The organism is Rhodococcus sp. MT28 (assembly GCF_058792695.1).
This window is the reverse complement of record NZ_JBXAFD010000003.1, coordinates 603568-661238: the sequence shown is the minus strand read 5'-3', so window position 1 is coordinate 661238 and position 57671 is coordinate 603568. Positions and strand designations below refer to the sequence as shown.

General features: G+C 63.5%; 36 protein-coding genes (2 of these 36 only partly in view). 24 read left to right on the top strand and 12 right to left on the bottom strand.

All coding sequences use genetic code 11. The annotated features are described in order from the left end of the window. From AC1Q6C_RS15695 to AC1Q6C_RS15685, 3 genes are all read left to right on the top strand, one after another. Positions 1-18196 carry the 3' portion of a non-ribosomal peptide synthase/polyketide synthase gene (locus AC1Q6C_RS15695; protein WP_492666692.1) on the top strand. The gene continues 8381 nt to the left of window position 1, outside the view, so the window shows 18196 of its 26577 coding nt (coding positions 8382-26577); its start codon lies beyond the left edge, outside the window; its stop codon occupies positions 18194-18196. A gap of 110 nt (positions 18197-18306) precedes the next feature. Further along, entirely contained in the window at positions 18307-19482 is a 1176-nt protein-coding gene (locus tag AC1Q6C_RS15690; protein ID WP_054827626.1) for a lipase family protein, read from the top strand. A 73-nt stretch (positions 19483-19555) separates the two neighbouring features. Beyond that, entirely contained in the window at positions 19556-20029 is a 474-nt protein-coding gene (locus AC1Q6C_RS15685) for a DUF5709 domain-containing protein (RefSeq protein WP_003945009.1), read from the top strand. Here AC1Q6C_RS15685 and AC1Q6C_RS15680 read toward each other — a convergent pair. Further along, positions 20018-21067, bottom strand: a complete 1050-nt coding sequence (locus AC1Q6C_RS15680) for a GGDEF domain-containing protein (protein ID WP_230793231.1) — start codon at positions 21065-21067, stop codon at positions 20018-20020. The two genes, AC1Q6C_RS15685 and AC1Q6C_RS15680, sit on opposite strands and share 12 nt — an antisense overlap. Before the next feature lie 603 nt (positions 21068-21670). Here AC1Q6C_RS15680 and AC1Q6C_RS15675 point away from each other — a divergent pair. Together AC1Q6C_RS15675 and AC1Q6C_RS15670 are read left to right on the top strand one after the other, a co-directional pair. Further along, positions 21671-21916, top strand: a complete 246-nt coding sequence (locus AC1Q6C_RS15675) for a hypothetical protein (RefSeq protein WP_492666691.1) — start codon at positions 21671-21673, stop codon at positions 21914-21916. Between the two features lie 53 nt (positions 21917-21969). Further along, positions 21970-22545, top strand: a complete 576-nt coding sequence (locus tag AC1Q6C_RS15670; RefSeq protein ID WP_492666690.1) for a hypothetical protein — start codon at positions 21970-21972, stop codon at positions 22543-22545. A gap of 7 nt (positions 22546-22552) precedes the next feature. On the opposite strand, the gene galE is transcribed toward AC1Q6C_RS15670, so the two are convergent. From galE to AC1Q6C_RS15645, 5 genes are read right to left on the bottom strand one after another with little or no spacing between them, the layout of a single operon-like run. Further along, positions 22553-23551 (bottom strand): UDP-glucose 4-epimerase GalE, encoded by a 999-nt coding sequence (gene galE, locus AC1Q6C_RS15665; RefSeq protein ID WP_492666689.1) that lies wholly within the window; start codon positions 23549-23551, stop codon positions 22553-22555. Next, on the bottom strand, positions 23548-24678 hold the full coding sequence (locus tag AC1Q6C_RS15660; protein ID WP_492666688.1) for a nucleotidyltransferase family protein: 1131 nt from the start codon (positions 24676-24678) through the stop codon (positions 23548-23550). The genes galE and AC1Q6C_RS15660 overlap by 4 nt, the downstream gene beginning before the upstream one ends. Continuing rightward, the gene (locus AC1Q6C_RS15655) at positions 24657-25535 is read right to left on the bottom strand and encodes a phosphoenolpyruvate carboxykinase (ATP) (protein ID WP_230359874.1); all 879 of its coding nucleotides are present in this window, start codon (positions 25533-25535) and stop codon (positions 24657-24659) included. Before AC1Q6C_RS15655 ends, AC1Q6C_RS15660 begins: the two co-directional genes overlap by 22 nt. A 7-nt stretch (positions 25536-25542) precedes the next feature. After that, on the bottom strand, positions 25543-25815 hold the full coding sequence (locus AC1Q6C_RS15650) for a PqqD family protein (RefSeq protein ID WP_007732082.1): 273 nt from the start codon (positions 25813-25815) through the stop codon (positions 25543-25545). A gap of 46 nt (positions 25816-25861) precedes the next feature. Further along, positions 25862-27949 (bottom strand): glycosyltransferase, encoded by a 2088-nt coding sequence (locus tag AC1Q6C_RS15645; RefSeq protein WP_165639265.1) that lies wholly within the window; start codon positions 27947-27949, stop codon positions 25862-25864. A gap of 52 nt (positions 27950-28001) precedes the next feature. On the opposite strand from AC1Q6C_RS15645, the gene AC1Q6C_RS15640 reads away from it, so the two are divergent. Then, a complete protein-coding gene (locus AC1Q6C_RS15640; protein WP_230359872.1) occupies positions 28002-28319 on the top strand; it encodes a hypothetical protein in 318 nt (105 codons plus the stop codon). Positions 28320-28770: 451 nt separating this feature from the next. Here AC1Q6C_RS15640 and AC1Q6C_RS15635 read toward each other — a convergent pair whose 3' ends face one another. Then, a complete protein-coding gene (locus tag AC1Q6C_RS15635) occupies positions 28771-29568 on the bottom strand; it encodes an ArsR/SmtB family transcription factor (RefSeq protein ID WP_080726673.1) in 798 nt (265 codons plus the stop codon). A gap of 411 nt (positions 29569-29979) precedes the next feature. Here AC1Q6C_RS15635 and AC1Q6C_RS15630 point away from each other — a divergent pair, with 411 nt between their 5' ends. Continuing rightward, complete coding sequence (locus AC1Q6C_RS15630; RefSeq protein WP_003944885.1) at positions 29980-31395, top strand: NAD(P)/FAD-dependent oxidoreductase; 1416 nt, start codon at positions 29980-29982, stop codon at positions 31393-31395. Positions 31396-31478: 83 nt separating this feature from the next. Here AC1Q6C_RS15630 and AC1Q6C_RS15625 read toward each other — a convergent pair whose 3' ends face one another. Together AC1Q6C_RS15625 and AC1Q6C_RS15620 are read right to left on the bottom strand one after the other, a co-directional pair. Further along, complete coding sequence (locus AC1Q6C_RS15625; RefSeq protein ID WP_003945020.1) at positions 31479-31907, bottom strand: PaaI family thioesterase; 429 nt, start codon at positions 31905-31907, stop codon at positions 31479-31481. A 236-nt stretch (positions 31908-32143) separates the two neighbouring features. Continuing rightward, positions 32144-32926 (bottom strand): hypothetical protein, encoded by a 783-nt coding sequence (locus tag AC1Q6C_RS15620; RefSeq protein ID WP_003944809.1) that lies wholly within the window; start codon positions 32924-32926, stop codon positions 32144-32146. Positions 32927-33128: 202 nt separating this feature from the next. On the opposite strand from AC1Q6C_RS15620, the gene AC1Q6C_RS15615 reads away from it, so the two are divergent. Genes AC1Q6C_RS15615 through AC1Q6C_RS15605 form a run of 3 tightly spaced genes read left to right on the top strand, consistent with a single transcriptional unit; the run spans position 33129 to position 36525 of the window. Beyond that, a complete protein-coding gene (locus AC1Q6C_RS15615) occupies positions 33129-34589 on the top strand; it encodes a FecCD family ABC transporter permease (RefSeq protein ID WP_073512408.1) in 1461 nt (486 codons plus the stop codon). Next, positions 34586-35677 (top strand): FecCD family ABC transporter permease, encoded by a 1092-nt coding sequence (locus AC1Q6C_RS15610; protein ID WP_003944960.1) that lies wholly within the window; start codon positions 34586-34588, stop codon positions 35675-35677. Before AC1Q6C_RS15615 ends, AC1Q6C_RS15610 begins: the two co-directional genes overlap by 4 nt. Continuing rightward, entirely contained in the window at positions 35674-36525 is an 852-nt protein-coding gene (locus AC1Q6C_RS15605; RefSeq protein ID WP_003945031.1) for an ABC transporter ATP-binding protein, read from the top strand. The genes AC1Q6C_RS15610 and AC1Q6C_RS15605 overlap by 4 nt, the downstream gene beginning before the upstream one ends. Before the next feature lie 10 nt (positions 36526-36535). Here AC1Q6C_RS15605 and AC1Q6C_RS15600 read toward each other — a convergent pair whose 3' ends face one another. Further along, entirely contained in the window at positions 36536-39109 is a 2574-nt protein-coding gene (locus AC1Q6C_RS15600; RefSeq protein ID WP_058038790.1) for a bifunctional lysylphosphatidylglycerol flippase/synthetase MprF, read from the bottom strand. A 191-nt stretch (positions 39110-39300) separates the two neighbouring features. Here AC1Q6C_RS15600 and AC1Q6C_RS15595 point away from each other — a divergent pair, with 191 nt between their 5' ends. The 14 genes from AC1Q6C_RS15595 (at position 39301) to AC1Q6C_RS15530 (ending at position 56190) form a co-directional block, all read left to right on the top strand. After that, a complete protein-coding gene (locus tag AC1Q6C_RS15595) occupies positions 39301-39714 on the top strand; it encodes a BlaI/MecI/CopY family transcriptional regulator (RefSeq protein WP_003944876.1) in 414 nt (137 codons plus the stop codon). A gap of 25 nt (positions 39715-39739) precedes the next feature. Beyond that, positions 39740-40693: a M56 family metallopeptidase gene (locus AC1Q6C_RS15590; RefSeq protein WP_492666687.1), complete on the top strand. Its 954-nt coding sequence runs from the start codon at positions 39740-39742 to the stop codon at positions 40691-40693. Between the two features lie 261 nt (positions 40694-40954). After that, positions 40955-42922 carry a DEAD/DEAH box helicase gene (locus AC1Q6C_RS15585; protein WP_161120773.1) on the top strand — a complete coding sequence of 656 codons (1968 nt, stop codon included), beginning with the start codon at positions 40955-40957 and terminating at the stop codon, positions 42920-42922. A gap of 217 nt (positions 42923-43139) precedes the next feature. Continuing rightward, positions 43140-44597, top strand: a complete 1458-nt coding sequence (gene gnd / locus AC1Q6C_RS15580; protein WP_065455743.1) for an NADP-dependent phosphogluconate dehydrogenase — start codon at positions 43140-43142, stop codon at positions 44595-44597. 62 nt (positions 44598-44659) lie between these two features. Continuing rightward, positions 44660-46162, top strand: coding sequence for a DEAD/DEAH box helicase (locus tag AC1Q6C_RS15575; protein WP_003944962.1), 1503 nt, complete (start codon positions 44660-44662; stop codon positions 46160-46162). Between the two features lie 4 nt (positions 46163-46166). Then, positions 46167-47048 (top strand): DMT family transporter, encoded by an 882-nt coding sequence (locus AC1Q6C_RS15570; protein WP_492666686.1) that lies wholly within the window; start codon positions 46167-46169, stop codon positions 47046-47048. Positions 47049-47051: 3 nt separating this feature from the next. Continuing rightward, positions 47052-48488 carry a GuaB1 family IMP dehydrogenase-related protein gene (locus AC1Q6C_RS15565; RefSeq protein WP_030536381.1) on the top strand — a complete coding sequence of 479 codons (1437 nt, stop codon included), beginning with the start codon at positions 47052-47054 and terminating at the stop codon, positions 48486-48488. A 311-nt stretch (positions 48489-48799) separates the two neighbouring features. Then, the gene (locus AC1Q6C_RS15560) at positions 48800-50182 is read left to right on the top strand and encodes a hemolysin family protein (RefSeq protein ID WP_003944847.1); all 1383 of its coding nucleotides are present in this window, start codon (positions 48800-48802) and stop codon (positions 50180-50182) included. After that, positions 50175-51263, top strand: coding sequence for a hemolysin family protein (locus tag AC1Q6C_RS15555; protein WP_003944826.1), 1089 nt, complete (start codon positions 50175-50177; stop codon positions 51261-51263). The genes AC1Q6C_RS15560 and AC1Q6C_RS15555 overlap by 8 nt, the downstream gene beginning before the upstream one ends. Before the next feature lie 3 nt (positions 51264-51266). Next, on the top strand, positions 51267-52145 hold the full coding sequence (locus AC1Q6C_RS15550) for a hypothetical protein (RefSeq protein ID WP_030536382.1): 879 nt from the start codon (positions 51267-51269) through the stop codon (positions 52143-52145). Positions 52146-52163: 18 nt separating this feature from the next. Continuing rightward, the gene (locus AC1Q6C_RS15545; RefSeq protein ID WP_230359870.1) at positions 52164-53477 is read left to right on the top strand and encodes a CoA transferase; all 1314 of its coding nucleotides are present in this window, start codon (positions 52164-52166) and stop codon (positions 53475-53477) included. Between the two features lie 31 nt (positions 53478-53508). Continuing rightward, positions 53509-53985 (top strand): OsmC family protein, encoded by a 477-nt coding sequence (locus AC1Q6C_RS15540; RefSeq protein ID WP_007727816.1) that lies wholly within the window; start codon positions 53509-53511, stop codon positions 53983-53985. After that, positions 53978-55012: a nucleoside hydrolase gene (locus tag AC1Q6C_RS15535; RefSeq protein ID WP_230359869.1), complete on the top strand. Its 1035-nt coding sequence runs from the start codon at positions 53978-53980 to the stop codon at positions 55010-55012. The genes AC1Q6C_RS15540 and AC1Q6C_RS15535 overlap by 8 nt, the downstream gene beginning before the upstream one ends. 230 nt (positions 55013-55242) lie before the next feature. Next, positions 55243-56190 carry a sulfite exporter TauE/SafE family protein gene (locus AC1Q6C_RS15530; RefSeq protein ID WP_007727818.1) on the top strand — a complete coding sequence of 316 codons (948 nt, stop codon included), beginning with the start codon at positions 55243-55245 and terminating at the stop codon, positions 56188-56190. A gap of 62 nt (positions 56191-56252) precedes the next feature. Here the strand turns inward: AC1Q6C_RS15530 and meaB are convergent, their stop codons facing one another. Next, entirely contained in the window at positions 56253-57245 is a 993-nt protein-coding gene (meaB, locus tag AC1Q6C_RS15525; RefSeq protein WP_003945003.1) for a methylmalonyl Co-A mutase-associated GTPase MeaB, read from the bottom strand. Positions 57246-57262: 17 nt separating this feature from the next. Next, a protein-coding gene (gene scpA, locus AC1Q6C_RS15520) for a methylmalonyl-CoA mutase (protein ID WP_042449118.1) crosses the window boundary here: on the bottom strand, positions 57263-57671 show its final stretch. It continues 1844 nt past the right edge of the window; the window shows 409 of its 2253 coding nt (coding positions 1845-2253); its start codon lies off the right edge, out of view — the gene reads right to left on this strand; the stop codon is at positions 57263-57265.

Here is a 57671-nt window from a genome sequence, read left to right as displayed (position 1 = left end):
GTACGTCGACGAACCGCAGAGGACTGCACTGATTTTCGGCGACCGCCATCTGACCTACTCCGATCTGGACCGCCGCGCCAACCGGCTTGCACGACTGTTGATCAGCCGCGGGGTCGGTCCGGAATCCGTTGTCGCCCTGGCATTATCACGCTCACTGGAATCCGTGGTCGCGATCTGGGCGGTTGCCCGGTCCGGCGCTGCATTCGTACCCGTCGACCCGGCGTATCCCGTCGACCGCGTGCACCACATGATCAACGACTCGGGAGCGGGCGTCGTTCTCACCACCGCCGAGCATGCGGGTGTCGTCCCCGACGAGGCAGACGCCGTTCTGCTCGATCAGGCAAAGACACTCGCAACCCTCGAACAGATCGGTGATCAGCGGATAGATGCCTCGGAGCTGCTGGCTGCGGTGTCCCTGGACAACCCGGCCTATGTCATCTACACCTCCGGTTCCACCGGCGTCCCCAAAGGCGTCATGGTCACTCACCGTGGGCTTTCGGCACTCGCCGAGCAGGAACGCAGCCGCTTCCGCGTCGAGTCGACCTCGCGCACGCTGCATTTCAGCTCACCGAGCTTCGACGCCTCGATTCTCGAACTCCTGATGGCTGTTGGTGCCGGGGCCACGATGGTCATCGCCCCACCGAGCATCATCGGCGGAACCGAACTGACGAGTCTGATCGCCGACCAGCACGTCACGCACGCCTTCATCACACCAGCCGCACTGGCCACGGTCGATCCGAGCGGACTGAACGAGCTGGTGTGCATCGGAACCGGCGGCGACGTCTGCCCACCGGACCTCGTCGCCGCCTGGGTCAGCGATCACCGGATCATGATCAATGCCTACGGACCAACCGAATCGACGGTCGTCGCCAGCATCACCGAGCCGATGTCCCCGACCGATCGAGTGACGATCGGTCGCCCGTCGACCGGCATCACCGCGTGGGTCCTCGACAATCGCCTGCACCGCGTCCCGGTCGGAGTGACGGGAGAGCTGTACGTCAGCGGCGACGGACTCGCCCGCGGTTACCGAAACCGCGCCGGCACGACCGCCGAACGATTCGTGCCCAATCCCGCGGGCAGTGCGGGCACACGGATGTACCGAACCGGCGACCTCGCCAGGTGGAACAAGAACGGAGAACTCGAGTACCAGGGTCGAGGCGATTTCCAGGTCAAGATTCGCGGATTCCGCATCGAACTCGGCGAGATCGAGGCAGTTCTGGCTCGCTATCCCGGCGTTGCACATTCCGTGGTGACCACGCTCGAACGTGACGGAGGCGCCGCACGGATCGTCGGATACGTCGTGCCTGCCAACGACGCTCAGACTGTGGATCCCGAGGCCGTCATCGCGTTCGCGGGCTCGGCTCTGGCCCCGTACATGGTTCCTGCGGTCGTGGTCGTTCTCGACGAACTGCCGATGACTGCCAACGGAAAGCTCGACCGCCGAGCCCTGCCGGTTCCCGACTTGCGAGCAACCCAGGCACGCTCGCGGGCCGCCGAATCCGATACCGAACGCACGCTGGCCGCCTTGTTCGTCGATGTCCTCGGTGTCGAATCGGTGGGCGTCGACGACTCGTTCTTCTCGATGGGCGGCGATTCGATCATGTCGATTCAGCTCGTCGCCCGTGCCCGCGATGCCGGGCTCGTCTTCACCCCGCGTGACGTCTTCGAGGTGAAATCGGTCGCCGGTCTTGCGGTTTTGCTGGCATCGACCAAGGACGACGAACCCGAGGTGCTAGAGGAACTTCCCGGAGACGGCGTGGGCCACGTGCCGTTGATGCCGGTGGCTCAGTGGTGGCTCGACCGGCTCGGCTCCGATCTCCGAGGTCTCGATTCGTTCTCCCAAGCGACTCTTCTCAACGCGCCGCATGGGCTTCGCAGTGTGGAGCAGTTGACCGCGGCTCTTCAAGTTGTTCTCGATCGTCACGACATCCTTCGCGCACGCCTCGAGCTCGACGGCGAGCGCAGGCTTGTTGTCGGCGAGCCGGGATCTGTTGCAGCCGAGAATATTTGCCGGGTGATCGAGGTAGAGGCCGAGCCGGGCACCGCGGTGTTCGACGCGGCGATCGTCGACGCACTGGGCGTTGCGCGTCGAGAACTCGACCCCGGCCGGGGCGTGATGGTGCGGGTCGTCTGGTTGTCCGGCGTGCGCAACACCGGCCGGCTGCTCCTGGTGATCCACCACCTCGCCGTCGACGGTGTCTCCTGGCGCGTCCTCGTGCCGGAACTTGCGTCGGCTTTCCACCGCATCGATGCAGGCGAGGAACCGGAGCCGTCGTACTCGGGCACGTCGGTTCGTCGTTGGTCGCATGCGCTCCGCGACATCGCGCCCGATCGAAGAGTCGAATTGCCCCGGTGGCGTTCGATACTCGAAGGTGCCGACCCGCTGATCGGAACCCGGCCGCTGGACCCGCGGCTCGACACGTTCGATTCGGTCGGCCGAGTTGTCGCCGACGTACCCGTCGAACTGTCCGACACAGTCCTGACCACGCTTCCGGCGCTTTTCGGTGGATCAGTCAACGACGGTCTCGTTGCTGCTCTCGCACTGGCACTGACGCAGTGGAGGCAGGCACAGGGCATACGAACCGACAACGTACTCATCTCGATGGAGGGCCACGGACGCGAAGCTCACGTGGTGCCCGGTGCGGACGTCCTGCACACGGTCGGCTGGTTCACCAGTGTCTTCCCGATGCGAATCGACCTCGCCGACATAGACATCGCGAACGTGTTGAGCAGCGGCTCCGAGGCAGCGGTGGTTCTCAAGCGGGTCAAGGAAGAACTGTTGGGAGTTCCGGACAGCGGCATCGGCTACGGAGTTCTGCGTTATCTCGACGAGGTGGGCCGAGCGGAACTGGAAGATCTCCGCCAACCGCAGATCTCGTTCAACTATCTCGGTCGCTTTTCCGGCACCGAAGCAGGAGAGTCACTGGGGGACTGGGCACTTGCGCGTGACGTCGATCTGGAAGAGGCAGCTCGGTCCGCCATGCCCGTGGGTTCGGTCCTGGACGTCAACGTCGTCACCACCGAGATCTCGGGCGCACCGCACATCGGTGCCACTATCGCCTATCCCACCGGCGTGCTGGCAGAGCGCGATGCTCGCGCCATCGCCGACCTCTGGGTGCAGGCGTTGCGCGCGCTGGCCACCTATGCCGAACACAGCGAACGCGGGGGACTCACCCCGTCGGACATCGACCTGATCGACCTCGACCAGGATTCCATCGACCACCTCGAGCGCGAGTTCCCGACACTGACCGACGTCTGGTCCCTCTCACCACTGCAATCCGGACTGCTCTTCCACGCCCGCTACGCCGAACACACTGTGGACGCGTACACCGTCCAACTCGCACTCGAACTCGACGGCGTCGACGCGTCCCGGTTGCACCGTGCCGCACAGGCACTGCTCGACAGACACGAGAACCTACGCGCGGCGTTCACGACCGACACCGGTGGACGATCGGTGCAGGTGATCAACGCAGACGTTGACGTGCCGTGGACCGAGATCGACATCTCTCCGTTGGCCCCCACCGAACAGGCGACCGAGATACGCGAGCTTCTCCATGCGGATCGGGTCCGCGGCTTCGACATGGCCACTCCGCCCCTGCTGCGGTTCCTGCTTCTGCGAACCGGTGACGACGCGTATCGGTTGATCCTGACCAACCACCACATCCTCCTCGACGGATGGTCGATGCCGCTGCTGGTCCGCGACCTACTGACGCTCTACGCGACAGACAGTGATCACAGTGCCATCCCACGCGTACACCCCTACCGGGACTATCTGAGCTGGATCAGCACTCGCGACGACAGCGTGTCGATCGAGGCCTGGGGCGAAGCACTCCGCGGACTCGACGACCCGACGCTGCTCACCGGAACTCACGCCGTCGACGAGGACGGCGCTACCTCACGCTCGACGACCACAGCGCTCGGAGAACGTGAGACGGAACTTCTGCGTGGATTCGTCCGCTCCCGTGGCCTGACGACAGCCTCCTTGATCCAGGTGGCCTGGGGAATCGTGCTCGCCGAACTCCTCGGCCGCGACGACGTCGTCTTCGGTGGAACCGTCTCCGGCCGACCACCCCAGGTGTCCGGCGTCGAGTCGATGGTGGGTTTGTTCATCAACACCGTCCCCGTCCGAGTTCGCCTCGATCCGCGAGAGTCCCTGGCGGCGCTATGCGTTCGCGTCCAAGCGGAACAGGCGCGGTTGTCCGATCACCATCATGTCGGGCTTTCGCATATCACTTCGGCTGTGGGGTCCGCTGCATCGTTCGACACGCTGACTGTGTTCGAGTCGTATCCCGTCGACCGCGGTGGACTCTCCTCCGGTACCGACATAGCCGGAATGCACGTTCTCGACGTCCACGACGCCGAGGATGCCGCGCACTATCCACTCGCGATCGTTGCCTCTGCGGCAGACGGGCGACTGCGGCTCAAATTCGAGTATTTCCCGGGAGTCCTGGGCGATCACGACATCGACGCGATCGCCGACCGGCTGCTCCGCACCCTCGAGCTGATCACCGCGCAACCGGATCTCCCGCTGGCGAAACTGCGCCTGATGCCGGATTCGCAAGTGCAGCAATTGGTTCCCGCGCGCGGCCGGCAGGGCCGCTCGGTCAGGACACTCGATCGCATCTTTTCGGACACCGCGAGCAGATTCCCCGAACGGGTCGCACTGTCCTGTGGTGAGAGAAAGATGACCTATCGAGAGCTGGACGAGGCGTCGAACCAGTGGGCGCGCGTGCTCATCTCGGAAGGCGCCGGCCCGGACTCACGGGTGGCGATCTGTGTGGAACGCTCCTTCGAATCCGTCGCAGCGGTCTGGGCGATCACCAAGACCGGCGCCGCCTTCGTGCCGATCGATCCTCGCTACCCGAGTGACCGGATCTCGTTCATGCTCGAGGACTCGGCATCCTCGCTCGGATTGACCACGGCCGCCCACAGACCCGGCGACGGCGGTGTGACGAAGTGGCTCGAACTCGACGACCCGACGAGCATCGCTCGGCTCTCCGGAGTATCCGCGGCGCCGCTACGCGAGGACGAGCGCCGGGGAACCCCGCGGTTGGAGAACACCGCCTACCTCATCTACACCTCGGGCTCGACCGGCCGACCCAAGGGCGTCGTCGTCACGCACACCGGTCTCGAGAACTTCGCCGACGAACAGCGTCATCGCTACGGTCTCACCGAGAATTCACGCGCACTGCATTTCGCCTCTCCGAGCTTCGACGCCTCCGTTCTCGAGTACCTGCTCGCCTTCGCCGTCGGCGGCGAACTGGTCGTAGCTCCCACCACCGTCTACGGAGGAACCGAACTGGCCGACGTTCTCCGCGAGGGACATGTCACCCACGCGTTCATCACGCCTGCAGCGCTGACGTCGGTGGATCCCGAGGGAATCGACGAACTGACCACCATCACGGTGGGCGGCGAGGCGCCCTCGGCGGACCTGGTGCGCACCTGGGCGCCGGGAAGATCGTTCGTCAACGTCTACGGACCCACCGAAACCACCATCTCCTGCAACCTCAGCGACCCCATCCCGGCCGGCGAGAAGGTCTATCTCGGACCGCCGAACCGCGGATTCAGCGAGGTCGTCCTCGATCGCAGACTTCAACCGGTGTCCGTCGGAGTTCCCGGCGAACTGTATGTCGCCGGAGTCGGACTCGCGCGCGGCTATCACGGGCGCTCACCACTGACGAGCGAACGATTTGTCGCCAACCCGTACGGCGAGCCGGGGGAGCGGATGTACCGCACGGGCGACGTGGTGCGCTGGCGCAGCGACCGCACCATCGAGTACCTCGGACGCAGCGACTTCCAGGTCAAGATCCGCGGCTTCCGTATCGAACTCGGCGAGGTCGACACGGCGTTGGGTCAGCTGCCCGGCGTGGAGTACGCGGTCACGTTGGCGGTGCGCGGACCCTCCGACGAGCAGGCCTTGGCGGCATATGTCGTCTGCGACGACGAACGCCGGGTGAGCGCCGAGGACATCCGGGCGGCGGCACGGGAGCTACTGCCGGCACACATGGTGCCCGCAAGCGTCGTCGTGCTCGACGAACTACCGCTGACCGGCGTCGGCAAGGTCGATCGGGCTGCTCTTCCGGCGCCTCGTTTCGACACCGATGCCGAGACACTCACTGCACCGGCCACCGAGTTGGAACGGCTGGTGGTGGGCGTTTTCGAGGACGTGCTCGGAGTGTCTCCGATCGGTATCGACACTCACTTCTTCGACGTCGGCGGAAACTCACTGACCGCGACCCGCGTCATCGCCCGCGTCAACGCACTTCTCGGCACCGACATCGGCGTTCGAGGACTGTTCGAGTCTCCGACAGTTCGGCAGCTCTCGCGTCTGGCGGAGAGCGTCGGCCGCGGAGAGAACCCCAGACCACCGTTGACTCGGCGATCCCGCCCGGACCCACTGCCCGTGTCACTGGCACAGAAGCGGATGTGGTTCCTCAACCAGTTCGACGTGACGTCCCCCGCCTACAACGTTCCCCTGGCAGTGCGCCTCGACGGCGATCTGGACTTCGCCGCATTGCAGGCCGCGGTAGCGGACGTACTGGGGCGCCACGAGAGCTTGCGGACGAAGTTCCCCTCGATCGACGGACAGCCGGTTCAGCAGGTGATGTCCAGCGACGAGGTCATGCCGATCCTGGAGCCGGAAATCGTCACTGCTGCCAGAGTGTCCGATCGAATCCTCGAGCTGGCCTCGGCAGGCTTCGACGCCTCGGCCGAAGTTCCGATCCGCTGCGCGGTCCTGCGCGTCGACGGGGACGAGCGCAGGCACGTACTCGTGATCGTCGTCCACCACATCGTCGCCGACGGGTTCTCGATGAACCCCCTCGCAGCGGACGTGGCAGCGGCTTACGCGGCCCGCAGTGCCGGCAGTGCGCCGAACTGGTCGGAACTGGCCGTGCAGTACGGCGACTTCGCTGTGTGGCAGCACGAAGTGCTCGGCTCCGAGGAAGATCCGGACTCGGCTCTGACCCGTCAGCTCGATTACTGGAAGGACCGACTCGCGGGACTGGGCGAGCCGATCGCGTTGCCGACGTCGTTCCCACGTCCGGCAAAGCCGTCCATGGTCGGCTCGGTCCACCGGTTCGCGGTATCGCCGCAGACCCATCGGGCGCTGACCGACCTGGCACGTGAGCACGGCACCACCATGTTCATGCTCATGCACGCAGCACTGGCGGTACTTGCGGCGCGCCTGGCCGGTACCGAGGACATCGCCATCGGGACACCCGTCGCCGGCCGCGGCGAGGCCGAACTCGATCACCTGGTCGGTATGTTCGTCAACACTCTTGTGCTGCGAACACAGATCACGCCCGACGCGTCGTTCGAGGACGTCCTCGCCCAGGTTCGCGAAGGCGACCTCGGCGCGTTCCAGCACACCGATTTGCCCTTCGAAAGGTTGGTCGACGCACTCGACCCGGAACGCTCGACTTCGCACACTCCGTTGTTCCAGATCCTCATCGAGTTCCGCAACAATGCACTCCCACAACTCGAATTGCCGGGGCTGTCGGTCTCGGGAGTCGAGTTCGACCTACCCGTCGCCAAGTTCGATCTGCAACTCTCGGTCACCGAGCGTTACGACGCGGATGGCGGAACGGATGGCATCGACGCCGAATTCATCTACGCCACAGACCTGTTCGACGGTGACTTGATCGATTCGTTCTCACGCAGACTGCTCACCATCCTCGAGGCGGTCTCCCGAGAGCCGTCGACTCCTACCGGTGACATCGACGTCGTGAGCGCCGACGAGCGTCGACAGATGCTGACCGAGTGGAACACTCACGCCGAACCGGCTCCAGCGGACAACATCGCGGACCGATTCTTCGAGGCTGTTGCAGCACATCCGTCGTCGACCGCGGTCAACGACAGCGACGGCGCCATGACGTACGCCGAACTGGACGGGCGCGCTAACCGCCTGGCGCGGCTCCTGATCGGCCGCGGTATCGGTCCGGAATCCGTGGTTGCCGTTGCAATGCCCAGAACCACCGATCTCGTGCTCGCCCTCGTCGCCGTCATCAAAACCGGAGCGGCATACCTGCCGGTCGACATCACCTACCCGGCCGAGCGCATGCGGTTCCTCTTCGACGACGCGCGGCCGGTATGCCTGGTCACGACCGGAGACTTCCGAAGCGACCTACCTTCGGAGATCATCGAATCCGGCATAGACGTCGTCGAACTCGGATCGCCGGAGATCGCGGTACGCCTCGATCACTCCGCGCCCCGTCGCATCACCGACGCGGACCGGACGACACCACTTCTGCCCGACGCGATCGCGTACATCATCTACACGTCCGGATCCACAGGGCGCCCCAAAGGTGTCCAGGTCAGCCACCGAAACGTCCTGACTCTGATGGACAACACCGCCCCGACGTTCGGGTTCGACAACACGGACGTGTGGACCATGTTCCACTCGTACGCATTCGACTTCTCCGTCTGGGAGCTGTGGGGGCCGCTGCTACACGGCGGCCGACTGGTCGTCGTCGACTACTACACGACCAGATCACCGGACATGTTCCACGAACTGCTCCGCCGTGAGCGAGTGACGGTCCTGAACCAAACGCCCACCGCCTTCTACCAACTCGCCGAAGCCGACCGTGCGTACTCACCGAACGGCACGGGTCCCGACCTTGCACTGCGCTACGTCGTCTTCGGTGGCGAAGCGCTCGACCTCGGGCAGTTGCGCAAGTGGTACGACAGGCGGGCCGACACGGCTCCGACGTTGGTCAACATGTACGGGATCACCGAGACGACAGTGCACGTCAGTCGAATCGCACTCGACCGCAACGACAGCGAGCACGCGTCGGCGAGCATCATCGGGCGAGCAGTACCGGGATTGTCCGTCTACGTACTCGATCGGCGGCTGAACTTGGTACCACCAGGTGTCGTCGGCGAAATGTACGTCGCCGGTGATCAGGTGACTCGGGGATACCTCGGGAAACCCGCATTGACTTCGGTGCGGTTCCTTCCCGATCCATTCGGTAGTTCGGGGGATCGAATGTATCGGAGCGGGGACCTGGCGAGGTGGAACGACGCGGGGCAGTTGGAGTACGTGGGCCGCAGTGATTTCCAGGTGAAGGTGCGTGGTTTCCGCATCGAACTCGGAGAGATCGAAGCCGCAATGCTCCGCTGCCCCGGCGTCGCTGCCTCGGTAGCACTTGTTCGGACAGAGGGAGCGTCACCGCGGATCGTCGGGTACGTGGTCGCCGAAACAGGCAGTACCGTCGATTCAGCGACGGTGACCGACTTCGTCGCCGCCGAACTCGCGGAGTACATGGTGCCCACCGCGATCGTCGTCCTCGAATCGCTTCCACTGACGGTCAACGGAAAGCTCGACCGACGCAGCCTCCCGGCTCCGGACTTCACCGTGACGGGAACAACCGAGGCGACGCGGGCGCCGGCCACCGCTACCGAAGCGGTCCTCGCGGACCTCTTCGCGGAGGTGCTGGGTCGGGGCAGTATCGGAGTAGACGATTCCTTCTTCGGTCTCGGCGGCGATTCGATCATGTCGATCCAACTCGTCTCACGGGCGAAGTCCGCAGGCCTCGTCTTCACTCCGCGGGACGTCTTCGAAGCGAAGACCGTGGCCGGCCTCACCAAAGTGCTCCTCATCGAATCATCGGAAACTGCACCGGTTCTCACGGAGCTACCCGGCGGGGGAGCCGGCCCGCTACCGCTCACGCCGATCATGGAGTGGCTCGTCGAACGCAGTCGCGGTGACCTGAGCACGATCCGCAGTTACAGCCAGAGCGCGCTGATCGCACTGCCCGCGGATGTCTCCGGCCCCGCGCTGGAACGAGCATTGCAAACGATCCTCGATCGTCACGACGTGCTGCGGGCGCGCCTGGACGCCGCGACTCACCAACTCGAGATCCGCGAGCCAGGCAGCATCACCGCCCCCGACATCCTGCGCCGAACCCCCATCGTGTCCACCAGCGGCGAAGAATTCGTCGCCGCTGCGGAAACCGCGATGCAGGACGCATCCAGCCGCCTCGATCCCGAACACGGGAAGATGATCAGCGCAGTCTGGTTGGATCCCGTCAGCTCGAACGGCAACCGGGCCGAAGCCGGACGGTTGCTCCTGGTCCTTCATCACCTCGCGGTCGACGGTGTGTCCTGGCGCATGCTCGTCCCGGGCCTGGTCACTGCTTATGCCTCGGCGTTCGACGGAGAAACACCCATACTTCCGCCGGGCGGAACGTCGATACGTCGCTGGGCGACAGCGCTCGCCGAGACCGCTGCGCAGCGACGCGACGAGATCGACCTGTGGTCGAGAATGCGGACCGACGAGCCATTGCTCGGGGCACGCGGGCTCGACCCAGCCGTCGATGTCGGAGCCACCGTCGACCGAGTCAGCGTCGACGTTCCGACCTCCGTGACCGAGAACGTCATCTCGACGGTGCCTCAGCATTTCGGAGGCTCGGTGAACGACGGGCTGCTCGCTGCTCTCGCGATTGCCGTCACCGCCTGGCGTCGATCGCGCGGACAGCGCAGCGGGGACGTGCTCGTCAACCTCGAAGGGCACGGCCGCGAGGAGAACGCCGTACCGGGCGCCGACCTCTCGCGCACGGTCGGTTGGTTCACCACCTTGTTCCCCGTCCGGATCGATCTCACCGGACTCGATGTCGTCGATGCACTGGCCGGGGGATCAACCGCCGCCTCCGCCGTGAAACTCGTCAAGGAAACGCTGCTCGGCCTGCCCGACAACGGAATCGGGTTCGGCATCCTGAAGTACCTCGATCGAAACGAGGAACTTCGTGAGCTGCCCACGCCGCAGATCTCGTTCAACTACCTCGGACGATTTGCCGGCTCGGATCCCGAGCACGGCGAAGTGCCGTGGCTGCCGATCTCGGAAGTGACCCTCGACGAAGCGCACAGCGGCGAATTGGCCGCCGCGTCGGTGCTCGACATCAACGCCGTCACGACCGATACCGCACACGGTCCGATTCTGCGCGCTACGTGGTCCTTCCCCCGCGGCATTCTCAGCGAGGCCGAAGTCACCGAACTGGCGGAGCTCTGGGCCCGAGCACTGGGCGCACTGAGTGAATACGTGGAGGAACACTCCGAGCGCGAGCTCACGCCCACCGATCTCGATCTCGTCACCGCGGATCAACAGAGCATCGAACAGCTCGAGCGCAGATTCCCCGACCTGACCGACATCTGGTCACTGTCACCTCTGCAGTCGGGCATGCTCTTCCACGCCCAGTTCGACGAAACCGAAATCGACCCGTACATGGTGCAACTGACCCTCGAGCTCGGGGGTCGGGTGGAGGCGCCGCGCCTGCGCCGCGCCGCGCAGGCCTTGGTTGATCGTCATCCGAGCCTGCGCGCGGGATTTGTCTCCGCACCGGGAGGGCGGGCACTGCAGGTGATCCGTTCCGGTGTCGACATCGGCTGGGCCGAGATCGACCTGTCCGGAGCCGAAGACAGTGAAGTCGCGTTCGGTCAGCTGCTCGAACGCGATCGCGCTCATCGTTTCGACATGGAAACAGCCCCGTTGATCCGCTTCATGCTCGTGCGAATCGGACCGGACACAGCACGCCTCGTCGTGACGAACCACCACATCCTGCTCGACGGCTGGTCCACCCCGCTGTTGCTTCGAGACCTGCTCACTCTCTACGCAACCGACGGTGACCCCGAGATTCTGCCCCGAGTTCAGTCGTATCGCGACTATCTCTCCTGGATCTCGAAGCAAGAACCCGAGACTTCGCTACGGGCGTGGCAAGAAGCGCTACGGGGCGTCGACACGTCCACCCACCTCTCGAGGGCAGACACCGCCGCCGAAACCGTGGCAAGTGAAATCCACTCGTACTCGCTGCCGACCGAACGAGCCGAGACTCTTCGGGCGTTCGCGCGAAGCCGCGGTCTGACCATGGCGACCCTGGTACAGGTGGCATGGGGAATCGTGCTCGCCGAACTTCTCGGACGCGACGACGTCGTCTTCGGCGGAACGGTCTCAGGACGCCCACCACAGGTGCCCGGCGTGGAATCGACAGTCGGCTTGTTCATCAACACGGTGCCTGTCCGAGTCCGCCTCGACGCCCGAGAAACCCTCGCCGAAATGGCCATTCGCGTCCAATCCGAGCAAGCGTCATTGCTCGACCACCACCACATCGGACTGTCGGACATCGCCGGAGCAGTCGGCGCCGCCGGCTCCTTCGACACCCTGACGGTATTCGAGTCGTATCCCGTCGACGAGACAGCCCTGACCGCCGAAACCGACATCGCGGGAATGCACGTTCTCGGCATCGACGGACGCGACTCGGCGCACTATCCGATTGCCGTGGTGGCGTCCGAAAGTGACACGCTGAATCTGAAGATGGAGTACTTGCCGACGCACTTCTCCGCCCGCGAAGTCGCCAAGATCACCGAGCGCGTGGGCATCGTCCTCGGGCAACTCGCCTCGGCACCGGATCAGCCGCTGGCCCGTCTGCAGGTTCTCACGGAGTTCGAGAGCCGTGATCTTGCGCCGGTCTTCGGCTCCCCGGGGCGCTCCGCGCGAACGCTCCCAGAGATTCTCGCCGACGTCTCTGCCACCTATCCCGACCGCATCGCGCTCTCGGCCGGCAGCCGTTCCATGACCTACGCCGAACTGGACCGGCGCTCGAACCAGTTGGCCAGAGCCATGATTCGCCGCGGCGCCGGGCCCGAGACGTCGGTTGCCATCGGCATCGAAAGGTCCGTCGAATCCGTACTCGCGGTGTGGGCGGTGGCCAAGACCGGCGCAGCGTTCGTCCCCGTCGACCCCACCTATCCGGCTGACCGAATCGAACACATGCTCAGCGACTCCGAGGTGCTGTTCGGGTTGACCGTCGTCGACGCCATCGACACACTTCCACCCATCGTGTCCTGGTTGGTGCTCGGAGAAGAGGCATTCGACGACGACGTCGCCACCAGTTGCACGCTGCCGATCACCCAGGACGAACGGCGTGCACCGGTGGTCATGGACAACGCCGCCTACGTGGTCTACACCTCGGGATCCACCGGCCGACCCAAGGGAGTTGTCGTCACCCACACCGGACTCGACAGCTTCGCACTCGACCAGCAGCGTCGATTCCACGCAGATCACCACTCTCGAACCCTGCACTTCGCCACCCCCAGCTTCGACGGAGCCGTCTTCGAGTACCTGCAGGCATTCGGTGTCGGAGCAACCATGGTGATCGTCCCGACCGACATCTACGGCGGCGCCGAACTGGCAAGTCTCATCCGCCGCGAACACGTCACTCACGCGTTCGTCACCACGGCAGCACTCGCCACCGTCGACCCGGCCGGCCTGGACGAGTTCCGGCACGTCGTCGTCGGGGGAGAGACACTACCGCCGCATCTCGTCGGCCTCTGGGCTCCCGGACGAGAATTCGTCAACGCCTACGGCCCGACCGAGACAACCGTCATGGCAGACATCAGCGAACCCATGACAGTGGGCGCACCCATCACGATCGGTGGACCGATCCGCGGCGTGCACGAGATGATCCTCGATTCGCGCCTGCAACCCGTACCCGTCGGAGCTCCCGGTGAGCTGTACATCGCCGGCATCGGCCTGGCTCGCGGATACCACCGGCGTCCCGGCCTGACCAGCGAGCGATTTGTCGCCGACCCCTTCGGCAAGCCAGGCGACCGGATGTACCGCACGGGCGACATCGTCTCCTGGCGAAGCGATCACACCATCGAATACGTCGGGCGCAGCGACTTCCAGGTCAAGATTCGCGGATTCCGCATCGAGCTCGGCGAGGTCGACGCCCAGATCACCGCAATGGCGAGTGTCACGAACTGCGTGACACTCGGCGTCGACGGACCGGCCGGCGCCACAGTTCTCGCGTCCTACCTCACCGTCGAGGAAGGATCGACGCTGACCGGGGCAGAGATCACCGCGCACCTCGCCGGACGTGTTCCCTCGCACATGGTTCCGGCCAGCATCATGATCGTCGACGAGCTACCGCGCACCGCGGTCGGCAAGCTCGATCGAAAAGCGTTGCCGACGCCGGAGTTCACCGGAACCGGTGTGGAATTCCGGGCGCCCGGCACCAGCCTCGAACGTCGGATCGCCGATGCGTTCATCGACGTACTCGGCGTCGAACGGGTCGGCGTCGACGACAATTTCTTCGAGCTCGGCGGCAACTCGCTGATCGCCACTCGCGTGGTCTCGCGGCTCAACTCCGCACTGAACATCGACGTCGGGGTGCGCGTGCTGTTCGAGGCACCGACGACGGCTCAGCTCGCCGAACGGCTCTCCAGCGCTGTCACTGCCGTCGGCACTGTGCCGCTCACTCCCATGGAGCGCAATGGCAGCGTCCCGCTCTCGTTGGCGCAGAAGCGCATGTGGTTCCTGAACCAATTCGACACACGCTCAGCCGCGTACAACATCCCACTAGCTGTTCGCCTTACCGGTGACCTCGACGTCACGGCCATGCAACAGGCCATCGCCGACGTCGTCGAGCGGCACGAAACACTGCGGACGGTGTTCCCCGCCGTCGGCGGCGATCCGATTCAGCAAGTGCTCACCGTCGACGAGGCAGTACCGCCGGTCCGTGAAATGACGTTGGGGGAGGACGAGCTCGCGGAGCGCATGCAACGACTCGCCACGACCGGCTTCGACGTGTCGGTGGACCTGCCGCTGCGCGTGGCACTGTTCCGACTCGACACCGCTGAACCCGTTCACATTCTGTTTGTCGTGGTCCATCACATCTGCGCCGACGGATCGTCGATGGCGCCGCTCGCACGCGACGTGATGACGGCCTACCTGGCGCGTACGGCAGGGACCGAGCCCACGTGGGCGCCACTCGAGGTGCAGTACGCAGACTTCACGTTGTGGCAGCATCGCGTCCTCGGATCGGAAGACGACCCGGAATCCGTCATCAGTCGCCAATTGCACTACTGGAGTGAGCAACTCGCCGGACTCGACGACGTCATCGCACTGCCCGCCGACCACCCGCGACCCGTGCAACAGACCTTCCACGGTGACCGATTCACCTTCGACATCGACGCGAACACCCACCGCGCCCTCGCGGACCTCACCAGGGCAAACGGTGTCACGATGTTCATGGCGCTGCACGGCGCGCTCGCAGTGCTGATGTCCAAGTTGTCGGGCGCCGACGAAGTCACCATCGGCACACCGATCGCCGGCCGAGGTCAGGCAGCGCTCGACCATCTCGTCGGAATGTTCGTCAACACACTGGTCCTGCGAACCAGCGTCGATCCCGACATCACGTTTGCCGACCTGTTGGAGCACGTCCGGGAAATCGACCTGGCCGCATTCCAGAACTCGGACCTGCCATTCGAACGGCTCGTCGACGTCATCAACCCAACCAGATCCACGTCGTACTCACCGTTGTTCCAGGTCGCCCTCGAACTTCAGAACAACGAACCCGCACATTTCCACCTACCCGGCCTCGACATCGACGGACTGACCGTGGAAACCAAATTCGCGAAGGAGGACCTGGAGCTGATCGTCGACGAGAAGTTCGACGAGTTCGGCATCCCGGCTGGGATGTCCGCAGCCTTCGACTTCGCAACCGATCTCTTCGAACCCGCCACCATTCGTCGGTTTGCCGACCGACTGCGCCTGATCCTGGACGCTGTCGGACGCGAACCCGCAACACGTATCGCCGACATCGGCATCCTCGGCGCCGATGAAACAGCTGCCCTGGTGCCGGCATCCGGTGCCGCCGCGACTCGAGCGCGGGTGTGGCCGGAGATCCTCGCCGAAGCAGTCGCCTCGAACCCGGATGCCCCAGCCCTCTCGAGTCGCGAGAGGTCGATGACCTACCGCGAGCTCGACGAGGAATCGACGAAGCTGGCGCGCGCGCTGTGTCGGCGCGGCGTCGGTCCCGAAGATTTTGTGGCGCTGGGTCTGCCGCGGTCCACTGCGGAGATCGTCGCGATCTGGGCGGTCACGAAAACCGGTGCAGCGTTCTTGCCGGTCGACCCGAACTATCCCGACGATCGCATCAACCACATGCTCGACGATTCGCGGGCCGTACTCGGCATCACCGACGACGCTCACCGCAGTCAACTTCCCGACACGGTCGAGTGGATGGTCCTCGATGAAGCCGAGACCGTCGACGAGATCGACGCCCAGAGCGCAGCCGCGATCACCGATCGCGACCGCACGATCCCCTTGCATCACGGGCATCCCGCGTACCTGATCTACACCTCGGGTTCAACCGGGAAGCCGAAGGGCGTCATCGTCACCCACCTCGGGTTGTCAAACCTCAACGCCGAGGAACATCAGAGATTCAACGTCCAGCCCTATTCGCGGATCTCTCACCTGGCATCACCGAGCTTCGACGCCTCGGTCTTCGAACTCATGATGGCGTTCGGCAGCGGAGCGTGCCTGGTCGTCATCCCACCGACGGTCTTCGGCGGATCCGAGTTGGCCGAAATCTTTGCCGACGAACACGTCTCACACGCGTTCATCACTCCGACCGCGCTCAGCTCGATCGAAAGCTCCGCGCTACCCGAACTCCGCGTACTCGCAGTCGGTGGCGAAGCCTGCCCACCCGAACTCGTGGACATCTGGGGCCGCGACCGTCGTATGTTCAACGGATACGGACCTACCGAATCCACCATCCAGGCCAGCGTCAGTGAACCCATGCGGCCGGGCAAGGACATCAACATCGGACGACCGGCCATCGGCTTTGCCGGACTGGTCCTCGACGGGCACCTCAAGCCCGTGCCGGTGGGAGTCATCGGGGAGCTGTACGTGACCGGCCCCGGACTCGCCCGGGGATACCACAATCGTCCCGACCTCACCGCCGACCGATTTGTCGCCGATCCGTTCGGCGAACCAGGCCAGCGGATGTACCGCACGGGCGACCTGGTGCGCTGGCGCTCCGACAGCACCCTCGAATACCTGGGCCGCAGCGACTTCCAGATCAAAGTCCGCGGATTCCGCATCGAGCTCGGCGAAATCGACTCTGTCCTGATGGCACACCCATCCGTCTACTTCGCTGCCACACTCGGGCACGAAGCGCCGTCGGGGGAGACGATGATCGCCTCCTACATCCAGCCCGTGGAAGGACAGACCGTCGACGACTGGGAGCTTCGCCGCCATCTGTCTTCTCGCCTGCCCGCGCACATGGTTCCCGGCGCGATCGTCGTCGTCGACCGCATTCCGGTGACACCGGTCGGCAAGCTGGACCGCAAGGCACTGCCGACCCCGAGCTTCGAGCGACGCACGGTCCCGTACGCACCGCCGACAAACAACACCGAACGAACGGTCGTCGACATCTTCGAGACCGTGCTCGGGCACGAGCACATCGGCGTCGACGACGACTTCTTCGAACTGGGCGGAACGTCGATCGTGGCCACTCGCATCACCATCGAACTCGAGAAGCGTCTCGGGATGCGAGTGCCGTTGCAATCGCTTTTCCTGGACCCGACACCTGCCGGAGTCGCCCGGGCTGCCGACGGAATGGACGCACACTCGCCGGACGATTCGTCGGATCTTCTCGCCCCGATGATCACGCTGCGCGCCGGATCCGATCGTGCACCACTGTTCTTCGTCCATCCGGGTATCGGATTGTCCTGGGGTTACGCAGAATTCGTCAAGCATCTCGAGCTGGATCAACCCGTCTACGGTCTTCAGCTACCGTCCCTGAGCGGCGGGCCCAGCTTCGACTCGCTGACCGAACTCGCCGACGACTACGCGAATCGCATTGCAGCCGTGGCATCGACCGGCCCGATCCATCTGGCCGGCTGGTCGCTCGGCGGCGTGATCGCACACGCCGTGGCACACAGCCTCACTCGGAGCGGACGTGACGTGACTCTGTCGATACTCGACAGCTATCCGTCGTCGGATTCCGATCAGCCCGCAGAACTCTCGGTCTCCGAACTACTGGCCGGGCTCGCGATGCCGGCGGGATCCAAGACGGTCGAGACCTTCGAAGAAGCGGCGGAATTGCTGGAGCAGACCCTGGGTGCCGGAATCGGAATCGAAGCGGAGCATCTGGCGCGGATCAGTCGCGGTTACTCCCACTCCGTCGAATTGACGAATCGGCACCAACCGCCTGTCCACGTTGGAGCCATCGAGTTCTTCGTAGCCGGAAGATCTACGGAGAACGGACACGATGTCGCCGAATGGCGAAGGTTTGTAGAAGGGGACATCCGAGTCACCGAAGTCGATTGCGAACACAACCAGATGATCGAACCGGGTCCGGCGGCAACCATAGCTGTACGATTGCGAGAAGTTATCGCTCAGTGGGGTGTCTGAACCAGGTTCGACATGGGTATGAGTGAAACACACAGGGTGATGGACCCCGGGTGGGTCCGGACGAGGGGAAAACGTTGAAACTGCGAACCACACGCGTGTTTACCGGATCGATGCTGACTGCCGCTGCACTGACTGCCGCACTGCTCTCCGGGGGGACTGCACAGGCCGATCCCGCATATCCGGCACCGGACCCGGACCCGTTCTACTCGCAAGCAGCTGCCGAGGGGACCGCCGGCACGCCGATCTCCGTGCGCCGGGCCCCTGACCTGATGACCTTTCCCGGCGTCGCGATCTGGCAGGTCAGTTACAGGTCCACGAACTCAGAGAACAAGCCTATTGCCGCGGTCAGCACGATCCTGGTCCCGCCGAATCAAGCACAAGACGGCCCGTTGCTCTCGTATCAGCACATCGTCAATGCACTCGGTACGGGATGTGCGCCATCTCGCGCGCTTTACGCATCGGATCCCAACATCGTCATCCGTGAAGCGCCCATCCTCAACGTCGCGCTGCAACGTGGATGGACCATTGCCCTTCCCGACCATCTCGGACCCAACAGTGCGTACGGCGCCGCGCGCCTGGGCGGACAGATCACGCTCGACGGTATCCGCGCCGTTCAGAAAGTCCCCGAATTGCGTAGTGGCGCCAGCCCTGTAGGTATTGCCGGCTACTCCGGCGGCGGCATGGCCACCGCGTGGGCGGCCGCACTGGCCCCGAGCTACGCACCCGAGGTCAACCTTGTCGGTGTAGCCGAGGGCGGCGTCCCGATGAATCTGTCCAAGATGGCAAACGGCCTCGGACAGGATCCGCACCCGGCATTCGGCCTCGCCTTCGCCGCAGCAATGGGCCTCGAACGCGAGTATCCCGACCTACTGCCGCTGAGCAACCAACTCAACGACCTCGGACGGTCGATGCGGGCCGAACTCACCAACGCGTGCACCAACGACATCCTCAGGGTCGGTGCCGGGCGCAGTGCCTCTCAGGTGTCGACGTCGACATCCTTGCTGTCCAGCCCTGAAGTGCGAAAGGTGATGGACGACAACAGCGTCGAACTCTATCCCGGTGTGCCGACTGCCCCGGTGTTCGAATGGCACACGCCCGACGACGTTCTGATCCCCATCGATTCGGTGGTCAACACGATTTCGCGGTACTGCGCCGCCGGAGCCACGATTCAATCCCAACTGTTCCCCAGCCCGGACCACCTCACCACTGCGGTCCTCGGTCTGCCCACCGCATTCGAGTACCTACAGGACCGATTCGACGGAGTGCCGGCCCCGCGTTCGTGCTGAATGTCTCCGGAGTGACGTATCGAGCAGGCGCGGCACATGGCCAACTCGGTGTGCCCGTGGCATCGTTGATCGTATGAGCGACACGGATGACACCGGCGCGGCCGGCAATGGCGATTACAGTCTCGATCCCGACGACCAGCTTCAACCTGAAGACACTCTGATCGATCGAGGCGTCGACGACATTCTCGACGAGGGAATCTCACCACCGGAACGCCCACTGGGACTTGATGCCCACGGGTTGACCGGCAGCGAGGAATCAGCGGGGGAGACCCTCGACGAGCGCCTGGCCGAAGAAGAACCCGATCCGTACGCGTCGCTCGGAGATCCTTTGAAGGATCCCGCCGATGCCGACGAATTCGAACGGGAAGAAGAATTCCCGAACGGTGACGAAGTGGGTAACCGTCGGGTCGGGCGTCTCGTTGCCGAAGACGAGGGCAGATACGAGGACGAGGAAAGTGAACTCATTGCCGGAGACGTCGGAATCGACGGCGGCGCAGCGTCGGCAGAGGAAGCCGCGATGCATCTGATCGACGATTCAGAGGACTGAACGACCGCCTGACTGTTGTGGCTGTTGTAGCTGTTGATCGGTGAGAACGATGGAGTGGACGTGATTTCCACCCATTCTCTTGCTTTCGTACATCGCCGAATCGGCGAGGCGATGTAGATCGTGAACGCCACTTTCTGCTGCTTGTACGTCCGGCCAGGCGCCGTTGTGGATGGCTATGCCGATGCTGGTCGTCGAGATTGGTTCGCCTGTAGGGGAGTTCATGATGGGCGCGATCCGGGCCAGTAGATCGCCGACGTACGGCAACGGCATCATCTGAACGACGACGAACTCGTCACCGCCGATGCGCGCTATCGCCGCGTCCGATCTGGCCCAGTCGTGTAGTCGATAGGCCGTGCGCAGTATGACTCGGTCGCCGACGTCGTGACCGTAGGTGTCGTTGAAGTGTTTGAAATTGTCGATGTCGATCACCACCACCAGCAAAGACTGGTCGAGGCTGGATTTCGCTTGCAGTAGTTCGGAAGTCCGCCGTGCGAGTCCGCGCCGATTCAGCAGGTCCGTCAACGGATCGAGTTCTGAGCTTTGAGCGTCGTTGCTCAGGAGCGCCAGAGCAATCTGCGTGACCACCGGTATGACGGTGATGACAGGAATGGCAAAGGCAATGCGCCCCAGGACGTCTGGAAGGCCAGAAGGTACATCGGTGAACACGCCGATGCTGGCAACAACGATGACCGCCCCGGAAAACAGCAGGTGCCACAGCTGAGTTCGAAGATTGTGAAAGAAGGCTATGTACGAGCCGACGAGCCCGAAGACGAGACATCCGAGCAATCTCTGATCCGGATTCGCCTCAGCCAGCACGATCACCGCAACGGCGAAGTCCCCGGCAACGACGAAGAAATACGACCTTTCACGGGTGGTCGCTACGACAGGCAGGGCAATTCCGCCGATCATCACAAGCACTGCGACGACGACGTCCAACGGAAATCCGATGGTCTGTACCGAATGAGTGCCCAGTCGCTTCAGCAGAATCGTGATACCCAGGAGGAAAACCAATACGCCGATGCCTATCCGAGTCGGCATCAGAATTCCGTTGTCGCGCAAGAATCGCGTGAATCGGTCAAACTGGTCTGGCACTGCGAGCCAGCGATGCACGACCTTGGGTGTGTCGCTCATCGCGGCCACTGACCATGAGAAGCGGCCGGTCGAATACAACACATGCGGCGATAGTAGTCCGTGGCGATGACAATGGAACTGAACTCGCCTCCAGCCTGTCAACCGTAATACGTCACAGTGACGAATTGAGGTGGGGTAGCCGGAAGTCGGTGAGACGTGTTTATCGGCATCAATCCACATCAGAGCACTTATTGGTCGTTCCTGACGTCCAGGTCGCGCGGCGTAGCCGCAGTCGCCGGCGAGGCCAGGCGGTGATCGGTAGCAATTCAGCAAGCGATCGCGGAGTCGCAATGGTCGAGTCGTGCAAGCCTGTCTCAGATCTCGGACGGAAACGCAGGAAAGCCGGCAAATGTACCGGCAGACAGACATGGGTGGGCGGAAACAAAGAAGGTTGCACGAACCAGGCGTGAACCGGATATCGCCAGGTCGAGAATTTGCCGATAATCTACATTATGTCAAGTAATGGATATTCGAACGTCCCCCGTCAGCTTGTCCGCTAGCTTTACCCAGATGGATTCCGTTGCACTCGTCCTCGGTTCACCACGTGGCCGTCGCTTCTGTGCGAACGTCGGTTACGCATGCCGCGCCGGCGCACGCACATCCGGTGGACACTGGCCTCAATCGCCGGACGATGCGCTCCAAGTTCTCGGCGCTGTTGATATCCGGGCAATCGGCGAGATGTCCGAACTCGAGATTCTGCACTGTCTTGCGTATCCCCACACACTGCCTGGTGGACCGAGCCGATCGACCGTCTGAACCAGAATCTGGTTGAAAAGCGAAACCCTATTTACGGCTGGTCGGACCTACCCTTGCGGATTTACCGTGCAGAGGACGGCCTCGAACAGTGGCGTGCTGAGGCACTCGACAACGAACGTCAGTTTCTGGAATACCAGATCGAAGATCCGGACCGTCACATCGGAGGCGAATGGTGGTCTATCCCGTTTGCCAACGGTACAACCGAAACAACCAGGGCCCGCGACGGTATCGGGGCGCTCGGGGTGTTTCTCGAAGAAGACATCTCCTCGAACGAGGCGCGGGTGCAGCCGGTAAGGATCTACGGCGCGCCCCGGATCTACGAGATCACCGGTCCGCAGGACTGGGCGAATCTGGTCGATACCTATCCCCTGCCAGTGCCCGCTTCACGTCGCTCCGTGTGGTACGACACGACCGGTGAATACCGTGACTGGTTCATTCCGGACTGGGTTTCGGTGTCCGCGGATTACGACGCCGTGCACCTGACCATGATGGCTTATCTGACCACGCCAGGTGTCGCGATCCCGTTGTCGGCCAACGCGGGGGCCACTGTGCTCGCCGGGTGGAATCCGGACGCCACCTTCTGGCTACGTAGCAACAACATCACCGTTGACGACGACCCGACGGGCTGACGTTCGGCTACACCGAGTTGAGCAGGTGCGGCCGCACTGCCAGCCACCGCGCGGTGTCCTCGATCCCCTGTTCCAGGGTGAATGTCGGAACCCACCCGAGTAGTCGCAACGCACGATCGTTCGACGCATAAGCGCCGGCAGTGTCACCGGTGCGTCGGCCGGCAGCGACCACGTCGATATCTTCGCCGAGCACGTTCTCGAATGTGTGTACCAGCTCCCACACCGTCGTCCCCCGCCCGCTGCCCAGATTGACCACAGTCATGCGTGATGATTCAGCGGTGACCCGGTCGAACCTTTCCAGTGCTCGAACATGAGCGTCTGCAAGGTCCCAGACATGAACGTAATCACGCACTCCGGATCCGTCGCGCGTCGGCCAATCCGTTCCCGTAACCCTGAAAGGCGTTCCTGTCGAATATGATTCGAACAGCTTTCCGAGTGCGTGGGTCGGGTGTGCCGATGGTGTACCACTTCGCAGCTCCGGATCTGCCCCGACCGGATTGAAGTAGCGTAGAGATATCGCCGATAATTCAGTGGCCGCCGCAATGTCGTCGAGCATCGTTTCGAACTGAGCCTTGCTGTGCGCATAGGGACTCTGCAGTGCGATCCCCCAGCGTTCGTCGACACACCCACCGTCGCTCGGCGCATACACCGCCGCAGAGGAACTGAACAAGAAGCGCTCACACCCGTTCCGAAGGACACTCGATACCAGCGTCAGCGACTTGGATACGTTGTTCTCGTAGTACCGCGCCGGGCTACTCACGGAATCTCCGACCACGATCAAGGCCGCACAGTGAACTGTCGCATCGATATCGGAATGATCTGCGAATACCTTGTCGAGCAGTTTCTCGTCCGCGATGTCGCCGCAGTAGAACGGGAATCTGTGCGCAAATTCGGCGCGGCCGGTCAGCAGGTTGTCGAGAATCACGACATCGATCCCGGCGTCGACGCACTTCGACGCTACGGTGCTTCCGATGAATCCCGCTCCGCCCGTGATCAGTACTTTCACGCCGCTCCCCCGGCATCTTCGACGGCAGTCCTCGCACGACGGACGAAGTGGGACACGCGTGAGCGCGCCAAGTCCCATCCACGTAGGTCGCGCCCGTCCCGGATGGAAAGCCGATCACGGTCGAGAAAGAGCGGCACCATGACCAGATCGCGGTAGAGCGAGTGCAGGCGTGGGCGATCCGCCAACCACAGCGTCCATCGCCACCACCAACGCGCCGGGAAGGTCGTCATTCCGGTACTGACGCCGAAGATCGATTCCACCGCCGCCCAGTGGACGTTCACCGCCCGACGGACATCGCGTGGCAACTGGCGTCTGGAGAGCGTCACAGCGAGTTCCGGTTCGGAAGTGAGCAGGTACCCCACGTCGAAGACACTGTTCAACGACAAATCGGCTCGAATCAAGGCCCGATCGGCAAGCCGCGCGTGAGCGATGACGTGCAGCGTCACGTCGGCCATCGCAAGGCGGGATCCTTCCGCCTCCGAGCTGATTCCTCGGACCGTGGCCTCCCGGGTCAGCGCGTGACGGGCGAACCTCGGAAGTAAGTGCGAATGGATTTCGACGGAGCCATGACGGTCGTCGCGAAGGAGTGCCGGTTCCTGGTGATCGTCGTGATCGATGGAGTCGGAGTCCACTTCGTCGGGGCGGACCATTCGGTAGCCGAAATCGAGGATCGCGTCGTTGGCCGGAACGGCATGTGCAGGGTCGACGACCAAAAGGTCGATGTCCGTCATCCGTCGAGCTGCCGGGTTCGGCCAGATTCTTCGCTCGAGAAGGGCGGCACCCTTCAGTGCAACCGTCGGAAAGCCGTTGCTGTGTAACAACTCTTGCAGTTCCACTCGTTGCGCGTCGAGGTCCGAGATCCTTATGGTGTTTCGGTGATGGACAAGGCTCAGCGTCAATTCCGGACTCGATGCGGTGGCCGAGGATTCCGACAGCATTTCCGCGAAGCTCGCAGGTAGGACCGATGCGAAGCCGGCCTCGACCGCTCGGGAGGCGAGCAATGGCAATACCTTGTGCCTTACAGCGGCGTCGATGACTCTGGGCCAATCCTGCTGCGAACACAAGCGGATGACGTCGGCCCCACACTCGGGTTTCAACATGGAAATCAGGTACCGGGTGTCACGCATGACGCCACCAGTTCCTCCACGGTGTCGGCGCCGGTATCGCCGTGATGTCGAATCAGTCTGTAGCACGGGGCATTCGAGAGTAGAGCAGCGATGTTTCTCAGGGTCACTCCGTGATTGTCGGACCACAGTGCGGATTGCCCGGCCAGCGACTGTATCGCTTGGGATACGGGCATCGGAGCGAGTCGAGTCGGCGCCTCGTCCCATCCATCGAGGATCAGCACCAGATCGATTCCGCGAACCGCCGAGCTGACGTTTCGTTCAGCAGGCAAGGTTGACGGGTCCAACGCCCACACCGGCGGGGCGTACGGAAGATACAGCGAATCGTGCGCTTTGATCTCCGGGAGGACGTCGAACGTACCGGCTTTGAGGTGAACCCGCCGTGGTAAGCCCACAGCTTCGGTACCACGAATGAAGACGCCTTCGTCAGCACGCAGTTGTGCACCCCGCAGGGCAAGGGCGAGCGCCAAGGTGGTCTTGCCCGCCCCGGAATGCCCGGCGATCGCCACTCTCACACCGTTGCAGTCGACCAGAGCGGCGTGCAGGCGTGTCCACTGTCGGGCGTGCGCGGCCGTCATGACATCCCGGTGCACCGTGCGGTACACGCTCTCCGCGAGCTGGAGACCGTCCAGACCGATCAGCGTTTCAAGGCTGCCGCCGATGGTCGATTCGATGGTGACGTCCCAGCGACCGAATGTCGCTCGATTCCGCTGAATCCGAACTTCGACGTTGTTGTCCGCAGGCCACGGGCTGGCAATCCGATGCTCGACGACACCGACCTCGGGTATGCGGAAACCGCGCACAATCGCGTCAACCCAAAGGTAGTGCGCCCGGAATTGTGGTACGTGGTTGCCTGTCACGGAATTCTCACACCAGCAGACGAGAGGTGCTCAGCTGTCCGTACGTCTCGTTGACTACCGACTTCGCCTCGTCGTCAGGGATCTCGAGCACTTCTGCCACGGCCTGAACAATTTCGCTGACGGTCCGGCCGTCACACAGTTCCCACACCAACGTCGCGACCGGGTTGAGGTGATGGGCAACCTCGCTGGAGCTGTCGTACAGCACAACACCGTCGGTGAGATCGTTGCTCTCCACCGTCTGAGAGCGTTGCGGTCTCACACCTTCGAGTAGTTCGGTCAAGATATCTCCTTGATTCAGCGAATCCGATTTCGTTTTGGTGGTGGTCTCACAGTGCGAAGCGTCGTGAGTATTCGGATTCGATTGCGCCCGAACGAATCAGGCTGCGTGTGGAGGCGATGCCGGGCGACAGCGTCAGGCACGTGAGCGCTCCCCCGGCACTCGCATCCACCAGGTAGTCGCCCAGAGTTCGGTAGTGACCCGCCCATTGTCCGAATGCTTCGGGATCTGACTCCGGATCCGCAATCTCGTCGAGAATTCGCTCGAAGGCGCGCGAATGTACGAGAACGGCGTGGACTCCACGGTTCTCAGGACTGGTGCGCAAGAGTGCCGAACCGTCGAGCAGAGCTCCGTCCCTCGATTTCGGGTCGTGTCCGAGGTGGACGACATCCCAATCGCCGTGATCCAACTCTTCGCGGGCATGGCCAAGGATCGATGCGGCGGCATCCAGCAAACTGACGTCGTCAGCAGCGATGAGGACCGAATCCCAGCCCTTCTCAGTCGCCCGAGCGAGCGCACGACGCCACGAGACGGCAAAGGCCGCGTCCTGATTCATCGCGTCCTCGAAAGCCGACACTCTTTCCACCGCTGTTACGCGCGGTAAGCGAATGAATCTATGCCAGGATGCTTTCCATCTGTCGATGTCAAGATCGAGATTCACGACGGCAACACCGAGGTCCGACTCAGAATCCTCGACAACGGGGTTGGGTTCTCCCCCTACGCGGACAGGCGACAGTGGGCGATCGAGCACAACGTCGACTGCGCCTCGCTCGAGCAGATAAGCCGCCAGTGAGAAGTCGGACGGCACGGGTCCGTTGATCCTTCGTGAGAGTTCGTCTCGCAAAGTTCCGTATGTCGCCGCGCGAACAATCAGTGCAACTCCGACCAGATCTTCGCCGTGTGCGTGGATGACAGCCGTATCGGCCTCGGCCGGGAGGTCGTCGACGATGTTCCGTAGCTTGTACATAACCGCGGGTTCGATCACGCGAGCCTCGTCCAGAAAAACTACCGATTTCCAGGCCAACAGAATGGCCTTGTCGATTCCGGCGACGAACGCAGACGCAGTCCTCCACACATCCGGAGCGTCGTCCTGCGACGGAATGGCACGGTGAACGGTCAGTTCGATCGACTCGGCCTCCGCCAGGCATGAACGCCACGGAGCGACTCGGCCGTCGTCGCCGAGAACGATCACTCCACCAAAGGCCAACTCGGGTTTCTGGACGCTCAGCTCCGCACGGAGACGAATCTCGGGATACGAATCACCGAGGTATTCGGAGAACTGACGATGGAGTGAATCGATGTCCCAACCGACCTCAGTCCAACCGAGCAGGTAGTTGTGAACACGATCTTCCCAGTTTATTCGATATGGGACGCCTGCCGGGCGCTCGAACCGATGGTGCCAGCCGAAAGCCGGAAGGCAGACGACCTTGCCGCCGTTGATCCGGAACTTCTCGTGGATGTACCCCTCTTCACCTCCGAATCCGGTGAAGTGCGAGTTCAATCCCGGCCACGCCTCACGCCTGCAGGCAAATGAGCCGAGGCCCTGCATGACGATCTCGAAAGGCACGTCCGGGTGTTGCTTCGCTCGCGGATCAACTCCCCACGAGCCGAACATCCCGTTGCGCCACTTGGGGTCCATGTGGGTGGCCGCGATGTGCGAGGAATCCTGGGAGAGCATCGGTCCCTGGATCAAATCGTCGGTTTCCGGGTCCGCATCGAAATACGCCAGCAACGCCGACAACGATCCCGGTGCCAAGATCACGTGAGAGTCGAGGACAAGGACATACTTTCCGGTGGCCTTGCGGAACAGGACGTCCCGCACCGCAGTCGATCGAACGTCGGTGAACGGGATGTAGCGGAACCGATCGATGTAACCGGCAAACGATTCGAGCATCGGCGCCGGCAACCCCTCGGGGTTGTTGTCCAACAAGACGAATTCGACTCTGTCCAGAACCTCGCGATGATGGACCAAGATCGAGTGGATCGTGAAGTACGCGCCGTCGAAATCGTCGTAGGTCGCGATCGCGACAGTCAGATCGGCCGGTTCTCCGTGTGGCGGAGTCTCCTTCACCTGAACTGACCCCGCGCTCTGAAACTTCTTCAGAGCGCGGTGTAGCGCGACGTCGAACTCTGTCATCGTCGGTGTTCCCCCTCGGAACCAGTCGCGTCGTGTCGGCTACGTAGGTTCCGTGGGATTTGTCGGCTGGGTCGGAGGGGTCGGGAAGGTCGGCTCGGTGCGAGTGGTCGGCACCGTCGGTACGGTTGGCACAGTCGGGACGGTCGGCTCCGTCGGCGCTGTCGGCCCGGTGGGTTTGGCGGTCGTCGTTCCACCCGAACCTGACGAGCTACCGGTTGATCCGGAACCTGTGGAACTTCCGGACGGTCCCGAACTCCCGGAACTACCCGAACTTCCTGACGATCCCGAACTCCCGGAACTACCCGAACTTCCTGACGATCCCGAACTTCCCGATGATCCGGGATTGCCCGGCTCGTTTCCGCCCGGCTGATTCCCTCCCGGAGTATTACCACCGGGTTGATTCCCGCCTGGTTGCTCGCCGCCTGGTTGATTCGGATTCTGCTGGCCACGACTTGGCGCTCCGGAAAGATTCGGCGTGTCACCGGCTGCGAAGGCCGGCGCCGCACCACCGAGGCTGATCGACGTCACGACTGGCACAGTTACCGCCGAGGCCGCTAGAACTGTCTTGACGAACTTGCGTCGATCAACTGGAACATTCTGAAAAGCGTCGCCGCCCATAGCGTTTCTCCCATGCGTCCGAGACGAGGTCGTCCTCACTCGATGTCGGGCAAAACGCTAGCATCCTTCTGGCAACTTTACAGACTGAACGCGCCGATATTTGACGGTTATGCGAATTTGAGTCCGGACTGGGCCGACTGTTCGGACAAACGTACGGCGATCTCCTCCTGTTCAGGGGACTCGTTTGTCCCGGTCGACAACCGTCAACCGACCGGCATCTCCCACGGCGCCACCGGAAGAGTGCTTCCGGTTTCGAGGTAGGACTTCAGGTTCGACAACACCGCCGACCATCCACCGGCCACCTCCATGCGAGCCGATTCGTCCGCCAAATCGGTGTGCTTGACGGTCAGTCGCACGATCGCGCCGAAGGCTTCGATGTCGAAACTCACCCGAGAGATGTCGACGCCCGGTTCGCCGTTCGGATCAGCCCAGGTGGTGACCAACCTCGACGGAGGGTTGCTCTCGACTACGGTGCCGACTACATCGGCAATGTTCGAACCGTCGATCCGGCGGTGCTCCCACGTCGATCCCGGCTGCCAGTCGGAGACGTTGCTGTGTCCCCAATACTCTGCGGTGGCCTGTGCGTCGGTGAGCGCTTTCCAGACGTTGTCCGCCGTGCTCGCAATGTAGGTGACGTACACAAAACTGGGCTTGTCGGTCATGGCTTCCTCCGCGATTTTTTTGACGGTACTGAGCGCACGAAGGCGCGGTACCTCGAACTTGTTGATCCACCGCTCTCGAATCTCCTCGAGCGCAACGGGATTGAGATAGTGAAGCTTCGCCCTCCCCTGTCGGACCGTGCTGATCAGATTGGCGTCCTCGAGCATGGTGAGGTGTTGAGTGACAGCTTGCCGACTCATGTCGAGGCTGTCGCACAGCTCGCCGAGCGACTGACCGTTGGCTACGAACAAGCGGTCCAGGAGAAGCCTTCGTGTGGGATCGGCCAGTGCTTTGAAGGCTGCATTCATCCGGTCGTTCACAACTTCACAATATGCAAGCATTTACTTGCATGTCAACGGTTGGGCGTGCCGGGTTTCGAAAGTTGGGACAGATGAGGTGTGATGTCTCTAGGCAGATGTGATCTGAATCCCGGATTACACCGTAAGAGAGGTTGGGCACATGGACTGGGCAGCAATTGGAGTGGGTGTCGGGTATGCCTCGGTGGCCCTGTCGATCCTGGTTTTCGTCGGCGGGTGCATCGCACTGTTCATCTTGTCCGTCCGCCAGTAGCTGACACCTCGACAAAGTGGTGATCACCCCGGGGTCCGGCCAAGCCGATCACCTCGGGAGTGATCACCCTCGAGGCCGCTTGATCGATTCGGACACACCGGCGCGCGTCGGACTGCTCGCAGAGAAGCTCGGCCGCGGTGGGACTACCGTAGGACTGTCGCCTAGAACTCGAGGAGTACGGAATGAGCATCCAGTCGGTTGAACCGCACCGCCACCGCGTAGTGGTGATCGGTTCCGGCTTCGGAGGATTGTTCGGCACTCAGGCTCTCAAAAAAGCCGATGCCGACATCACGATGATCGCGCGTACAACCCACCATCTGTTTCAGCCGCTCCTCTATCAGGTTGCGACCGGCATCCTCTCGGTCGGTGACATCGCTCCCGCCACGAGACTGGTGCTGCGCAAGCAGAAGAACGCACAGGTACTGCTCGGTGAGGTCGAGACCATTGATCTCGAGAATCAGACCGTGACCTCGCGCCTGCTCGAACGCGTCACTGTTACGCCGTTCGACAGTCTGATCGTGGCAGCCGGTGCCGGTCAGTCGTACTTCGGCAACGACCAGTTCGCGGAGTTCGCCCCCGGAATGAAAACGATCGACGACGCCCTCGAACTGCGCGGACGAATCCTTGGGGCCTTCGAACAGGCCGAACTGTCGGACGATCCCGCCGAGCGTGCGCGCTTGCTCACCTTCGTCGTTGTCGGCGCCGGCCCCACCGGCGTGGAGTTGGCCGGGCAGATCGCCGAGCTTTCCCGTCGAACGCTGGACGGCGCGTTCCGCAAGATCGATCCTCGTGAAGCGCGCGTCGTGCTCCTCGACGGCGCCCCTGCCGTGTTGCCCGTGTACGGCGGGAAGCTCAGCCGCAAGGCTGCCGAGACGCTCGAGAAGCTCGGCGTCGAGATCCAGCTCGACGCGATGGTCACCGACGTGGACAACGACGGTCTGATCATCAAGGAGAAGGACGGCACGCTTCGCCGTATCGAGTCGCAGTGCAAGGTGTGGTCCGCCGGCGTGCAGGCCAGCCCCCTCGGCAAGCAGCTCGCAGAACAGAGCGGCGGAGAAACCGACCGCGCCGGCCGCGTCATGGTCAATCCCGACTTGTCTCTGCCCGGGCACCCCAACGTCTTTGTCATCGGCGACATGATGTCGCTCGACAAGCTGCCCGGATTGGCTCAGGTTGCCATGCAGGGTGGCAAGTACGCGGCCAAGCAGATCAAAGCGTCACTGGACGGCAAGTCCCCGTCGGAACGAGTTCCGTTCAAGTACTTCGACAAGGGCAGTATGGCAACGATCTCGCGCTTCAGCGCGGTAGCCAAGGTGGGCAAGCTCGAGATCAGCGGCTTCATCGGGTGGGTTGCCTGGCTGGCAATTCACCTCCTCTACCTCGTCGGATTCCGTTCCCGTGCCTCGACGCTGTTGTCATGGGCGGTGACGTTCTTCGGGCGTGGCCGTGCTCAGATGGCGTCCACCGAGCAGCAGGTCTTCGCGCGAAACGCGATGGGCGAATTGGAGAAGAAAAACAAGGAAGCGACGGAGTCCGGCAGCGCTTCGAATGGCGAAGCCAAGAAGGCTGCCGGCAAGCAGCAGAAGGCCGCCGGCTGATCAACACCTGAGTGACCGGCGGAGGGCGGCTGTGGAGTTCAACTCCACAGCTGCCCTCCGTCATTCGATCGACTGCCGTGTTGTCAGTTTCCGATCTTCGCCACCTCGGTGATGTTCGCGAGGCGAACCTGTCCCTTGGAAACGAGTCGGTCGTTCTCGTCGGTGATGCGAACTTCCCAGAGTTGCTGGGTGCGTCCGCGATGAATCGGGGTGGCTTCAGCGGTGAGAGTGCCCTCCCGCGTTGCGCGCAGGAAGTCGGTGTTGTTGTTGACTCCGACCACGTGTCCTCGCTCACCCAGCCACACGGTGCCACCGACGCTGGCGAGAGACTCCACCACCGAGCAGTACACACCCCCGTGCTGTATCCCGGCGGGCTGGTGCAGCGTGGGCTTGACGGTCCATTGCGCCCGCACGCGATCTGGGCTCAGTTCGGTGTATTCCAGGCCGATGGTGGCGTCGAAGCCCGTTCCGAGCCGTTTCATCATCTCTGCGGTCTCAGCAGTGTCGACCATGCCATCTCCATCTGTGATTCTCTGGCGCCGGTGTGGCTGCCACTCCCTACCTGATTACACGAGAGGTAACTCGAGCTTGGAATCAGGTCTGGAAAAAGAACCGGCGGGTTTCACATCATTCGATGTGAAACCCGCCGTGGGAAGGACCGGGAGTCTCTGCAGCCCTCAGGACTCCGGCGCGGTCCGGCAGTTTCGTCACTCTCGCGGGGTGTAGCTCTCCGCGCGGTGTTCCACAATCATAGGCAAGGCTGACCTAATTTAGCAAGCCCTTCGTCGAACTGGTTCCAACGAGGACGTAGCGAGACCTTGCGGCGTGCACGCACGGGCAGTCCGGCGGCGACAAAAGCGTCCAGCAGCCCCTGCCCGCGGCGCTGAGCGGCTGATTCGCCCCCGCCGGCCAAGATGGGGACATATGCCGCTGCGCCCAGGATCGACTCCCCTACCAAGCCCCAGAATCTGAACTGGTCGACGGGCGCACACCTGGAGACGGCGTCGTAGATCGCCCGTAGCGAGGTCAGGCAACGGTGCGCGGTCCAGACGAGGAGCGCTTCTTCGCACGGCATGTCGACGACGCCGTCACTGCCGGACTCCCGTCCGTTCGGCGCGACGCGCAGAGTTTCGTCGATCACCCCGGCCCAGTCGATACCGCCGTCGCTGTCCATGTGGATGAACAGGTTCTCGAGGCCTGGATCCCAAGCGGCACCTTCGGAGACGATCGATGCGGCAACCCTGCCGACCACAGCGTGAATCAGTGATGTTGCGACCTGTATCGCCGCAGCTTCGGCACTGTCGAGATCCTGGAGCGAGCGGGCGAACATCTGATGCACCCGATCCCCGCACAAGCCTTCACTCAACTGCCACCAACGCCGTTTGCCTTCACCTGACATGGCGGCAACCGCGTAGACGCGCGGGTAGTCAGGGTTGAGTGCTCGTAGGCGAACGCTGGTGCGGCTCAATGCGTTCGACCGGAGTTCGAATTCACGAACATCCGCATGCTGGGTGGTCAAGGTGATTGTCACCGTGCACTCCAATCGGCCGAAGTTGTCTTGTGGTTCTTAATGTAGGTTAGCCTCACCATAATTCAAGAGTAAAGAACTGTGACGCTGGGCACCGCATATTCACAGGAACTTGCCCCGCAGGGATCACACCCACATAGGGTTCCGTAACCTAAGATGCGAATTCCCTGCGCACAAAGACCAGGAGCTCGAACCGCCAGTGACGATGATCAAACCGCTCGGGAACGGACATCCCCGAGGACCCAGCGAGACGTACGGACGGCGCATAGTGCCGCGCGGCCCGGCTCCTGTCCGAATGCGTGTTCTAGCTGGGATTTTCGACGCGGGGGTGTTCCTGCTTCCGTTGCTCGTCGGCTGGTACGTCGTTCAGTCGCTCCGAGACGAGAACGGTGGCGGCGAAGCCGACCGCGCAGTATTCGGTGGGACGGCAATAGCCATTGCCGTTGGTCTCCTCGTGTGGAACCTGGGATTCCGCGAAGGTGCCACAGGCCGGACCTCGGGAAAGGGATGGGTAGGTCTGGTCACGCGTGACGCGAAGACAAAGCAGCCCATCGGTGTTCGCCGGGCTCTGCGCAGGCCGTTCGATCGAACCGGTATCGAGGTGGTCCGTGAAAGCACGGCGCGCGAAGAAGGGTTCGAGGAACTCGCGCGCGACAACAGCGTCGGGGCAACTCGTCGACGCCGGCTGATCGGTCTAGCGGTGCTCACGGTTCTTCTCGCGCTCGTCATGCTCGCGAGCATCGCGGTGGGCGCACGTCCGCTGACGTTTGCCGAGATCTTCCACGCCATCTTCAGTTCGGACGGCACCCAGACGGACATCATCGTGCGAACGTTGCGCGCTCCGCGGACCATCCTGGGTCTTGTCGTCGGCATCGCACTCGGTATCGCCGGCGCCCTGATTCAGGGACACACGCGTAACCCGTTGGCAGATGCCGGACTACTCGGCCTCAACGCCGGCGCGGCTTTCTTCGTAGTCATGGCGATCTATCTCTTCGGCTTCACCGCACCGAGTCAGTACCTCTGGTTCGCGTTTGCAGGATCGTTCGTCGCCAGCATCGTCGTCTTCGGCTTGTCCTCCATCGGAAACGGCGGCGCAAGTCCTCTGAGTCTGGCTCTGGCGGGCGCGGCCGTCGCGTTCTTCCTGCAAGCCATGACCAACGCCGTGATAATCCTCGACCAGACGAGCCTGGACGCCTACCGTTTCTGGGTAGTCGGGTCGGTGTCCGGTCGCGGGTTCGACGTTCTCTGGCAGGTCCTCCCCTTCCTGATACTCGGGTTGGTCATCGCCCTGGCGAGTACGCCTGGTCTCAATGTCCTCAGCCTTGGTGAAGACGTCGCAAAAGCGTTGGGAACGAACATCGCGTTCAGTCGCACCCTCGGCATCATCGCGATCACCCTGCTGACCGGCGCCGCGACCGCAGCGTGTGGACCTATCGCGTTCATCGGATTGGTGGTCCCCCACGTGGCCCGGGCCATCACCGGACCCGACTATCGCTGGCTGGTCCCGTACGCGGGCTTGCTCGGTGCGGTCATGTTGATCACCGCGGACATCATCGGTCGCGTAGTCGTGCGCCCCGGCGAGTTGCAGGTCGGAATCATCCTGGCCCTCTTCGGCGCCCCGTTCTTCATCGCTCTCGTACGCCGCAGGAAGTTGGCAAGTCTGTGACGCTCAAGCAAGAACTCCGGGTACTCCCCCGGACCGTCCCCTCACGTAAGTCGATTCGTATCGGTGGATTCTCGCTGGTCTACCGTCCACTCGCGGTGTCGGTGTGCATTGCGCTCGCGGTCGCACTCTTCCTTCTGCTCTGCATCAACATCGGACGCGGCGACTATCCGATCTCGATCCCCGATGTCATTTCCGTCCTGCTCGGTAATGGAAGCAAGACACAGAACCTGATCGTCTTCGATCTCCGACTTCCTCGATCGCTCACCGCACTCTTCATCGGCATGGCACTCGGTATTGCCGGTGCGGTCACCCAGACGATCGCTCGCAACGCCCTCGCCAGCCCCGACATCCTCGGAATCACGGCCGGATCGAGTGCTGCCGCGGTTGCTCTCATCGTGCTCGGTGGTGGCGGGTCGTTCGTGGGACTGCTTGCCACACTGGGGATTCCGTTGGCTGCACTCTGCGGCGGCCTACTGACAGCAGTGGTGATCTACGCCTTGGCGTGGCGCAAGGGCGTCGAGGGGTTCCGCCTCATCCTGATCGGTATCGGCATCAACGCCATGCTGGTGGCAGCGACGGGATGGCTCCTCATCTCGGCGGACATCAACGATGCTTCCCGCGCACAGGTGTGGCTCAACGGTTCGCTCAACGGTGCCACCTGGAATCAGATGTGGCCGGTAGCCATCGCTGTCGCGGTAGTCGGCGGCTACGCGGTGATCGCTTCGTTCACCATGGGAGCGCTGCGGTTGGGCGACGACAACGCCACCTCTCTCGGTGTTCGCTTGCAATCATCGCAGGCCAAACTGTTGCTCTCCGCCGTGGCGCTGGCCGCCATCGCAACCGCCGCAGCAGGTCCGGTCGGCTTTGTCGCCCTGGCTGCGCCACAGGTCGCCATGCGTCTGGTGCGCTCTGCCGGCCCGCCCATCGTGGCGTCCGCGCTGACCGGTGCTGTACTGGTGGTCGGCAGCGACGTCATCGCTCGAACAATTCTGCCTGTGGAACTCCCCGTCGGAATCGTGACTTCCGCACTGGGTGGTCCGTTCCTGCTCTACCTGTTGGTTCGTAACAATCGGAAGGTCACAGCATGACCACCATCGCCCAGTCCACCGATACTCCTTCGCGTCTCGTCGCCAAGAACCTGACGCTCGGGTACGGGGACCGCATCATCGTCGACGGACTCGATCTCGAGATCCCTACCGGCGTGATCACGACGGTCATCGGCCCCAACGGTTGCGGCAAGTCGACGCTCCTGCGTGCGCTCGGTCGTCTGCTCAAGCCCAAGGGCGGATCGGTTGTCCTGGACGGCAAGGCGATCAGTTCGATGAAGACCAAGGAAGTCGCACGGGTGCTCGGAATGCTCCCCCAGACTCCGGTTGCGCCCGAAGGACTCACGGTCGCCGATCTGGTCTCACGTGGGCGCCACCCGCACCAGTCGTGGATCAGGCAGTGGTCCGCGGACGACGAGGGCGAGGTCGCCGAAGCGCTGGAGCTGACCGGTGTCTCGGATCTCGCCGATCGACCCGTCGATCAATTGTCCGGCGGTCAGCGCCAGCGAGCCTGGATCTCGATGGCTCTCGCCCAGGGAACCGACATTCTGCTTCTCGACGAACCGACTACCTATCTGGACCTCGCGCACTCGATGGAAGTCCTCGACCTGGTGGATCAACTCCACGAGGAAATGGGGCGCACCGTGGTGATGGTGCTGCACGACCTCAATCTCGCGGTCAGATACAGCGATCATCTGATCGTGATGCGCGACGGCGCCGTCGTCGCTTCTGGTGTCCCCAAGGACATCATTTCCGCGGAACTTCTGCTCGAGGTGTTCGGTCTCGAAGCTGCGGTCATCGACGATCCCGTCTCGGATCGGCCGCTGATCGTTCCGATCGGTACCCGGCACGTGTTCGGCGCCGTCGGCGGGCCGGCAAAGCCTGCGTGACGATCGCGAATCAGCGACCCAGAATCGTCCGAACAAGTTTGAATCCTTGACCGATCGTCACGGTCGGCAGGTACGCCCGTCCGACCGCGTTCCCGATGCTCGGCAACGCGGCTGGATCGGCGAAAGTCATGTGCATCGGCACGTACCGAGGCTGGAACTTCGATTTGAAGGCCAACAGCGAACGAAATCCGTACACCGGTTCCAGGGTGCGACCGAGTAGGTCGAGCACGCTGTCCATCATCGCCGAGAAAGTCGTGGCCTCCGGTTCGTTCGCATTCCTCTCGGAGTCACCGGCGATTGTTGCCAACGGTGCACCGGACAGACTGAGGAACTCGACGCCCTCCTCCTCCAATTTCAGTGCAGCGGAGGCGATGAGGAACTCCATCGCGGGACGGAATCCTTCGGAGCGTCGCCTCATGAAGTCGAGTGTCCACCCGACGACTTTGCCGTCGCGGTACACCGGTAGCCACGACGTGACACCGTGCACGGTGCGATCCTCGTCGACGGCGATCAGGCACCGCACTTGTTCGTCGTCGACCTCGTCGAGTCCGCCGAGGGTGAATCCCATCTCGGGCATCCCCTTGTCCGCCACCCATTCCTCCGAGATCGCAACTATCTGATCCTTGATCGCGAGAGGTGCATGAGGGAAGGAAATCCACTCGGCCGTGATCCCGGACTTCTTCGCCCGGTTCAGTGCTGTTCGCACATCCTGGAACCGCTTTCCTGTGAACGCGACCTGTCCGAGGTCGAGCACGGTTTCCTCGGCGACCTGCAGGCCGCTCCAGCCCATGGAATCAGTGATGCTTCGGGCGTCGTCGGTCACTGAATAGAAGCAGGGAATCCAACCGTTCGACGACGCGAACTCGGCAAACTCCTCGATCGCCGTGCGCATGCGATCTGGAGGACCGACCGGATCACCGGTTGTGAGAGCAACACCGGCGATGACGCGATACGCGACGTAACTCGAACCGTCCGCGCTGAACCAGTATGTGTTTCCCTTCCACGTCGTCATCCAGGACAACGGGCTGCCGGTACCGGCGATCAACATGGATCGTGCTCGTTCGGCGGCTTTGGGATCGGCGGTCTTGACCGGCTTGAGGAAACTCACGAACACCAACACGGCGGCGACGCCCCAGAACACGACGCCGGTCCACTCGAAGAGCAACGTCGACTCGATGTCCACGGGAAGCAGACGCGGATCGATCAACTGCAGGTACACGGGCGGTACAAGGCGCTGAGGGAAGTCCGCGAGCAACATCGTTACGGTGGGCTCGCGATCGAACCCGTGCCTGGCGAGCATTCCGCCGCCGACGTAGATCACGGCGAGGACCGCGAGCAAGGTCACGATCGCAGCACCGAGACGTCGGTATGTCTTGGCCGGGGCCGCGACGTCGAAGTATCGACGTGTCGCGATCAGCAGGATCAGTACGAAGAGCGGTGTCAGGAACGGCACCAGAGTTCGGTACACGTTCGGATCGCTGATTCCGTAGAACAAGCTGTCACTGTCGACGGCGTCGACGAACCTGATGACGAAGTTCCCGATCGAGAGGACGAGTAGGACTACCTGAGCACACACTGTCGCAATCCAGGCGAATCTGCGGCCACGACGGAGCCCGTCACTCAACACGAGAACGAAGATCGACGGCATCAGCGAGAGCAGAGTCGGGCCGATACCGGAGAGTCTGAGCTCGAGGAGTCCTCGTCGGCAGTCCGGATCCGACGAGGACTCCTCGCACAGTTCTCGAACCTCGGCGACAGTCCAGGGAACTCCGCGGAAGAGGTCACGGAGGACCGCGAGTGGGCCGACCGCCTGCGGGGACAATGCGGCGATCATCGGGCCGATCGCACTCGCCGCGACGACGATGGCGACCAGGACGCGACCCTCTCGCTGTGTCCCGGCGATGCGCTCACCGCGCGCCGATCGTCCGACGATCCACTGACCGATCACCAAACCCACCACAGCGGCAAAGAATCGGATGACGTCTTGCAGCTGACCACTGAACAAGGCCAAAGTGATCGTCAACGCCAAAGTTCCGACGCGAATGCGACGGCGCCACAGGGTGCCCATGTTCGAGCTGGCGGCCATCGCAGCGCCGACGATCCATGCACTGGCTCCGACCGCGGAGCCCACGTGGAGGCGGAATCCCCAACTGGAATCGAACACCTTCGCAAACGACGCCCAGCCGAGCCCGAGCAGGACTCCCAAGATTTGAGTGCTTGCGCCGGCGATCGCAAGCTTGATCGTTCCCATTCGGCGTTCGAGGGGTGCGGCGACTGCGATCAGGAGCACGGTCGCGCCGAGGTACCCGAGCAGGTTTCCTGCCCACAGCACGGACGTGAGCGGAGTCCAGATGCGGCCGTGCTGGATCGAGCCCATTCCGGCACCGATCGTGTGCTCGAGATCGCGGGACGGTCCGTGAACGAGGCTGCCGGTTGCGGCACCCACGATCCACATGGTGAGAAGTAGAACGACCGTCAACGGTGCGTCGCGAATGCCGAAACGGATGATGCCGACAGCTTTCTGCGTGACTACCCGCGCCCGTGATGTCGATTCTTCGGTGCCCGGCGAACTGTCGATCGTCATCTACGTGCGGCTACTTTCTGCGGATCGACTGTTGGCTTGCAATTATCGGGCATCGTCATTGTCGGGAATTCCGTCGTCTCACACCACCGTAACCGTCACGCAGATCACTATGGCCAATACCACACCCCCACCGAGGTGGTTACTACTACCAGTAGTACGTATTTCGTCGTGGAAGTCCGTAGAATCGAAGAATGGCAGGTCTAGGTGAACTCGAACGTGCGGTGATGGATCACTTGTGGTCCACATCGGAACCGCAAACTGTGCGACAGGTGCATGAAGCACTCGCGACGCATCGCGAATTGGCGTACACGACGGTAATGACCGTTCTGCAGCGCCTGGCGAAGAAGCATCTGGTGATTCAGCAGCGTGACGATCGCGCACATCGCTATCTTCCCGTCAACAAGCGCGAAGAACTGGTCGCGAGTCTGATGGTCGACGCGCTGGCCCAGGCTCCGGAGTCCGGCGGTCGCGCCGCGGCGCTCGTCCACTTCGTGGGACAGGTCAATGCTGACGAAGCCGATGCTCTCCGCGAGGCGCTCGCTGCCCTCGAGGTGCGCGAGTCCGCGAAAAAGGCTGCGCAGCCCGGAATTTCTAGGCCGAACTGATTTCGTCGTGCATGATGTGTAGGACATGAACGCCACTACTGCACTGGTTTTCGGACTGCTTGCCTTGTTGCTGGCCGGTCCGGTTCCCGCACTCCTGAGCCGCTCCACGTGGCCGTACCGCGCTCCACGCGCGGCGTTGGTCCTGTGGCAAGCCGTCGCAATTGCTGCGGTGTTGTCGGCATTCAGCTCGGGCCTGGCCATTGCCAGCCAGCTGCTCGTTCCCGGCTCTGACGGTAGGCCGACGACGGCCCCGACCGCCGAAATCGATGCACTCGGGCTCCCACTGTGGATTCTGTACGTGGTTGTTTTTGCCCTGACGCTCCTGATCGGCGCGAAGCTGATCTTCTCGATCATCCAGGTCGCTGTGCGAACCCGACGTCGCCGTGCACGTCACCGCGTGTTGGTGGACCTTCTCGACGACTGCGCCATGCCCGCGTCGGTGGAACGCACACCCGATCTGCGGGTACTGGACGTCGACGAACCGATCGCATACTGCCTGCCAGGTCTGCGTCAACGCGTGGTTCTCAGTCAAGGCACTCTGCAGAACCTCGATCATGCCGAGGTCAAAGCCATCCTGACGCACGAGCGTTCCCACCTGCGAGCTCGTCACGATCTGGTCCTCGAGGCTTTCACTGCCGTCAACCACGCGTTCCCCCGTTTCGTTCGTAGCAAGTCGGCCCTGGGATCGGTGCAGCTCTTGGTGGAGTTGCTCGCCGACGATTCAGCCGTGCGGGCTACCGGTCCCACTCCCCTCGCGCGGGCGCTTGTCGCGTGTGCCGGATCGACGGCACCCCGCGGGGCAATGGCAGCGGGCGGGCCGTCGACGCTCATCCGAGTGCAACGCCTCTCGGCCGACGACGCAGATCCCCGCATCGCAGTTTTTGCGTATCTCGGGGCGGTCGCGATTCTCGTTGTTCCCACGGTTGCGGTGGCTGTGCCCTGGCTCACCGAACTTCGACTGCTTTTCAACGCATACTGAGTCTTGACCTGCGTAACCCCGTGTAGTAGTGCAGGTCACAGGCGGGGCTACCTGACTTCGGCGTCCCCGGTGGCGTAGAGTGGATCACGGCCACCATCGTGGTCCGTCAACATATAACGGCACACAGCCCAATTCCCCGCAGTATGCGTTCGGATTGCCAGGTGACATGTGCCCTGGCTCGTCCCTTTGCGAACTGTGTCGTGTATTTCAGCATGGCTTTTTCTGCTCCGCGACGTGCCCGTAGTCCGGAGAGGTTTCCGCGTGACCAACGCTGTCCAAATGTCGTCTTCCGAGAACATCGAAGACCCCACCGTCAACACCCCCGCTGCCGAAGAAGCAGTCGCCACCGAGCCGGGTATCACCTTCGCCGAGATCGGCCTGCCCGAGCAGCTTGTTGCCGCATTGGCGCGCAACTCCATCACCGTCCCGTCCCCCATCCAGGCGCAGTCCATCCCGGACGCGCTCGCCGGAACCAACGTTCTCGGCCGCGCACAGACCGGATCGGGCAAGACCCTCGCCTTCGGCCTGCCGATGCTGACCCGCCTCTCACGCCACGAAGATCGCCCGGCCGCCAAGCGTCCCCGCGCACTCGTGCTCGTCCCCACCCGTGAGCTTGCTTTCCAGGTGGTCGACTCCCTCAACTCCTACGCCGGAGCACTCGGACTCACGGTTCGCCCCGCTGTCGGTGGAACGCCGTTCGCCAAGCAGGTCGATCAGCTTCGCCGCGGCGTAGACGTCCTCGTCGCAACGCCGGGTCGTCTCGGCGACCACCTGCGTCAGGGCACCTGCATCCTCGACTCGGTGGAAATCACCGCACTCGACGAAGCCGATCAGATGGCGGACATGGGCTTCCTGCCCGAGGTTCGCTCGATCCTCGGTGAGACCCCCGCAGACGGACAGCGTCTGCTGTTCTCGGCAACCCTCGACCGTGAGGTCCAGTCGCTGGTTCGTCAATTCCTGGCCAACCACGTCACCCACTCCACCGAAGACGGCCGCGCAAGCGTCGACACGATGGAGCACTACGTCCTCCTCGTCGATCGTGGACAGAAGGATTCAGTCCTCGCCGAGATCGGTGCCCGCGACGGACGCACCATCATGTTCGCCCGCACCAAGCTCGGTTGCGAGGGAATCACCGACCGCCTCCGCGCAGTCGGCATCGCTGCCGAGTCGCTTCACGGCGGCAAGGCACAGAACCAGCGCACCCGCGTCCTCGAGCGTTTCAAGAACGGCCGCACCCCGGTCCTCGTCGCAACGGACGTCGCAGCACGCGGAATCCACGTCGACGGCATCGACCTCGTCGTTCACGTCGATCCCCCGGCCGACCACAAGGACTACCTGCACCGCGCTGGTCGTACCGCTCGCGCCGGCGAGAAGGGCACCGTTGTCGCCATCGTGCTGCCGAACCAGAAGCGTCAGTTCAAGCGTCTGACCGGTATGGCCGGCGTCAATGCCGCAGCCGTTGCCGTCACCCCGGGTTCTGCTGAACTTGCTCGCATCACCGGCGCCAAGAAGCCGACCGGAGAACCGTTGCGCGAGAGCTCTTCTCGTGGCGAGCGTTCCTTCGGTGATCGTGGTGGAAGCCGTGGCGGCTACCAGGGCAACCGCTCGTCCGGTGGATACCAGGGCAACCGCTCTTCGGGTGGCTACCAGGGCAACCGCGACGGCGAGAGCCGCGGCGGATACCAGGGTGATCGCTCCAGTGGTGGTTACCAGGGCAACCGCGACAGCCGCCCCTCGACCGGATACCAAGGAAACCGCTCTTCGGGTGGCTACCAGGGCAACCGCGACGGCGAGAGCCGCGGCGGATACCAGGGCAACCGTTCGTCCGGCGGATACCAGGGTGATCGCTCCAGCGGTGGTTACCAGGGCAACCGTGACAGCCGTCCGTCCTACGGAGACCGCGACAGCCGCCCGTCGACGGGTTACCAGGGCAACCGCTCGTCGGGCGGATACCAGGGAAGCCGCGACGGCGAGAGCCGCGGCGGATACCAGGGCAACCGTTCGTCCGGTGGTGGATACCAGGGCAGCCGTGACAACAACCGCTCGTACGGCGATCGCGACAGCCGCCCCTCGACCGGCTACCAGGGCAACCGCTCCTCCGGTGGATACCAGGGAAACCGCGAAGGCGGCGACAACCGTGCAGCCTCGACCAGCGGTGGCGGCTTCCGCAGCCGCACCGACCGTCGTAGCTATGACGGATTCGACGGCCCGAAGCGCGATCAGCGGTAATACCTGCGCTGAGCTGCGGCTCGACAACTGAACACTGAGAACCTTCCGGCTGTGCCGGAAGCTGTATCGAGACGGATGCAGGTCACTGCAATTAAAGTGATCTGCATCCGTGTTTTGTATGCACGGTCTGATGTTCACGCGCGTCGCGGCCGCACCGTTTTCGGCTGCGCACAGCGCAGGATTTCACAGCCGCGGACCGAGAGGGAAAGCTGTAAGCATGTCAACCACTAGCACCGAATCACCCCGAGCTCAGATCGGCGTCACCGGCCTGGCCGTCATGGGTTCGAATATTGCCCGCAATTTCGCCCGCCACGGTCACACCGTTGCCCTGCACAACCGCAGCATCGCGAAGACCGATGCCCTGATCGCCGAGCATGGTTCCGAGGGCGATTTCGTGCGCACCGAGACCGTCGAGGAGTTTGTTGCCGCACTTCAGAAGCCGCGACGCGTCCTGATCATGGTCAAGGCCGGCGCCCCGACCGATGCTGTCATCGAAGAGCTCGCAAACGCCATGGAGCCCGGCGACATCATCATCGACGGTGGCAACTCGCTCTACACCGACACGATCCGTCGTGAAGCGGCGATCCGCGCCCGCGGACTGCACTTCGTCGGCGCCGGTATCTCCGGTGGCGAAGAAGGCGCACTCAACGGTCCGTCGATCATGCCGGGCGGCCCGAAGGAGTCCTACGAGGCTCTCGGCCCGCTTCTCGAGTCCATCTCCGCTCACGTCGACGGCACCCCGTGCTGCACGCACATCGGCCCCGACGGCAGCGGTCACTTCGTCAAGATGGTGCACAACGGCATCGAGTACGCCGACATGCAGCTCATCGGCGAGGCGTACAACCTCTTCCGCGACGCTCTGGGCTACGACGCCGGTCAGGTTGCCGACGTCTTCACCGAGTGGAACAAGGGCACCCTCGAGTCCTACCTGATCGAGATCACCGCCGAGGTGCTCCGCCAGGTCGACGCCGAGACGGGCAAGCCGTTGGTCGACGTCATCGTCGACGCTGCCGAGCAGAAGGGAACGGGCCGCTGGACGGTCAAGTCTGCTCTGGATCTGGGCGTGCCGGTCACCGGCATCGCCGAGGCCGTATTTGCTCGCGCACTGTCCGGTAGCCGCAATCAGCGCGCCGCAGCTCAGGCGCAGGGTCTGGCTGCCGGCTCTCTCGGCGACAAGCCTGCTGACGCCGCGCAGTTTGCCGCCGACATCCAGGCCGCGCTGTACGCGTCGAAAATCGTGGCGTACGCGCAGGGCTTCGATCAGATCGCTGCCGGCAGCGCCGAGTACGACTGGAACCTCAAGCCTGCCGACCTGGCGACGATCTGGCGCGGTGGCTGCATCATCCGTGCGCAGTTCCTCAACCGCATCAAGGACGCGTTCGACGCCGATCCGAGCCTGCCGAGCTTGATCCTGGCGCCGTACTTCCGCGAGGCCATCGAGGCAGGCATCGACAGCTGGCGCCGCGTGGTCGCCACCGCGACGATGCTCGGCATTCCGGTACCTGCGTTCGCGTCCTCGCTGTCGTACTACGACGGTCTCCGCGCGGAGCGTCTGCCGGCCGCCCTGACTCAGGGTCAGCGCGACTTCTTCGGCGCGCACACCTACGAGCGCATCGACAAGCCGGGCAAGTTCCACACACTGTGGAGCGGTGACCGCAGCGAAATCGAGGCCTGATTCACAGCGGGTATCGGTAGATGCGGTCATCTGCGTCTACCGATACCCGGTAGCCTGGACAAATGCAGGAATCGACGATCGACTCGCCCACCTCGACCGAAGGGCGTTCGTTCGTCGACCTCGGAATCCCCGCCGTGATGGTGCACGCGTTGCGCCGAAGCGGCATCGATGCCCCCTTCCCCATTCAGTCGGCAACCATCCCCGATGTTCTTGCCGGTCGGGATGTACTCGGGCGCGGTGCGACGGGTTCCGGAAAGACTCTGGCCTTCGGGCTTCCGATGCTGGTGCGCCTCAAGGGTGGGGCGAGCAAGCGGAATCGTCCGCGCGGTTTGGTGCTCGCTCCCACCCGTGAGCTGGCGATCCAGATCCACAAGGCACTCGACGACGCCGCTACCGAGATCGGTTTGCGTGTGGCAAATGCGGTCGGGGGCGTTCCGATCAAGCGTCAGGCCGACATCCTTGCCCGCGGCGTCGATCTGCTGATTGCGACCCCCGGGCGCCTGCTCGACCTACTCGAGCAGAAGTCGGTGATTCTCGACGACGTCGTGATCACGACCATCGACGAAGCCGACCACATGGCAGACATGGGTTTCATCGACGAGGTTGCGAAGATTCTCGACACGACTCCGAAAGACGGTCAGCGTCTTCTCTTTTCGGCGACACTCGACGGCAAGGTCGACGATCTGGTCGCGGGTTACCTGCGCAATCCGGCGTCGCACTCGACTGCTCCCCCGGTTGCGACCGTCTCGACCATGGAGCATCACCTGCTTTTCGTCGACCGCGACGACAAGAGATCCGTTGTCGCACATATCGCTTCGCGCGCGGGGCGGACCATCATGTTCGTCAAGACCAAGCACGGTGTGGATCGTCTTGCGCAGCAACTGCATTTGATCGGCGTCTCGGCCGGGGCTCTGCACGGCGGCAAGACGCAGAACAATCGGACCAAGACCCTCGCGTCGTTCTCCGACGGGACAACACCGGTCCTGGTCGCCACCGATGTCGCCGCGCGCGGAATCCATGTCGACGACGTGACGCTCGTCGTTCACGTCGATCCCCCGGCCGAGGCGAAGGACTACCTGCACCGGGCCGGCCGGACGGCACGCGCCGGGGAATCAGGCGTCGTCGTCACCATCGTCACCGACGAAGAACGTGATTCGGTCGAGAAGTTGACCAAGCAGGCAGGCATCAAGGTTCACGGTGTGCGGGTTCGTCCTGACGATCTTGAACTCACGCGCATCACCGGTGCGATGGAGCCGACGGGAATTCCGGTCGAGGCTCCCGATACGACGGTTGCCGTCAAGCACACCGCCAAGCGTGGCCGTCAGGAACACGACACTGCAGGCCGGACCGCTGCCGGAGGCCGGATGAAGAAGGACGGCGACAAGCGCGCCGCCTCCTCGCGGCGCGTCACCGATCCGAAGAGTGTGAAGAAGATCCGTGCGGACGGCACTCCGGTCCCGACCCGTTCGGAGCGTCTGGCGTCCAAGGGCTTGACCCCGCGTCGCGGCGCACCCGGCGCAGGAAAGCCGTCTGCCGGAAATCGGGCGGGCAAGCGCGCACACTGAGGGAATGGGTGATCTTCCACTGATCTCGGTTCTCTGCGCACTTCTCGCTGCACTGCTCTTCGCGTGCGCTTCGGTCGCTCAGCAACGGGCGGCGTCCGCGGTTCCCGAGGGCGAGGCGTTGGTGGCGTCGTTGATTCGCAGTCCTCGGTGGTGGGCCGGGCTGATCGGTGACGGCGGCGGGTACGTCATGCAGGCCGTTGCACTGTCGTTGGGTTCGGTGTTGGTGGTGCAGCCGCTGATCGTGACCTCGTTGCTGTTCGCGCTGCCTCTCTCGGCCAAATTCTCGGGAATCCGCATCACCCGTTCCGCGTGGTCACTGGCGATCATGCTCGCGATTTCCTTGGCGATCTTCCTCGTCGTCGGCGATCCCACCGAGGGAGACAGCAATGCTCCATGGTCGGATTGGGCTGTGCCCCTGACGATTACGGTCGCAGTGGCCGTGGCCGCAACTGTCGGCGGCTTGTCCAAACTCGACGGCGGCTGGCGCGCACTGCTTCTCGGCTCTGCGGCAGGCATCTTCTACGGCGTCGCCGTCGCATTCACCAAGTACGTCACCGACCTACTCGGCCACGGCGTCATCGGGGTGATTTCGGCATGGCAGACGTGGGCGCTGATCGCCTCGGGCGCAATCGGGGTCTACCTGCAACAGCGCGCGTTCCAGGTCGGGCCGCTGTCGGCGTCGCTACCCGCCCTGACGATCGGCGAGCCGATCGCGGCCATCTTCCTGGGGATGACAGTGCTCGACGAAGGCCTCCGCGTCGACGGTCCCGGAATTGCTCTCATCGGGTGCGCCGTCGCCGTCATGATCATGACCACGATCGCCCTCTCCCGCTCACAAGCGCGCGATACCGAGGGCGCTACGGCGGAATCGACGGTAGGCTCGTGAAACGTGCAGTTCCTCGAAGGGCAACGCCCCCCATACGACCTGACCTACGACGACGTCTTCCTCGTCCCTAACCGGACCGAGGTCACCTCTCGGTTCGACGTCGATCTCAATTCTTCCGACGGATCCGGAACGACCATTCCCGTCGTGGTCGCCAATATGACCGCAGTCGCCGGCCGCCGCATGGCGGAGACTGTCGCCCGCCGCGGCGGACTGGTCATCATTCCGCAGGACGTCCCCACCGAAGCTGTCGCCGAGACCGTGGCGTTCGTCAAGAGCCGCCACCTCGTCGCCGATACGCCGGTCACGCTGAGTCCGGACGACGCCGTCTCCGATGCGCTGGCGCTGCTTCCCAAGCGCGCTCACGGCGCGGTCGTGGTGGTCGAGGACGGTAAGCCTCTCGGTGTCGTCACCGAGGGTGCCTGCGCGGATGTCGATCGGTTCACTCGCCTACGTACCGTCGCGATCACCGACTTCGTCACGGCCCCGGTCACCGCCACACCGCGTGAGGTCTTCGAACTGCTCGAAACCAAGCACGATCCGCTGGCGGTCATCGTCAACGAAGACGGGACTCTTGCCGGCGTCCTCACCCGCACCGGCGCGATCCGTGCCGGCATCTACGACCCCGCAGTCGACGAGCGCGGCGCACTCCGGGTCGCTGCGGCGGTCGGTGTGAACGGTGACGTGGGCGCCAAGGCCAAGGCACTCGTCGACGCCGGTGCCGACGTGATCGTCGTGGACACGGCTCACGGTCACCAGCAGAGAATGATCGATGCACTGACCACCCTCAAGGCGCTCGATCTCGGCGTCCCGTTGGTCGCAGGCAACGTGGTCTCCGCACAGGGAACCCGTGATCTGATCGCCGCAGGCGCGGACATCGTCAAGGTCGGCGTCGGACCCGGAGCCATGTGCACGACTCGCATGATGACCGGCGTCGGACGCCCGCAGTTCTCGGCCGTCGCGGAATGTGCTGCAGCGGCACGTGAGCTCGGCAAGCACGTCTGGGCCGACGGCGGCGTTCGACACCCCCGCGACGTTGCACTCGCCCTCGCGGCGGGCGCGTCGAACGTCATGATCGGCTCGTGGTTCGCCGGCACGTACGAGTCCCCCGGCGATCTCAAAGTCGATCAGGCGGGCAACGCGTACAAGGAGAGCTTCGGTATGGCCTCCAAGCGCGCTGTTGCCGCTCGCACAGCCACCGAAACGGCTTTCGATCGCGCCCGTAAGGGATTGTTCGAGGAAGGCATCTCCAGTTCGCGGATGCGTCTCGATCCCGAGCGCCCCGGAGTCGAGGACCTGATCGATCAGATTTGTTCCGGCGTGCGCAGTACCTGCACGTACGCGGGTGCGCGCTCTCTCGAGGAGCTGCACGAGAAGGCCGTTCTGGGCGTGCAGTCCGCCGCCGGATTTGCCGAAGGACGGCCGCTTCCGTCTGGTTGGTGAACCACGTTCTGTGACTGTCGGCGGGTGCTCGGGTCCCTACTCCCGGGCACCCGCCGGTATCATTGGATCCGTAAACAGAAAACAAAACTCGGTCGGGTGCCCTTCGGCGACCCGACCGAGCCCGCTACAGCCGAGAACTACTCGGCTCTGACGAAAGGAACCCGGTGCCCGAGGCACCCACACACTTACCCGGCGCTACACCCGTCGTTTTATCCGAGGAATCTTCTGATTCCGCCGGTTCGGAGGGCTCCTCTAGCGAGCCGGGAGACAAACCCGGCGGCCCCCGTGCACATCTCAGGTGGCGATGACACATGGACATCGTTTTCACCATTCTCAGCCTGGTCGGCTTCATCGCGCTGACTGCAGGCACCGCCCTCTTCGTGGCGGCCGAATTCTCACTGACCGCGCTCGAACGCAGCACCGTCGACGAAGCTGCTCGTGGCGGCGACCGACGCTCGCGGCAGGTTCAACACGCGCACAAGACTCTTTCGTTCCAGCTCTCCGGCGCTCAGCTGGGCATCACGATCACAACCCTGATCACCGGTTACCTGGCCGAGCCGGTCCTGGCACGGTTCATCACACCGGTCACGAAGGCCGTCGGGCTCAGTGAATCCGCGGCCTCGACAACGTCTTTGATCCTGGCGCTCGTGATCGCGACCTCGTTCTCCATGATCTTCGGTGAGCTCGTACCGAAGAACCTCGCAATCTCCAAGCCGATGCCCACCGCCCGCGCGACTGCGGGCCTGCAAGCAGGGTTCTCGCTGATCTTCCGGTGGGCCATCAACGGCCTCAATGGAACCGCCAACTGGATCGTGCGACGCCTGGGCATCGAACCCGCGGAGGAATTGCGCTCCGCGCGATCACCGCAGGAACTCGGGTCCCTCGTGCGGACGTCCGCGCAGCGCGGGTCCATCGACAAGGGCACGGCGATGCTCGTCGACCGTTCACTGCAGTTCGGTGACCGCACGGCAGAAGAGCTGATGACTCCGCGAGTGAAGATCGAATCGCTGGAACTCTCGGACACCGTCGCAGACCTAATCGTGACGGCGTCGCGGACCGGCTATTCGCGCTTCCCGGTCGTTCGCGGCGATCTCGACGACACGGTCGGCGTCGTACACATCAAGCACGCGTTCACCGTTCCGGCCGAACGTCGGCGCACGACGCGCGTCGACAGTCTGGCTCAACGTGTTCCCGTCGTGCCGTCGAGCCTGGACGGGGACACCGTCATGGAGCGAATCCGCTCCGACGGCATGCAGGTTGCGCTCGTCGTCGACGAGTACGGCGGAACTGCCGGCATCGTCACGATGGAAGACCTCATCGAGGAAATCGTCGGCGATGTGCGCGACGAACACGACGAACCCGAACTCGACGTGCAGCGCGTCGGCGACGGATGGTCGTGCTCCGGTCTCCTGCGCATCGACGAGGTCACTTCGGCTACCGGGTACACCGCTCCCGAAGGCGACTACGACACGCTCGGCGGCTTGGTGCTCACCGAACTGGGCCGCATCCCCGACGAGGGTGACGAGGTGGAATTGCCCGACGTCGACTCGTCCGGTGATTCGCGCGGAAAGTGGATTGCACGAGTGACCGGCATGGACGGCCGCCGTATCGACCGGGTGACCATCACGCCGGTCCCCGCTTACGTCGAACCCGAATCCGCAGACGACAGCAAGAAGGAGTCCGACGATGAATAACCTCTTCGGTGTACTCCTCACCGTCGTGCTGCTCGCCGGCAATGCATTCTTCGTCGGTGCGGAGTTCGCACTGATCTCCGCACGACGTGACCGCCTCGAAGCACTGGTCGCGCAAGGCAAGAAGCGGGCGCTCACAGTCATCAAGGCCGGTGAGAACCTCTCGCTCATGCTTGCGGCGGCTCAGCTGGGCATCACGATCTGCTCGATCCTCCTCGGTAAGGTCGCCGAGCCCGCCATTGCGCACCTCCTCGAGGTGCCGATGGAAGCCGTCGGCCTGCCCGACGGATTGCTGCACCCGATCTCGTTTGCCATCGCGCTGTCGCTCGTCGTCGTGCTGCACATCCTGCTCGGCGAGATGGTGCCCAAGAACATCGCGTTGGCCGGCCCCGAGAAGACGGCCATGCTGCTCGTTCCCGTGCATCTGGCGTTCATCAAGATCGCTCGCCCGATCATCGCGTTCTACAACCTGTGCGCGAACGGAGTGCTCAAGCTCCTGCGCGTCGAACCCAAGGACGAACTCGACGTCACGGTCTCGGCGGTGGAGTTGTCCGCGATGATCGGTGAATCGCGATCCGAAGGTCTGATCGACGCCGAAGAACACCGGCGGTTGAAGCAGGCACTCGAATCGACCGATCGGACCGTCTCCGAGGTCCTGATCACTCTCGACAAGGTGCGGACCATTCCCCTCACACCGTCGGGAACAACACTGGGTGAGATCGAGCGTGCGGTCATCGAGACCGGATACTCGCGTTACCCGGTGCGAGCGAGCGACGGATCGCTGGCTGGGTACGTGCACCTCAAGGACGTGCTCGACGAGGTGCTCGACGAGGCCGCTGGACCGGACACCGTCGTTCCGACGTCGGATATCCGGCCGCTGCCCATCGTTCCGCTCAGCACACCGCTGGCCGAAGCGCTGGCCGGCCTTCGTCGGGCCAGCTCGCACCTCGGCGCTGTCACGGACGCTGACGGAGTGGTGATCGGTATCGTCGCGCTCGAGGATCTCCTCGAGGAGTACGTCGGAACGGTCCGCGATGGCACGCATCGCGGCACGGATGCTGTTCCCGGACAAAGAAACAGCTGATCGATGACACGTTCGGTGCATTCACTCGCACTCGCGCAGAGCGAGTGGACGGCTCGGCGGGCACTTCACCTCGAGGAGGTGGAGAAGCTCGTCGAGCCGCACCGAGCGCGTCGTAGCGCCGGTATCTCTCACCCGGTGCACGACTTCCTCTTCACGTACTACAACTTCAAACCCGCCCAACTGCGCCGCTGGCACCCCGGGTACGGAGTCGCGCTCGAGAACGCCGCCGAATACGCAGCCTTCTCCGGCTACCGCGTCGACGAGTCGGGTACCGCGACGGTCGAGGCCTCAGTGCTGGAGCGTCGGCGTCACACAGTCGAATTCGTGTGGAATCTGTTGAATCAGACGTCTGCGCGGCCCGCTGTGCTGGGTTGCTTCGGCCTCCACGAATGGGCGATGGTCTATCGCGGGGGCGAGGACGCAATCCGTCACCAGTCGGTGCCGCTGCGACTCGGGTTCGCCGGTACCGACGCGGTCGTCGAATCCCTGCCACTCAAATGCACGCACTACGACGCGTTCCGGTTCTTCACACCGGACGCGGCCCCCAAGAACTCGCTCCCGCTTGCACGCGAAACTCAGATCGATCACGAACAGCCGGGCTGCCTGCACGCCGGTATGGATCTGTACAAGTGGAGCTTCAAATTGTTGCCACTCGTCGATTCCGACCTGGTGATGCGGTGCTTCGAACACGCGCTCCTGGCCCGTGAACTCGACATGCGCGCGAGCCCATACGACCTCGCCGAGTACGGGTACTCCCCCATTCGTATCGAAACTCCCGCGGGCCGCGCCGAATACGTGCGTCAGCAACAACAGTTGGCGGATCGTGCTGCGCCGCTCCGCGATACGCTGGCAGAGAAGTGCCGGGAGCTTCTCGGCCACTGAACTGCCGAAAGGCGTCGCATGGATCACGGGTACGGGTTCTATCTCGACGAATACCAGCGTGACGTCGGGGTGCACAGCGACGACCGACGCGGGCACATCGAATGCCCGGACTCGGCGGGTTTCCTTGCGGCGCACTTGCCGGTGTTCGACCTCGCTGCGGGCTCAGTCGCGGCGTTCGCCTCGGCGATTCATCGGTCAACCCGCCCGGGCGACGGACACTGGACCCTCGATCCCGAGCGCATCGCCGCGTCCTTCTCGAGCGATCGACTGTTCCGGATCGGCGGCGAGCCGATCAACGGGTTCTCCGAGCACTCGGGGTTCTTTGCCGCCCGCGACGGTTGGGTCCGCACGCACGGCAACTATCCGCACCATCGCGACCGCCTGCTCGCCGTCCTCGCGCTCGTTCATGGATCACCCAAAGATGCAGTGGCGCAACGGATATCCGAACTCAGCGCCATCGAGATCGAGCAGCAGGCCGCCGAGATCGGAGCCATCGCGGTCCGTGTTCGTACCGAGACCGAGTGGCGCCTGAGTGAGCAGTGCGCAGCTGCGAGGTCTGCGCCTCTGGTATCCATCCGAGTACGCGACGAGGGAAAACCCCGCACGCATCCGACGCGCCCACGTGTTCTCGACCTGACCCGCGTCATCGCCGGTCCGGTCGCGACGCGTGCCCTGGCGTTGGTCGGCGCTGACGTTCTGCGGATCGACCCTCCGGCGATCCCCGAGATCGGATGGCAGCACCTCGACAGTGGACAGGGCAAGCGGTCGGCGCTTCTCGACCTGAAGTCCTCGGCGGGAGCGGCAGCGTTCCGAGAACTCCTCGAAACCGCAGACGTACTGGTCACCGGCTACCGGCCGGGTGCACTCGAAGCGCTCATCGGGCAGGATCTTCCCGCCCACCTGATTCACGGGCGCGTCAGCGCATGGGGATGGGAAGGTCCGTGGGCGAATCGCCGTGGCTTCGACAGCATCGTGCAGGCCGCGTCCGGCATTTCGTTCCTCGAGGGTGGTGAGAACCCTGGCGCACTTCCGGCGCAGGCACTCGACCACTCGACCGGATACTTCCTGGCAGCGGGGATCCTCGACGCGTTGACACTGCGCTCGCACGACGGCCGTGGCCGCGACGTCGACGTGTCGCTGGCAAGCACAGGCGCTCGTCTTCTCGACGCACCCGGCCGAACCGCCCATCCTGGTCTGCCGACGGCTCCCGGCCTGAATGTTGTTGTCAACCATGCCGACGTGACCACCGCACGACCCGCGCTGGCAGAGTTCGAGGACTACCCCGAACCAGCCCATCCGTGGGGATCGGATCGCGCGGAGTGGGCACACTGAGGGACCGGCACATTCAGGGCAAGATGGACCTGTGAAGTCACATACCTACACACTCGACCTTCAGTGGACGGGCGATCTGGGAACCGGAACGTCCAGCACGCAGGGATATTCGCGCAATCATGCAATATCCGCGGTCGGAAAGCCGGAACTTCTCGGCAGCTCCGATCCCTCGTTCCGCGGTGACGCGCAGCGATGGAACCCCGAGGAACTGCTCGTTGCCTCCCTCGCCCAGTGCCACATGCTCTGGTACCTCGGGCTGGCAGCTGCCGCTGGGGTCGTCGTTCTCGACTACAGCGATCAGCCGGTCGGCAGCATGATCGAGGAATCCGATGGCGGCGGCCAGTTCATCGAAGTGACGTTGAATCCGACGGTGTTGGTCGCGGAGGCGTCGATGGTCGAGAAGGCCCAGGAGCTTCACGGCCCCGCACACACGAAGTGCTTCATCGCTCGGTCGGTGAACTTCCCCGTCCTGCATTCCCCGACGATCCTGGTGGCCACCGATGAGTGACATGCACAAGCTCATCGTCGACGTCGACACCGGTATCGACGACTCGTTGGCGCTTCTCTATCTCCTTGCCAGCCCCGAAGCCGAGATACTGGGGATTGCGAGCACCGCCGGCAACGTTCCGGTGGAACAGGTCGCGGCCAACAACTTGAACTGGCTTGCGCTCTGCGGCGCCCCGGACATCGAGGTTGCACTCGGCGCCCGCGAGCCATTGGTCATACCGTTGCGCACCACCGAGGAGACTCACGGTCCGCAAGGAATCGGCCATGCGGTCCTCCCCGATTCGGGTCGCAAGCGCTCGGTCCGAACCGCCACCGACCTCTGGGTGGATCTCGTCCGGGAGTACCCCGGACAACTCACCGGGCTGGTGACGGGGCCGCTCACCAACCTGGCCTTGGCGATCAGACGTGAACCCGATCTGCCGTCTCTGCTGAAGCGACTGGTAGTGATGGGTGGGTCGTTCAACTATCCGGGCAACACGACGCCGACCGCGGAGTGGAACGTCTCGGTCGATCCGCACGCCGCCAAGGAGGTGTTCGACGCGTTCTCCGTCGTACCCGCGCACCGGCGCCCGATCATCTGCGGCCTCAACGTCACCGAATCCATCGAGATGTTCCCCGAACATGTGCGTCGGCTCGCCGACGCTGCCGGGAGCACCCCGGAAGAGATCATCTCGCCTGACGACGGTCCCGACGTCCGCAGTTCCGCGTCCAACAGCGTGATCAGGCATATGTCCGACGCAATCCGGTTCTACATGGAATTCCACCGTGAATACGACCAGGGATTTCTTGCTCACATGCATGATCCCTTCGCTGCTGCCGTCGCGCTCGATCCGAGCCTGGCTACGCTGAAACCGGCAACGGTAGATGTCGAAACCGAGAGTCCACTGCTGATCGGAACGACGGTCGCGGACTGGGTCGGGCACTGGCAGCGTGAGCCCAACGCGGATATCGCGGTCAGAACCGATCCGGCGGAATTCTTCGATCGACTTGTCCACCGAGTGGGAAATTACGCCCGCGTCGTGGGTTGACCGAGCCGGGCACCGGCTATGCTCGCATGGACAGAACACCAACGAACGAGAACAAAGGACCTGACGTGCAGATTTCCAGCCACGATGCCTCCCCGGCATTTGCGCTCGGATTGATGGCGTTCTGGCCCACTCGTCGTAGCGCATGCTTCGATCAGGCGTGTTGCTGAGCGGCGATTCTCGCTGCCTGCACCCCTGACTTTGTCGCTTCTTCGCTCGGAGTCTGTCTTCTCATGTTCAACCTTCTTTTGTTCACCCTTGTCGGCGTCGGCGCCCAGCTCGTCGACGGCGCCCTCGGTATGGCCTTCGGTGTCACCGCAACCACTCTGTTGATGATCGGTGGCCTCGGTCCGGCTCAGGCCAGCGCCGCTGTTCACCTGGCCGAGGTCGGCACCACCCTCGCTTCGGGTGTGTCGCATTGGAAGTTCAAGAACATCGACTGGAAGCTCGTCGCCAAGCTCGGTGTGCCCGGCGCAGTCGGTGCATTCATCGGCGCAACTGTGCTCTCGGGTCTGTCCACCGAAGCGGCAGTCCCCATCACGGCGACGATCCTGCTGGCCATCGGTATCTATGTGGCACTACGCTTTTCGGTCCGCCCACCGGCCGTCGCGGACGCTCGTACCACCCCGCACACTGCACGTTTCCTGTCCCCACTCGGCCTGTTCGGTGGTTTCATCGATGCATCCGGCGGTGGTGGTTGGGGTCCGATCACCACCAGCACGCTGCTCTCACGAGGAAAGACCGCGCCGCGCACCGTGATCGGCTCGGTCAGCGCCTCGGAGTTTCTGGTCGCGTCAGCCGCGTCGCTGGGATTCCTTGTCGGATTGGGACGTGAGTCGGCGGGAAACCTCCTCGTTGTCGCCGGTCTCGCGCTCGGCGGTGTCATCGCAGCTCCGTTCGCGGCGTGGCTGGTCAGCCGCGTACCTGCAACCTTGCTCGGAACGGCGGTGGGCGGCGTCATCGTGTTGACCAACGCACAGAAGCTGTTCAAATCCTTCGACATCACCGGGGCGGTCACAGTGGCCGGTTACCTGACCATTCTCGGCGCGTGGGCAGCGCTGCTGTTCTACGCGTGGAAGCGGTCCACGCTCACCCCGGCCGAGGCAGAAGGCGATTTCACGGGAGTCGAACTCGCTGTCGAGACCGAACTCACCGAGCCTGCAGTCAAACGCGAACGATAACTCGTCACAGAAGAAATCCCGGGTATCCGCGCTCGGATACCCGGGATTTCGTTCTTTCCGCGCTAGTTGCTTCCGTCGAACGCGTCGAGAATTCGCCCCGCCGCCAACGCTGCCGTCAGCGAACCGTCACGCACGCTCTGCTCGACGTCGGCCCGGATCGCACGCACCCGATCGTTGCTCGAGAGCCTGCGTAGCAGCTGATCGTTGACCATCGTCCAGGTCCAATCGACCTGTTGCTTGCGACGCTTCTCCTCGAACTGTCCCGCTTCGGTGAGCACCTCACGGTGTTTGGTGACAGTTCCCCAGAACTCGTCCAGCCCGACACCTTCGAGGCCGCTCATCGTGATGACGGGCGGCTTCCAGATGGCGTCGTGCGGGTAGATCAGGCGAAGCGCTCCGGCCAATTCGCGGGCAGCACCCTTTGCCTCGCGCTCATGCTTGCCATCGGCCTTGTTGACCGCCACCAGATCTGCGAGCTCGAGGACACCCTTCTTGATGCCCTGGAGCTGATCACCGGTACGAGCGAGGGTCAGGAACGTGAAGCAGTCCACCATGTTGGCAACAGTGACTTCGGACTGGCCGACACCCACCGTTTCCACCAGGATGACGTCGAAACCGGCAGCTTCGAGAAGCACGATGGTCTCGCGGGTTGCCTTGGCAACACCACCGAGCGTGCCGGACGTCGGTGACGGCCGGATGTACGCATTCGGTTCGACGGTGAGCCGAGCCATGCGTGTCTTGTCGCCGAGAATCGAGCCGCCGGTGCGGGTGGACGACGGATCGACCGCCAACACCGCAACCCGATGTCCCTTGCCCAGCAAGTACATTCCGAGCGCGTCGATGAAGGTCGACTTGCCGACGCCGGGAACGCCGGTGATGCCGATCCGGTGCGCTCCCCCGGCCTCGGGCAGCAACTTCAGTAGAAGTTGCTGCGCGAGGGCCCGGTGGTCGTCGCGGGTGGACTCGACGAGGGTGATCGCCCGAGCGAGGCCGGCACGCTGATTTCCGCGCACCGCCTCGGCGAGGGAATCAATGTCGATGGGCTGACGTGCCATCTTCAGTGACCCCCTTCTCAGCTGTTGTCGTGACCCAGTTGGGCGGAGAGCTTCTCCAACAATCCGCTGGCAGCGTCGGCGATGACGGTGCCGGGCGGGAAGATGGCAGCAGCGCCGGCCTCGTAGAGTTCGTCGAAGTCACCGGGCGGAATGACGCCGCCGACGACGATCATGATGTCGGGACGACCGGCCGCAGCCAGAGCCTCCCGCAGCGCCGGCACCAAGGTCAGGTGACCGGCGGCCAACGACGACACACCGACTACGTGGACGTCGTTGTCGGCCGCCTGATTGGCGACCTCTTCGGGGGTCTGGAACAGCGGTCCGACGTCGACGTCGAATCCGATGTCCGCGAAGGCGGTGGAGATGACCTTCTGGCCACGGTCGTGACCGTCCTGGCCCATCTTCGCGACGAGGATGCGGGGACGA

What these genes read in the sequence shown, in the direction of transcription:
- AC1Q6C_RS15690 (WP_054827626.1), top strand. Translation starts at nt 18,307, where the DNA reads ATGCTGACTGCCGCTGCACTGACTGCCGCACTGCTCTCCGGGGGGACT.
- AC1Q6C_RS15685 (WP_003945009.1), top strand. Translation starts at nt 19,556, where the DNA reads ATGAGCGACACGGATGACACCGGCGCGGCCGGCAATGGCGATTACAGT.
- AC1Q6C_RS15680 (WP_230793231.1), bottom strand. Translation starts at nt 21,067, where the DNA reads ATGCCGACTCGGATAGGCATCGGCGTATTGGTTTTCCTCCTGGGTATC.
- AC1Q6C_RS15675 (WP_492666691.1), top strand. Translation starts at nt 21,671, where the DNA reads ATGGATTCCGTTGCACTCGTCCTCGGTTCACCACGTGGCCGTCGCTTC.
- AC1Q6C_RS15660 (WP_492666688.1), bottom strand. Translation starts at nt 24,678, where the DNA reads ATGCGTGACACCCGGTACCTGATTTCCATGTTGAAACCCGAGTGTGGG.
- AC1Q6C_RS15645 (WP_165639265.1), bottom strand. Translation starts at nt 27,949, where the DNA reads ATGACAGAGTTCGACGTCGCGCTACACCGCGCTCTGAAGAAGTTTCAG.
- AC1Q6C_RS15635 (WP_080726673.1), bottom strand. Translation starts at nt 29,568, where the DNA reads ATGCTTGCATATTGTGAAGTTGTGAACGACCGGATGAATGCAGCCTTC.
- AC1Q6C_RS15630 (WP_003944885.1), top strand. Translation starts at nt 29,980, where the DNA reads ATGAGCATCCAGTCGGTTGAACCGCACCGCCACCGCGTAGTGGTGATC.
- AC1Q6C_RS15625 (WP_003945020.1), bottom strand. Translation starts at nt 31,907, where the DNA reads ATGGTCGACACTGCTGAGACCGCAGAGATGATGAAACGGCTCGGAACG.
- AC1Q6C_RS15615 (WP_073512408.1), top strand. Translation starts at nt 33,129, where the DNA reads ATGATCAAACCGCTCGGGAACGGACATCCCCGAGGACCCAGCGAGACG.
- AC1Q6C_RS15605 (WP_003945031.1), top strand. Translation starts at nt 35,674, where the DNA reads ATGACCACCATCGCCCAGTCCACCGATACTCCTTCGCGTCTCGTCGCC.
- AC1Q6C_RS15600 (WP_058038790.1), bottom strand. Translation starts at nt 39,109, where the DNA reads ATGACGATCGACAGTTCGCCGGGCACCGAAGAATCGACATCACGGGCG.
- AC1Q6C_RS15595 (WP_003944876.1), top strand. Translation starts at nt 39,301, where the DNA reads ATGGCAGGTCTAGGTGAACTCGAACGTGCGGTGATGGATCACTTGTGG.
- AC1Q6C_RS15590 (WP_492666687.1), top strand. Translation starts at nt 39,740, where the DNA reads ATGAACGCCACTACTGCACTGGTTTTCGGACTGCTTGCCTTGTTGCTG.
- gnd (WP_065455743.1), top strand. Translation starts at nt 43,140, where the DNA reads ATGTCAACCACTAGCACCGAATCACCCCGAGCTCAGATCGGCGTCACC.
- AC1Q6C_RS15575 (WP_003944962.1), top strand. Translation starts at nt 44,660, where the DNA reads ATGCAGGAATCGACGATCGACTCGCCCACCTCGACCGAAGGGCGTTCG.
- AC1Q6C_RS15570 (WP_492666686.1), top strand. Translation starts at nt 46,167, where the DNA reads ATGGGTGATCTTCCACTGATCTCGGTTCTCTGCGCACTTCTCGCTGCA.
- AC1Q6C_RS15560 (WP_003944847.1), top strand. Translation starts at nt 48,800, where the DNA reads ATGGACATCGTTTTCACCATTCTCAGCCTGGTCGGCTTCATCGCGCTG.
- AC1Q6C_RS15555 (WP_003944826.1), top strand. Translation starts at nt 50,175, where the DNA reads ATGAATAACCTCTTCGGTGTACTCCTCACCGTCGTGCTGCTCGCCGGC.
- AC1Q6C_RS15550 (WP_030536382.1), top strand. Translation starts at nt 51,267, where the DNA reads ATGACACGTTCGGTGCATTCACTCGCACTCGCGCAGAGCGAGTGGACG.
- AC1Q6C_RS15545 (WP_230359870.1), top strand. Translation starts at nt 52,164, where the DNA reads ATGGATCACGGGTACGGGTTCTATCTCGACGAATACCAGCGTGACGTC.
- AC1Q6C_RS15535 (WP_230359869.1), top strand. Translation starts at nt 53,978, where the DNA reads ATGAGTGACATGCACAAGCTCATCGTCGACGTCGACACCGGTATCGAC.
- AC1Q6C_RS15530 (WP_007727818.1), top strand. Translation starts at nt 55,243, where the DNA reads ATGTTCAACCTTCTTTTGTTCACCCTTGTCGGCGTCGGCGCCCAGCTC.
- meaB (WP_003945003.1), bottom strand. Translation starts at nt 57,245, where the DNA reads ATGGCACGTCAGCCCATCGACATTGATTCCCTCGCCGAGGCGGTGCGC.